The sequence below is a fragment of the Xenophilus arseniciresistens genome, from assembly GCF_028023875.1.
GTDB lineage: Bacteria > Pseudomonadota > Gammaproteobacteria > Burkholderiales > Burkholderiaceae_C > Xenophilus > Xenophilus arseniciresistens.
In genome coordinates this window covers 1-55,068 of record NZ_JAQIPB010000002.1, presented here as the reverse complement: position 1 = coordinate 55,068, position 55,068 = coordinate 1, and the positions used below count along the sequence as shown (strand labels likewise).

The window sequence follows — 55,068 nt, the reverse complement described above, 5'->3', positions numbered from 1 at the left end:
CCGAAGGCGTGACCACGCCGGCCCACGCCCGCGCGCTGCTCGCGCTGGGCTGCACGCAGGGGCAGGGCTTCGGCATTGCAGCGCCCATGCGGCCGCAGGCGCTGCCGGCCTGGGTCGAGGCCTTCGAGGCCCAGCCCCCCGGCTGGGCCCAGCCTCACATCGGCGTGTAGGGCGAGGTCAGCGGTGACAGGCTGGGTGGCACGTTGAGCAGCGAGCTGCCCTTGTTGTCGAACTGGTAGCGCAGGTACACGTTGCCCGAGAACTGGCGGTAGTTGCGGGCATTGCTCAACCCCACCGTGCCGCCCAGGAAGAGCTGTGGCGCCACCTGGTACTCCAGCGCGGCGCCCAGGTTGTAGGCCAAGCCCGTGCGGCTGGTGGAAGGGTAGTAGCCGGTGAACACCGTGTTGTTGAGCTGCAGCGCGGTGGCCTGGCCCATGGCCTCGTACACCTGCGACTGGCGCACGGCGTCGGTGGGGAAGTAGGGCGTCTCGTCCTGCGTGAACGACTGCACGCCCAGCGATGCATTCACGCGCCAGGCCAGGCGGTTGTGCTTGCCGCTCCAGCTGACGGGAAAGTCCAGGCCGATGTAGCGCTGCGGGCTGAAGTAGCCGCCATGGCCGAAGGTGAAGTAGCTCAGGTTCTTGTCGTAATGCAGCAGGCCCACGTTCATGCCGGCCGTCAGCGTGTGCGTGTCGTTGCGCAGCAGGTGCGCGTAGAAGCCGCCGCCACCCTCGACGCGGAAGTTGTCGGCCACGTTGTTGCCCGTGAGCGCGTGGTAGGAGCCGTAGCCGTACAGGCCGAAGCTGCCGCTGTCCCAGGTCACGTCGCCGCGCCCGCCGGTGGCCACCACGCCGCCCCAGCGGTCACCCGTGCGCACGTCCTCGGTGCCGGCGAAGGACAGCAGGCTGTCGGTCACCGGCTTGCGCGAAAGCTCGCCCTTGAGGCTGAGCGAATCCGTGACGTTGCCGCGGTACCGCAGGTGGCCGATGACGTTGCTTTCCTGAAAGCCCAGCGGTGTGGTGCCCACGGCCGCATCGAAGTTCTTGCTCTCATAGCCCACGCTCAGGCCCACGCCGGTGGCCGTCTGGGCGCCGGGCGAGGGCACCACGTTGTAGACCTGGGCCAGCGCGGCCGCCGGGCCGGCGCCGTAGCGTGCCGCGGTGGAGAAGGTGTAGGCCGGCGTGCCCGCGTCCAGCGTGGTGGGCGTGGCCGAAAGCACGACCTTGCCTTCGCCCACGCTGATGCGCCCTTCGATGGGCACCTGGATGTCGGCCAGGCGGCTCAGGCCGTCCTCGCCCTCGCGGTTGCGATAGACCATGCCCATGCTGATGGAGCTGCTGCGCTCGCTGCGCAGCTGGTCCAGCTCGGCGCGAAGGGGATCGACGGGCGCATTGAGCACCGGCGCGCCGGTGCTCCACAGCCCGGTGCCCGCTGCAGCTGCGCCCGTCGGCGGCGGCAGGCCGCCCGTGCCCGGTGCGGGCCAGGCCTGGGCCTGCGGGTAGCCGGCCGGCACGGGCAGCGGCAGGCCGCCGTACTGGGCCGGCGCGGGAATGCCTATGTCCGCCGCGTAGCCTGCCGATGCGGCGGGCGCCGGCAGGCCGCTGGCATACACGGGGGGCGCCGTGCCGGCTGGCGGCGCGGCATAGGCCGCGGCATCGGGCACGTTGCGCGCGGCAGCCGTTGAGGCCGCGCGATTGCCGCTGCCGCGGCGCGTGGTGCTGGCGCCAGCGCCAGGCCGGGCGGCGGGCGCATTGGCCGCGGGCGCGGCCGGGTTCTCGGGCCAGGGCAGCGCACCGGCCGGCTGGGTGGGCAGCGGCATGGCGGCGGCTGCCGGCGCGGTCGCGGGCAGGCCCGTCCAGGCCGGTGGCGGCGGCAGGCCGGCGCCCGCCGCGGCAGAGGGGGCAGAGACCGGCAGCATCGCAGGCGCCGGCAGCATCGGGGCCGCGGCCATGGCGTTGGGAACGGGCAGGCCGGGCAGGTTGCGGCCCGTCATGCCGGCAAAGGGGTTGCCGCCCGCCAGCGGCGCGGCGCCCGGGGCGGCCGGCGTTTGGCTGGGGCTCCAGGGGTTGGCCAGGCGCTGCTCGGCCGTCACGGCGGCCTGCAGGTACTGCTCGGCCAGGCGGTTGTCGCCGGCGTTGCGGAACACGCGCCCGGCCGCGGCCAGCACGCGCGCCTGTTCAGGCGCCTGCTTGAGGGCCGCCATCACATAGCTCTGCGCATCGCCATGGGCCCGGGCGGCGCTGGCGCTGGCCGCTGCGGCCAGCAGCGTGTCCAGATCGGTGGGATTGCGTTGCAGGATGCGCTGGTAGATGGCCAGGGCCTGCGTCTCGTCGCGCGCGGTGGAGTAAAGGCGCGCCAGCGCGCCCAGCGTGCCCGCATCATCGGGCTGCGCCGCCAGCAGCGGCGAGAGCATGTTGAAGGCCGCCTCCAGGTTGCCGGCTTCGCGCAGCACATCGGCCTGGCGCAGCAGGTAGCCCTTGCGCAGGCCATCGAACTGCGCGCGCTGGGCTGGCGTCATGGGCGTGGCCTGCAACTGGCGCAGCAGCGCCGCCAGCTCCACGTCCTGCTTGCTTTTGACCAGCACCGAGGCATAGAGCAGCCGGTCGCCGATGGCGGGGCTGGGGTGGCGCGCGAGCAACTGGCGGCTCATGGCCAGCGCGCGCGGCGCGTCGCCCACTTCGGCATAGGCTTCGGCCAGCGGCCCCCAGATGTCCGAGCTCATGTCGCGGCCCAGCGAGGATTCGGCGGCGCTCAGCACCGCGCGCGCTGCGGCCTGCTGGCCTTGCCGGGCCAGCGCCAGCGCGCGTTGCGTCTGCGTCTGCACCCACAGCCGGCGCTGCAGCTCGCGCATTTCGCGCGTGCGCGATGCGGCGGGAATGCGCTCGAGGTAGGCCAGTCCGCCCGCGCCGTCGCCGGCATCGCCGGCCAGCAGCGCGCTGGCGAAGAGGGCGTCGGGCATCTCGGGCTGCGACATCAGCAGCCCGTCCATCACGCTGCGCGCCTGCGCCAGTTGCCCGCCGCGGCGGTAGATCTGTGCCAGGTCCAGGCGCAGCCACGGGTCGTCCGGGTTCTGCAGCATGGCGTCTTCGAGCAGGCGCTGCGAGCCCGCCACGTCGCCGGCTTCCAGCCGCGCACGCGCCTGGCTGCGCGCCTGGGCCGCGCGCAGGTTGCGCAGGCCGCCGGCCTCGCGCAGTTGCTCGGGCGTGAGGCGGGCCATCAGCTTCTGCGCCTCGTCGGCCCGGCCGGTCTGGGTGTAGACCACGATCAGGCCGCGCAGGGCCTGCGCGTCATCGGCCCTGGCCTCCAGCACGCGGCGGTAGTTGGCCTCGGCCTCGGCATACTGCCCTTCGGCGGCTTGCAGGTCGGCCAGGGCATTGAGGCCCGTGGGTTCGCGGCCGTCGATGCGCACGGCGCGTTCGTAGAGGCTGCGGGCGTTGCGCAGGTCGTTCTGCTCGCGTGCACTGTCGCCCTGGCGCATCAGCGCCCAGTACGAGGCGCTGCGCAGCGCCGACGCAAAACGGTTGCCACCACCACCGCGCGAGGCCTGCTCCAGCAGCTGCTGCGCTTCGCCAAAGCGTTCCTGGCGCAGCCGCACGATGCCCAGGCCACCCTGCGCTTCGGCATAGCCGCTCTGGCGGCGCAGCGCGTCCTGGAAGCGCTGCTCGGCGCCGGCCAGGTCGCCGCGCTCGATGGCCCTGAAGCCTTCGGCCACCGGCTGCGCGGCAGGCGAGGCCGGCGTGCCTTCTGCGGTGGTGGGCGGCGTGCGGATGGCCTGCAGCCGCGCGGCCACCGCGTCGTCCTGGCCGCCGGCCAGGAAGGCTTCGTAGAGCGGGATGTCGCGCTCGCGCGCATCGAGCCAGATCAGGGCCTGGCGCCAGCTGTTGCGTGCCGGCGCGGCGGCGCTGCCACCCGCGCCGGCGATCTCGGACAGGCTGCGGATGCCTTCGCGGCGCGTGGCTTCGCGATAGGTCTGGGCACGCGCCACGGCGATGCGCAGTTCCGCGTTGTCGGGCTGCTGGCGCAGCAGGTTCTGCAGGCCGCGCAGGCCTTCCTCGCCGTCCTGCGGGCTGCCGCTGAGCAGCTCGTAGTACTCGCGCGCCAGGTTGGGCGGCGGCGCCTGGTTGCCGATCACGCTGCGGTAGAGCTGCACGGCCTCGGCCACGCGCCCGGCCTGCGCGGCCGCGCGGGCGCGCTGCAGGTCGCTCATGGCCGGGCCGCCCGCCGCCAGCCGTGCCAGGCGCGCATCGCGCGGATGGGCGGCGCGCAGGCGGTCGATCCAGGGCTGGGCCTGCTCGGCGCGGCCGCGCGCGAGTTCGACCTGCGCCATGCCGTACAGCGCATCGGCGGAATTCGCATCCAGCCGCAGCAGCTTGCGCCAGTTCTCCTCGGCCAGATCGTTGCGGCCCATGTTCTGCCAGTAGGCACCCTGTTCGGCCAGAGCGGCACGGCCGTCGTCCTGCGCGTGCGCGACGGCGCCAGCGCACAGAAGGCCTGCGGCGCCCAGCGCGGCCACCAGTTGGCGCAGGCCGCAGCCCGGTGGCGTCAGGCCTTGGCGGCGGTGTTGCATGCTCGTGTCCAGGAGGGTTGCAGCTGGCCCTGGCGGTCGAAGGCAAAGTGGCCGTCAAGCCAGCCCAGGCCAAAGAGGATCAGCGTTCGTTCGTAATAGGGCAGCGGCGCGGCGGTGGAGCCGCTGCCCACGCCGCCGCGTGCGTCGATGCGTGCCAGCGCCGCCCCCAGGGCAGCGTTCTGGCCCAGCGCCCGCAGGTAGGGCAGGCAGGCGCCGTAGAAGCCGGCCGGGGCCTGGCCGGTGGTGGCGCCGGTGCGCGTGTCCACGTATTCGGGCAGGGCGCCGCCGGCCTCCAGCACGCGCCGCGGGCCGCTCAGGCTGTCCAGCAGCGTGGCGCGGGCCGGGTCCTGGGCCGCCAGCATGCCGGCCCAGAGGTAGACGCGGATGGCGTCGTAGCTGGCCATGTGGCCTTTTTCCGGGTCGGCCAGGAAGGCGTGCTGCTCGGTGGACCAGACGCACCAGTCCGGCGAATAGCCGCGCGGCGCCGTCGCGCCCAGCAGGCGCACGCTGTTGTCGGCGATCTCGCGCCAGGGCCCTTTCGGGTCTTCGAGCTGGAAGCGCCGGAATTGCTGCAGGCACAGGTAGCTGGGGTTCAGGCGCCAGTTCGGTGCCTGGGCCACGCTGCGCGGCCAGGGCAGCAGCATCGCGCCCAGGCCCTCGAGCGTGACCACTTCCTCGGCCACCACGCGCGCGAGCAACTGGCGGCCCAGCGTGCGGTAGGCCGGCGCGTTCCACAGGCGCCCGGCTTCCAGCAGTGCGTAGGCGATCCACAGGTCGCCGTCCGAGGCGGCATTGCCGTCCATCACGCCCCATTTGCCGTCGGCCAGGCGGCCCCATTGCCAGGCCGGCAGCCGGCTGGCCAGGCTGCCGCCGCTGAGGTTGGCCTGGGTCCAGGCCAGCACGCGGTCGAACAGCGGCCGGTCGTTGTGCACCAGCGCGAAGAAGAGGGTGTAGGACTGGCCTTCGGAGGTGGAGTGCTGCGCCGGCGTGTCGAAGTCGATCACGCGCCCGTCGGGCTGCACATGGCGCTGCAGGAAGGCCTGCCAGTGGCCGATGGCGCGCGTGCTGCCGCAGCCGGCGCGCGGCGTGCCCGGGCCCGCGGCGGCCAGGGCCGCGCTTGCCAGCGGGCCGCCCAGCCCCAGCAGGGCCAGGCTGCCGAACTGGCGGCGGCGCAGGCCCTGCGGGCCGGTGGAGGTCGGGAGAGGCAAAAGGGTCACGAACAAAGGGTCTCAGGAATGGTGCAGGCGGCGCCGCGCGCGAAGCCGCAGGCTGGCGTAGGCGGCCGTCGCGCCGAGCAGGGCCACCGCCAGGATCACGCCGAAGAGGAACAACGGGCTGCGCGACATCTGCCAGCGCAGCCAGGTGATGGGCGGCAGCTTGCCCACGTAGTAGGTGTCGGTGCCCAGCACGCTGTCGACCTGGGTCTCGCGCACGATGGCCAGGCTGCCCTGGATCTCCGCCAGGCGCGCGGGCGTGAGCAGGGCTTCCATCAGGCTGGCGTGCGAGCCCTCGGGCGTGATCACCGCCACCACGCTGCGGCCCGCCTGCAGCGGCGATTCGAAGCCGGCGATCATGGCGCGGCGGCCGTCGTCGGCCACGGTCATGGTCGGCGCGGCCGTGGGCAGGTCACCGCGCGCGCGTGCGCCCACCACCAGCTGCACGGCACTGTCGAGCCAGCCGCCCAGCTTCCATTGGGTGGTGTTGGCGCCGGGCTGCTGCACCGGCATGCGCTGCGCCCACTGGTTCAGCAGCGGCTGGCGCTGGGCGCTGCCGAGCAGCAGCAGATCCTTGTCGGCCCACTGCGCGGCGTCCGCGGCGCGGCCCACTTTCATGCGCAACGCGGGATAGCCGGTGGCGCGGCCGATCACGCCCATCAGCCCCAGGTAAGTTTCCAGGTCGGCGGCGCTGGGCTGGTCCGGCAGGATCACGGCCGTGTCGGCCAGGTCGGCCAGGCGGGTGAAGGGGAAGCCGCTGTTGGCGAAGGCGGCCAGCTCGGGCATCGCGATGTAGTGCGCCAGGCCCGAGACGTCGATGGTCGAGCGCGGATCGATGGTGCCGCTGACGTTGTCGAGCAGCGGCGTGCACTTGCCGGCCACCGGCTCGAAGTAGTAGTGCAGCTGCAGCTGGTTGCGCGCGCCCAGGCCCAGCGGCGGCAGCAACACCTCGCGCTTCGCCACGGCCGTGCCGTCGGCCATCAGCCGCATGGTCAGCGGGTTCCACCAGCGGTCGCCGCTGGGGTAGGCCGCGCGCAGCGGCAGTGCGCCGATGAAGCTGTTGTTGACGTTGATGTTCAGCGTCGACTGGTCCGGCCGCGGGCGCGGCGTGTAGCGGTACTGCAGGTCGATGGGGATGCCGGCCGCGCGCCAGGTGAACAGGTCCGGCGGGAGCTGGAAGTTCACGCGCACCACATCGGGCATGTAGCCCGTGACGGTGAAGTCCTCGGCCTGGCCCAGCTCGCCGAACTGCACGGGACGGTCGGTGGGGATCCAGCGCGGCGCGTCATAGGGCTTGCGCGCCTGGGGCGGCTGGAACTCCGAGACCAGTGCACTGGCGCCGCTGAAGGCCTTGGCGTTGAGCGCGACGGCGCTGGCGGCGCTGCGCAGTTCCTCGGCATTGCGGCCGCGCACCAGCAGCAGCTTGGCGGTGGGGTCGGCGGGATGGTCGATGACCTGCAGCGAAGGGCCCTGCACCGCAGGCAGCGACAGGCCCTGGATCTGGCTGTCGGCCAGGGCCAGCACGATCGCGTGGCCGCTGGCGGGCAGCGCCGCCAGCGAAACCGGGAACTGCGCGCCCCGGTAGTCGGCCTGCGCGCCCAGCCATGACGAGAGGATGCCGGCCGACTCCAGCAGCGGCGAGCTGCTGTTGGCCAGCACGATCGGGATGCGGGCCCGGCGGATGTCGCGGGCGTCGAAGAAGGGCTGCGGCAGCGAGCCCAGTTCGTTGCCCAGCTTGAGCGCCTGCATGTTCAGCCGCAGCGTGCTGGAGGCATCGACCTTGGCCCACAGGCTGCTGTGCATCGGGTCCTCGCATTCGCGGGTGTAGTGGCCCACGAGCTGGATGTTGATGCGGTTGAACTCGGCGATCAGCCGCCGGTCGATGGGAATGTCGCGCGTCAGCGGCTTGCCGGCGTCGGCCGCGCTGGCCGGCAGCGTGGCCACCAGCACGTCGTTGACGCTGACCTTCAGGTGCGACAGCTCCGGGATCAGCGAGGGCGAATAGGAATAGTTGAGCCGCAGCGCCGCCTGGGTGACCAGCTCGTCGGCACGGATGCTGAACGGGATGCCCACGGTGGAGCTCACGCCCTGCAGCTGCACCGCGTAATTGATGCCCAGCTGGGTGAGGTTGAACTCGCGCACGCCGCCCGGTGCGGTGGAGGCTGCTGCGTTCTCGGTCAGTGGCACGGCGCCTGGTGCCGGGGCCGCGGGCCGCTCCTGCGCCATGCTGGCGCTCCAGAGAAGTGCCAGGCAGGCCAGGGCCACACGGCTGCTGTTGCCGTGCGGCAGCACGCGCGAAACGGAAAAAGGCATCTTCACGTAGGGTCCTTGGCCAGGGTGCCGGCGGGTCTGCCTGCGGCGGGGCGCAGGCGGCGGGTGAATGCGCGGCCGTAGTGCGCAAACATGTCGCGAAAGCCCGTCAGGCTGATCAGCATGATTCGGCCCAGCACGCGGTGGATGGGCACGCGCGGGTAGTTGCCCCAGCGCATGGACCACAGGTCGGCCCGCGCGGTGGTGCATTGCACCAGGGCGCGTTCCTGGGCCAGCGTGAGCGGCTCGAACTGCAGGCCCAGGCGCTGGCCGCCCGAAAAGCGCACGCGCGCCGGGAAGCGGTATTCGGTCTCGCCGCGGTACAGCGCCACCTCCACCAGCGTGTCCTGCGCGATGTCCACCGTCGTGGGCAGGTCGATGCCCAGGCCGCCGGCGGAAAAGTCGAAGGTCTGGCAGCGCATCGACGGCGCATCGAGGCGGTACAGCGTGGCCGGGATGCTCAGCGTCACGCGGTGGGCGTTGCGCAGCTGGCGCGACTCATTGGCCGCGGCCGCGCACGCGCCCAGCATCATCAGGTTGTAGGCCGTCCAGGCCAGGTTCAGCCAGACGGTGGCGATGTTCTGATCGTCGACCCAGGTCAGGCGCCACAGGCCCGCGCCCATGCCCAGGAAGTTCAGCGCCATGAGAAAGAGGCTGGCCTTGGCGATCTGGGCGTCGAAGTACTCCTGCTGGATCAGGCCGCCCTTGGCCGTCACGTTGAAGCTGCCCAGCTTGGGGTTGATCAGCGCCACCAGCGTGGGCCGGAAGATGTACCAGGCCAGCACCGCCTCGTAGATCTCGTTCCACAGCAGGTAGCGGAAGCGCCCCTGGATGCGCGAGTTGGTCAGGTTGGCCTGGAGCAGGTGGGGCAGCGCGTAGGCGAAGATCATCGCCGCCGACGAATGGATGATGCTGGCGCCGAAGAAGAGGTAGGCCAGCGGCGCCGTGAGGTAGACCAGCCGCGGCAACCCATACAGGAAGTGCAGCATCGCGTTGATGTAGCACAGCCGCTGCGGCCAGCTCAGGCCCTTGCCCAGCAGCGGGTTGTCGACGCGCAGGATCTGCGTCATGCCCCGGGCCCAGCGGATGCGCTGGCCCACATGGCCCGACAGGCTTTCGGTGGCCAGCCCGGCCGCCTGCGGCAGCGCCAGGTAGGCCGTGCTGTAGCCCTTGCGGTGCATCTTCAGCGCGGTGTGGGCGTCTTCGGTCACGGTCTCCACGGCCACGCCGCCCACGTCGTCCAGTGCCGTGCGGCGCAGCACCGCGCAGGAGCCGCAGAAGAAAGTGGCGTTCCACAGGTCGTTGCCGTCCTGGATCAGGCCGTAGAACAGCTCGCCCTCGTTGGGCACCTTGCCGAAGGTGTCGAGGTTGCGCTCGAAGGGGTCGGCCGAGAAGAAATAGTGCGGCAGCTGCACCATGCTGAGCTTGGGGTCGCGCCCGAACCAGCCCATGGCGATCTGCAGGAAGGAGCGCGTGGGAATGTGGTCGCAATCGAAGATGGCCACGAACTCGCCATCGGTGTTCTTCAGCGCCGCATTGATGTTGCCGGCCTTGGCATGCCTGTTGTCGCTGCGTGTGACGTGCCTGACGCCCGCCTGCTCGCAAAAGAGCCTGAACTCCTCGCGCCGGCCGTCGTCCAGCACGTGGATGCGCAGCTTCTCGGGCGGCCAGTCGATGGACTGGGCCGCCAGCACCGTGGAGCGCACCACGGCCAGCGGCTCGTTGTAGGTGGGAATGAACACGTCCACCGTGGGCCACAGCGAGGCGTCGGCCGGCAGCGGCACCGGCTTGCGCTCCAGCGGCCAGGCCGTCTGCACGTAGCCCAGCACCAGCACGACGAAGGCATAAAGCTCCACCAGCACGAGCCCCACTGCCAGCACGAAGTTGAACGGGTTCTCGAAGCCGTACATGGTCTCGGTCAGCCGCCAGAACATGTAGCGCGCCGACACCACCACCGACAGGAACATCATCACCAGGCTGGGAAAGTGCCCCTTGAAGCGGTTGGCCACCATGGCGGCGGTGAACAGCGCGCCCGACAGCAGCAACTGCTGCTCCAGCGTCAACGGCGTGATGATGACCACTGGCAGCACCAGCAGGGTCAGCGTCCAGGCCAGCAGGTGCAGCGGGGTCACGCGCTCCAGCAGTGCGGCAAGTCGCGGGGAACTGGCTTCTGTGGTCATGCAGGGGACAGGGGGACGCAAGGGGAGTCGAGGCCGGCCATCAGCGCTGTCGCATGGCTTGCGAGGCGGGCGCGCTGACGGGTGCCAGGCGGCGCAGCAGGTGCGCGGCGCAGTCGGCGAAGTCCTGGGCCGACTGGCTCCAGGGCGCGTACTGGCGCACGGGCAGGGCGCTGGCCAGGGCCTCGCTCACGGCCGGGTCCAGGTGCACGGTGCCCAGCACCTCGTCGCCCAGCTTCTGGCGCAGCAGCTTCTGCACGTCGTGGTTCAGGCGCCGGCCCGGGTCGGTCTGGTTGAGGACGTAGGCGTTGCCGATGAAGTCGGCGCGCGGCACGCAATAGCGGGCGACGCGCTGCTCCAGCAGCGGCGCCGCCGCCACCGAGCCGGCATCGGCCAGCAGCGGCACGATGTTGATGCGCGACAGGCGCAGCACCTGCTGCAGGTAGACCGAGGGCCCGGGCGGCGTGTCGACGATCACCAGTGTGTCGTCGGGCAGCGAGAAGCTGGCCAGCAGCTCGCCCAGCCAGTTCGGGTGGCCGGCCAGGTGCTGTTCCAGCGAAATGAGGCCATCATCATCCAGATCGCCGAAAGGCAGCAGCAGCACGCCCTGGCGGCCATGGACCATGGCGTCGCGCCAGTTGCGCTCGCGTCGCATCACGCTGGCCAGCCCGCCGCGCTGGCTGGCCGGCTCGGGCGCCAGGTGCAGGCGCAGCGCGCTCTGCGGATCCAGGTCGATGGCCAGCACGCGCCGCCCCAGTTCCGCCAGGGTGGTGCTCAGGTTGGCGGCAACGGTGGTCTTGCCCACGCCTCCCTTGGCGGAAATGACTGGCAGCACCTGCATGTCAACCTCGATGGCGCCAGTGGGCCAGCAGGCCGTGGCGTCCCGGAGACGGCTCGGCCGGCGCGGCGGCCAGGCGGTCGAACAGGGCGCTCAGCGCCGTGGGCGGCGGCGTGGGGCCGGCCGGTGCCGTGGCGTGCATGGCGGCAGGGATGGGCAAGGGTGGCAGTGCGGCCGCGGCCGGGGCGGGTGCCGGCGAGGCGGGTTCGGGCCAGGTCAGCGGCGCGTGTCCGGCCGGCTGATGCGCGGGGCCGGGCGTGGGTGCGGGGGCTGCATCCGCCATGCCGGAGGCCGCCCGCGCGGGCGCGCCGGCCAGTTGGTCCAGCAAGGGCCATCCCGGGCCTGCGGCGGCATCGGCGGCCGGCTTGAACTCCTGGTACTGCGCCACGTCGCCGCCGAAGGCGGAGAACAGGCCGGCGATGTCTTCGTTGTCGTGACTCTTCTTGGGCTCGTTCATGCGGCGGACCTGCCCAGGCGCAGTTCGATCAGAGGGCTGGGGGGCGCGGCATCCTGCTGTGGCGGCAAGGCGCGCACGTGCAGCGTGGGCGGCAGGCCCTGGGACTGGAACCAGCGCCCATAGACCCCTTCGAAGAAGGCCGCGGCCCAGGCCGGGCTGGCCGCGGGGCCGAACTGCCGGGCCAGCGGGCTGCAGGCATGCACGATCCGCAGCGCGTCGGGCTGCTCCTCCAGCGAGGCGAAGCCCCAGCCCAGGCTGGACCAATGGGCGTTGAAGGCGTCCTGAAGTTGTGCCAGGTCTTCGCAGCGCGGCAGTGGCGCGGCGTCGGCCACGCGCTGGCCGATGCGCTGGAAGAGCTGGGCGATTTCCGGCTCGGGCAGCCCCGCCGCCAGTTCGAGGGCCAGGGCCCGGTTGAAGTCCAGCCACGCAGGCGTGACGGCCGTTTCACAGTAGCGAAGAAGCGCAGCGCTGAAATCCATGAAGCCTGTTGGGTAGGGGCCGGCCGCGCAACAAACACGGACGTTCGGCAACTATTTAATCAATGTTGCCAATTTAGATATGTAGGTAAACGGATTGTGTATCAAGCCTGCAACATGGGCGCAACGCCCGTGCGCTGCCATGGGCGATCCGCGGCGGCTTCTCAGCGCGTGACGACGCGGTTACGGCCCTGGCGCTTGGCGCTGTAGAGGCAGGCGTCGGCCTGCGCGATGAGGTCGGCCGACAGGGTGGCGGCATCGGGCACCATGGCGGCTGCACCGATGCTGACACTGAGCCACGGGTGGGGCGAAGGCGGCGCTGCCGGGATGCGCAGCTGCTGGACCTGCGCGCACACCGACTCGCCCAGCACCATCGCCTGCGCCAGGCTGGTGCGCGAGGCCATGAGCGCGAACTCCTCGCCGCCGAAGCGGGCGGCCAGGCCCTCACAGCTGCGGGCCACGCTGCGGATGGTGCGGGCCACGCTTTGCAGCGCCGCGTCGCCGGCAAGGTGCCCGAAGTGATCGTTGAAGGACTTGAAGTGGTCCACGTCGATCATGAGCAGCGCGATTTCCGTGCCCTCCAGCGCCGCCAGGCTCCATTCCTGCGCGAAGTGCTCGTCGAAGTAGCGGCGGTTGGAAACGTTGGTCAGCCCGTCCACCTGGGTCAGCCGGCGCAGCTCCTCGTTGCGCGCAAGCAGCGCCTGCTGGCTCGCGCGCAGGGCCTGGTAGGCGCTGTCGCGCTCGAGCAGCAGCCGGTAGGCGCGGGAGTGGTAGCGGATGCGCGCGGTGGTCTCGATGGGCTCGGGCAGCTTGACCAGGTAGTCGTTGGCGCCGGCAGAGAAGGAGGCCCGCTTCATCAGCGGGTCGTCGTTGGCCGAGAGCACGATGATGGGCACGTGCTGCAGCTCGGGCTGCCGCCGGTAGGCGCGCACCAGGTCCAGTCCGTCGATGCCCGGCATGCCCAGGTCCTGCAGGATGGCGGTGGGCTGCATCTGCACCGCGGTGGCCACTGCATCCTCGGCGCGAAGGCAGGTCTGCACCTCGATGTCCGGATCGGCCGCCAGCATGGTCCGCAGGATCACGCCCACCACGGCCTGGTCATCGACCAGCAGCACGCGCACCGAAGGGCCGGCTGGCTCGAGCAGGGGGGCGGCGGCGGAGTCGGGCGCGGACATGGACGGTGGGTGGAGCCCCGGGTGCCTGGGAACAGGGCATCGGATCCCCGGCAGACGCTGCCGGGTTGGCGCTATTGTGTCAGTCTGCAAGCCTGGCCAGACGCCCGGATGCCCGTCTCGACACAGGCTGCGCGGATGGCTTACGCTGCGGGGCTGCCTCGTCCGGCATGGCCGTTCCAACGCTTTCGAATGAGTTCTGACACCGTCCCCGAGCCTGCCGCGCTGCTGCAGCGCATCCACGCGCTCGAAGCCGAAGTGGCTGCCCTCGAAAGCCGGCTGCAGGCGCAGGAGGCAGCGCACCAGGCCACGCTGACCGAAGCCGGCCGGCTGCGCGTGCAGGCCGCGCGGCATGAGCTGGTGGCCGAGGCCGCCCATGCCGCGCAATGGGAGTGGGACCTGCGCAGCGACCGCATCGCGCTCAGCGGCCGCTGGGGGCAGATCGCCGGCGAGGCGCCGCGCGAACGGCTGTGGACGCTCGAGGAACTCAAGGCCCGCGTCCACCCCGACGACCTGCCGGCCCTGCTGCGCGCGGCCATGGACGCCATCAAGGGCGAGTCCAGTCGCTACCTGGTCGAACACCGCGTGGCCTCGCGGCACGGCTGGGCCTGGATCGAGAGCGTGGGCATGGTGACCGAGCGCGATGCGCAGGGCCGGGCTTTGACCATGAGCGGCTACAACATCGACATCACGGCGCGCCGCCAGCTGCACGAGGAAATGGCCCGCGCCCGCGCGCAGGCCGAGGCCAGCAGCCGGGCCAAGAGCGAATTCGTGGCCAACATGAGCCATGAGGTGCGCACGCCGCTCAATGCGCTGCTGGGGCTGGCGCGGCTGCTGCACCAGTCGCCGCTGGACAGCGAGCAGCGGCACTACGTCGCACTGATCGACAGCGCCGCCACCGCCTTGCTGGCGCTGCTCAACGATGTGCTGGACCTGTCCAAGATCGAGTCCGGCAAGCTGGTGTTCGAACAGGTCCGCTTCGACCTGCATCAATGGCTGCGCGACGTGGTCGAGCTGCACGCGGGCGTGGCGCGCGAGAAGGGGCTTGCGCTGCGCCTGGTGCTGGCCGATGACCTGCCGCGGTGGGTGGCCGGCGATCCCGGGCGCCTGCGCCAGGTGATGGGCAATCTGGTCTCCAACGCCGTCAAGTTCACCGCGCAGGGCGAGGTGGTGGTGCGGGCCGAACCGCTGCCTGTCGTCGCTCCCGAAGACGCCGGCGAGGCCGACGGGCAGGCTGCGGCCGGGCCCGTGCGCGTGCGCTTCGAGGTGCGCGACACCGGCATCGGCATCGCCGCCGGCATGCACGGCGCCATCTTCGAGGCCTTCACCCAGGCCGACTCCTCCATCACGCGCAGCCATGGCGGCACTGGCCTGGGCCTGAGCATCAGCGCGCGACTGGTCGCGATGATGGGCGGGCAGATCCGCGTGCAGAGCGCGCCGGGGCAAGGCAGCTGTTTTTCCTTCGACGTGCTGCTGCAACGTGCCGCGGGCGCGCCCGGCGTGCTGCCCGAGGCGCAACCGAATGCCGGCCTGGTGCTGCAGGGCCTGCATGTGCTGGTGGCAGAGGACCACCCCGTGAACGCGCTGCTGATGCGCAAGCTGCTGGAGCCCCTGGGCTGCCGCGTCACGGTGGCGGGCGATGGCGCCGAGGCCGTGCGCACCTGGGAGAGCGCCGATGTGGACCTGGTGCTGATGGACCTGCAGATGCCGGTGCTCAGCGGCTTCGGCGCCACCCTGCAGATACGCGCGCGCGAGCAGCAGGAGCCCGAGCGCGGCCATACGCCCATCGTGGCCCTGACGGCACACGCCATGGCCGGCGACCGTGACCGCTGCCTGGCCGCGGGCATGGACGCCTACGCCTCCAAGCCGGTGTCGCCCGCGACGCTGATCGCTGCCGTGGAAGAGGCCATCGTGGCGGCCTATGAGTCGGCCGAGAAGGGCGGCGAGAAGGCCTTCGCTGCGCGGGCTGCCGGCCATGGCGTGGCTCGCACGGCCGAGCCCGCCCCGAAGACGCGCGCTGCCGATGCGCTGCCAGGGGTGGACCGCGCGGCGCTGCTGGCGCTGTTGGGCGGCAACGAGGCCGCCCTGAAAGAGGCCGCCCAGGCCATGCGGGCCGATCTTTCGCAGCGGCTGCAGGGCATCGAACAGGCGCTGGCCGACCGCAACGCGCGCGCGCTGGCGGCCGACGCCCACGCGTTGCGCGGCGCGCTGGCGGCCATCTGCGCGCCGCAGGTGGCGCGGCTGGCCCATGCGCTGGAAGACGCGGCAACGCAGGCCGACTGGCCCGGCGCCGGATCGGCTGCACAGGCCCTGCTGCCGGCCCTGCTGCGTGTGGACGAGGAACTGGCGCTCTGGCTGCGCGAGCCTGGCTGAGCCGCGGCGCGCGCGCCGTTCAGCGCCGGGCGATGGTCAGAGGACCTCGCTGGCGAAGTCCGCCAGGCGCGAGCGTTCGCCACGCGCGAGCGTGATGTGGCCGCTGTGGGGCCAGCCCTTGAAGCGGTCCACCGCGAAGGTCAGGCCCGAGGAGCCTTCGGTGAGGTAGGGCGTGTCGATCTGCGCGAGGTTGCCCATGCAGATGATCTTGGTGCCCGGGCCCGCGCGCGTGACCAGCGTCTTCATCTGCTTGGGCGTCAGGTTCTGCGCCTCGTCGATGATCACGTACTTGTTCAGGAAGGTGCGCCCGCGCATGAAGTTCATGCTCTTGATCTTGATCTTGGCGCGGATCAGCTCGTTGGTGGCTGCGCGGCCCCATTCGCCGGCACCTGTGCCGTCGCCCTTGGCCAGGAACTCGAGGTTGTCGTCCAGCGCGCCCATCCACGGGCCCATCTTCTCTTCCTCGGTGCCCGGCAGAAAGCCGATGTCCTCGCCCACGCTTACGGTGGCGCGGGTCATGATGATCTCGGTGTAGCGGCGGTCGTCGAGCACTTGCGTCAGGCCCGAGGCCAGCGCCATCAGCGTCTTGCCCGTGCCGGCCGTGCCGGTGAGCGTGACGAAGTCCACCTCGGGATCCATGAGCAGGTTCATGGCGAAGTTCTGCTCGCGGTTGCGCGTGTTCACGCCCCACACGGCGTTCTTGCCCGAACCGAAGTCCTTGAGCGTCTTGAGCACCGCCGTCTTGTCGCGGATCTCGGTCACGCGGGCGTACATGCTGGGCTCGCCCGGCGCCTCGAAATAGACGAACTGGTTGATGTGCAGGTTGGGCACCAGCGGGCCGCTGATGCGGTAGAAGGTGCTGCTGCCGCTTTGCCAGCTTTCCACCGACTTGCTCTGCCGCGTCCAGAAATCGGCCGGCAGTGCGAAGGCGCCCGAATAGAGCAGATCGCCGTCTTCCAGCGCCTTATCGTTCTGGTAGTCCTCGGCGGCCAGGCCCAGGGCGCGGGCCTTGACGCGCATGTTGATGTCCTTGGACACCAGCACCACCTCGCGCGGCTCGCTGCCGTTGCGAGGCGTGGCATGCAGGTCGCGCAGCGCCTGGACCACGCCCAGGATCTGGTTGTCGGCCTTGCCCTGCGGCAGGCTGGTGGGCAGCGTGTAGGCCAGCGGCTCGGTCTGGAAGAACAGGCGCCCGCCCGCAGCCGTGTGGCCGGTGGAGTCGAGCTTGAACCCCTTGCCGATGTCGGCGCCCTGGGCCGCGGCCAGCGCATCCAGCGTGCGGCTGGACTGCCGGCCGTTACGCGCCACTTCGGTGGTGCCCTTCTTGTGGCCGTCCAGCTCCTCGAGCACGATCATCGGCAGGTAGATGTCGTGTTCCTCGAAGCGGAAAAGGCTCGTCGGGTCGTGCAGCAGCACATTGGTGTCGAGCACGAAGAGCTTGGCGGGGCCTTTGGCCTTCTTGCGCTTTTCCCGCGCGGCCGGGGCCGCAGCAGCGCGTGCTGGCGCGGCGCTTTCGCGCACCGGCAGCACGGCGGGTTCGGCCTGGGCCGGTGCGAGGGCACGCGCGGGCTTTGCGCCGCCGGGCATGGCGGCCGGCCGCTCGTCCAGCAGTTCCAGCCGGGCCTCGTTGTCGCCGTTGCCGCGTTCGGGGGCTGGACGGCGGCTGGTCTTGGGGCGTGCGCGTGCGGGTGCGTCCAGTGCGTCAGGCGAGAGAAGGGCGGCGCGCTGGGTCGGGGCAGGAGGCAGAGGCATGGAAGAGGGGGCTCGCTGGGAATGGCGTGGGTGATGTGCTGGGGCAGTCCGAAAAACAAAAAGCCGCCTGGAAACCAGGGCGGCTTTGGCTTTGTGCGGGCGATGCAGTCGCAGCGGTCAACGGCATGGGCCCATTATGCACAGCCCGAAGGCCCTGCCCGGAATCGGGCAAAGGCGGTTTTGGGCGTGGCGTTGAGGCCGCAGCCTCAGGCGGCCTTCTTCAGGGCCTTGACTTCCTTGAGGACTTCGTCGACGTGGCCGGGCACCTTGAGTCCGCGCCATTCGGCCTGCAGAACGCCATCCGGACCGATGAGGAAGGTGCTGCGCTCGATGCCCTTGACCTTCTTGCCGTACATGATCTTGTTCTTGACCACGCCGAACATGTGGCACATCTTCTCTTCGGTGTCGGCGATGAGTTCGAAGGGCAGCTCGAGCTTGGCCTTGAACTCGTCGTGCGACTTCATGTTGTCGCGCGAGACGCCGAAGACGGTGGCTCCCGCCTTCACGAAGTCTTTGTAGTGGTCGCGGAACTGCATGGCCTCCGTGGTGCAGCCCGGGGTGTTGTCCTTGGGGTAGAAGTAAAGCACCAGGATCTGACCGAGGTGCGAGGTGTTCGAAACCTTGATGCCGCCCGTCGCAATGGCATCGAATTCGGGAATGGGTTTGTTGACAACGATCGCCATGAAAATTGTTTTCTCCGCTGGTGGTTCCCGAGGTAGAACGCGGCGCGCAACGCCCGTCAGCTCGACATGCCATACTGCGCTGCCGCAATGGGCGCGACGCCGGGGCGAGGGCTCATCACAGCAGCCGTATGCGTTGTCTGGCAGGGCCGCCCGTGGCTCCTGGTGGGGCTCGGGCGTGCGCAGTCCGGTCTGCAACCCGCTATTTTAACCCGGATTAAGCCTTTTCCGCGGCCTCAGGCTCGATCAACAGGGCCACCACCACATGACGGCCTTCGCCAGCCAGGATGTTGTAGGTGCGGCAGGCGGCGGCAGTGTCCATGGTTTCCACGCCAACGCCCTGCTTCACGAGCGGGGCGATCCAGGCCGGACGCGGAAAGCGGATGCGCGAACCGCTGCCGAAGATCACCACTTCGGGCCGCATCCCGGCCAGCACGTCGAAGTGCCGCGCATCCAGGTCTTCGAAGCTTTCGCACTCCCAGGCCTGGCGTTCATCGCGCGAACCCACCACCACGCTGTGCGCCACGCGCTCGCCGTTGACGGCCACCCACCCGGGGCCATGCGCTGTGAGGATTTGCACATCGGCTTTGTCGGGCTGGAGCTTCATGGATACGGAAAGGCTGGCGGGGAGCGAACGGCCGCGCGGTGCGCGGGAACTGTGGTCAAATTCTACGTTTTTCCCCTCGTAAATCCCGTTCCCAAGCGCCCCCGGAGGCATCGTGAAGACCATCCAGAAATCGGCCAAGCTCGCCAATGTGCTCTATGACGTTCGAGGCCCGATCGTCGACGCGGCCAAGCAGATGGAGGATGAGGGGCAGAAGATCATCAAGCTGAACATCGGGAACATGGCGCCCTTCGGCTTCGATGCGCCCGAGGAGATCCAGCAGGACATGATCCGCAACCTGCCCGATTCGGCAGGCTATTCGGACAGCAAGGGCATCTTCGCGGCCCGCAAGGCTGTCATGCACTACACGCAGCAGCTGGGCATCGAAGGCGTGACGCTGGACGACATCTACCTGGGCAACGGCGCCAGCGAGCTGATCGTGATGGCGACCAACGCGCTGCTCAACGATGGCGACGAGCTGCTGGTGCCCATGCCCGACTACCCCTTGTGGACGGCCGCGACCTCGCTGTCGGGCGGCTCGCCGGTGCACTACAAGTGCGACGAAGACAACGGCTGGCTGCCCGACCTCGAGGACATGCGCGGCAAGATCACGTCGCGCACGCGCGGCATCGTGGTGATCAACCCCAACAACCCGACCGGCGTGATCTACCCCGATTCGCTGCTCAAGGGCATCGTGCAGATCGCGCGCGAGCACAACCTCGTGCTGCTGGTGGACGAGGTCTATGACAAGGTGCTCTACGACGGCGTGAAGTTCACGGCCATGGGCAGCCTGTCCACCGACGTGCTCACGCTGACCTTCAATTCGCTGTCGAAGGCCTACCGGTCCTGCGGCTATCGCGCGGGCTGGATGGTGCTGTCGGGCCCCAAGCACGCGGCGGGCGACTACATCGAAGGCCTGAACATGCTGGCCAACCTCAAGCTCGGCTCCAACGTGCCGGGCCAGTGGGCCATCCAGACGGCGCTGGGCGGCTACCAGAGCATCCACGACCTGGTGAAGGAAGGCGGGCGCCTGCGCCGCCAGCGCGACCTGGCCTATGAGCTGATCACGGCCATCCCGGGCGTCAGCTGCGTCAAGCCCTCGGCGGCGCTGTACATGTTCCCCAAGCTGGACCCGAAGCTCTATCCGATCCAGGACGACCGGCAGTTCTTCATGCAGGTGCTGCGCGAAACGCGCGTGATGCTGGTGCAGGGCTCGGGTTTCAACTACAGCGACAACCAGCACTTCCGTATCGTGTTCCTGCCGCACGAGGACGACCTGCGCGAGGCCATCGCCCGCATCGCCAAGTTCCTCGAGCGCTATCGCGCGCGTTTTGCCTGAGCCCGACTTTTTCTTTTCCTGCCACCCGCACCGGGCGGCGCATCGTTCCAAATGAGTGAATCCATGAAACCCCTTCAGGTCGGCCTTCTGGGCATCGGCACCGTCGGCAGCGGCACCTTCAAGGTGCTGCAGCGCAACCAGGAAGAGATCCGCCACCGTGCGGGCCGCGGGATCGAGATCACCATGGTGGCCGACCTCGACGTGGCGCGCGCCAAGGCCGTGGTGGGCGAGGGCGTCAAGGTGGTGGGTGATGCGCGCGAAGTCATCGCCAATCCTCAGATCGACATCGTCATCGAGCTGATCGGCGGCTACGGCGTGGCCAAGACCCTGGTGCTCGAAGCCATCGCGGCCGGCAAGCATGTGGTCACGGCCAACAAGGCGCTGCTGGCCGTGCATGGCACCGAGATCTTTGCGGCAGCCCATGCCAAGGGCGTGATGGTGGCCTTCGAGGCCGCGGTGGCCGGCGGCATTCCGATCATCAAGGCGCTGCGCGAGGGGCTCACGGCCAACTCCATCCAGTGGATCGCCGGCATCATCAACGGCACCACGAACTTCATCCTGTCCGAGATGCGCGACAAGGGCCTGGACTTCGACACCGTGCTCAAGGAGGCGCAGCGCCTGGGCTACGCCGAAGCCGACCCCACCTTCGACATCGAAGGCGTGGACGCGGCCCACAAGGCCACGCTGATGAGCGCCATCGCCTTTGGCATTCCCGTGCAGTTCGACAAGGCACACGTGGAAGGCATCACCAAGCTGGCCGCGCAGGACATCAAGTACGCCGAGCAGCTGGGCTACCGCATCAAGCTCCTGGGCATCACCAAGCGCAGCGCCAAGGGCATCGAGCTGCGCGTGCACCCCGCGCTGGTGCCGTCCAAGCGCCTGCTGGCCAACGTGGAAGGCGCGATGAACGCGGTGGTGGTCAATGGCGACGCCGTGGGCACCACGCTGTACTACGGCAAGGGCGCGGGCAGCGAGCCCACGGCCAGCGCCGTGATCGCCGACCTCGTGGACATCACGCGCCTGCACACGGCCGATACCGAACACCGCGTGCCGCACCTGGCCTTCCACCCCGAAGCCATCCTGGCCAACAAGGGCGATTTGCCCATCGTGCCGATGAGCGAGGTGGTGACCAGCTACTACCTGCGCCTGCGCGTGGCCGATGAGGCCGGCGTGCTGGCGCGCGTGACCTCGCTGCTGGCCGAGGCCGGCATCAGCATCGATGCCGTGCTGCAGCGCGAAGCCGATGAAGTGGGCGGCGAGGGCTCGACCCAGACCGACCTGATCATCCTCACGCACGACACGCGCGAAGGCACGCTCGACGAGGTGCTGGCCCGCGTGCAGGGCCTGCCCAGCGTCTTGGCGCCCATCGTGCGCATCCGCAAAGAGGAACTGAGCTGATGCGCTACCTCTCCACCCGCGGCGACCAGACGCCGCGCCGCTTCTGCGAGATCCTGCTCGAGGGCCTGGCGCCCGACGGCGGCCTGTACCTGCCCGAGCGCTATCCCCAGGTCGATGCCGCAACCCTGGCGCAATGGCGCCATCTGCCGTACCACGCGCTGGCCTTCGAGATCCTGTCGCTCTACATCGACGACATCCCGGCCGAGGACCTTCGCGCGCTCTGTGCCAAGACCTACACCGCCGAGGTCTTCGGCGACGAGGACATCACGCCCCTGCGCGAGCTGGAAGACGGCGTGTACCTCGAGGGCCTGTCCAACGGCCCCACGCTGGCCTTCAAGGACATGGCCATGCAGCTGCTGGGCAACCTCTTCGAGTACGAGCTGGGCCGGCGCGGCGAAGAGCTGAACATCCTGGGCGCGACCAGTGGCGACACCGGCAGCGCGGCCGAGTACGCCATGCGCGGCAAGAAGGGCGTGCGCGTGTTCATGACCTCGCCCGACGGCCGCATGAGCCCCTTCCAGCAGGCGCAGATGTTCAGCCTGCAGGACGCCAACATCCACAACATCGCCATCGAAGGCGTGTTCGACGACTGCCAGGACATCGTCAAGGCCGTGAGCAACGACCTGGGCTTCAAGCGCCAGTACCGCATCGGAACCGTCAACTCGATCAACTGGGCCCGCCTGCTGGCCCAGGTGGTGTACTACTTCAAGGGCTGGTTCCTCGCGACGGATAACGCGGGCGGCGAAGTCAGCTTCACCGTGCCCAGCGGCAACTTCGGCAACGTCTGCGCGGGCCATGTGGCGCGCATGATGGGCCTGCCCATCCGCCAGCTGGTGGTGGCCACCAATGAGAACGACGTGCTCGACGAGTTCTTCCGTACGGGCGTCTACCGCGTGCGCGGCAGCGCCGACACGCACGAGACCTCCAGCCCGTCGATGGACATCAGCAAGGCCAGCAACTTCGAGCGCTTCGTGTTCGACCTGCTGGGTCGCGATGGCAGCCGCACGCGTTCGCTGTTCCACGACCAGCTCGGCAGCGCCGGCCAGTTCGACCTGAGCAGCGACCCGGTCTTCGCCGACGCTGCGGCCAGGTTCGGCTTCGTGAGCGGGCGCAGCACCCATGCCGACCGCCTGGCCACCATCCGCGACACCGACAAGCGCTTTGCCGTGCTCATCGACACCCACACGGCCGATGGCCTCAAGGTGGCGCGGGAGCATCTGCAGCCCGGCGTGCCCATGGTGGTGCTCGAAACCGCGCTGCCCATCAAGTTCGCCGCCACCATCGTCGAAGCGCTGGGCCGCGAGCCCGAGCGCCCGGCCAAGTTCGAAGGCATCGAGGCCCTGCCCAAACGCGTGACGAAGCTGCCCGCCGACGCCGAGCGCGTCAAGCAGTACATCGCTGCGCATTGCCATTGAGCATCGCCCGGGTTGAGTGACATGAAGGTGCTCGCCTTCGCAGGCTATTCCGGCGCGGGCAAGACCACGCTGGTCGAGAAGCTGATCCCGCTGCTGCGCGCGCAGGGCCTGCGCGTGTCGGTGATCAAGCATGCACACCACCAGTTCGACGTGGACACGCCCGGCAAGGACAGCTGGCGCCACCGCCAGGCTGGCGCTTTTGAAGTGCTGGTTGCCTCGGATCAGCGCCTGGCGCTGATGCGCGAATACGAGCAGCAGGGCGAGCCCGACATTCATGCGCTGATCCGCGAGATGCACCCGGCGGTGGACTGGGTGCTGGTCGAAGGCTTCAAGCATGCCGACCTGCCCAAGGTCGAGGTGCTGCGGCTGGCACCCTCTGCCGATGCAAAGCAGGCGCGCCCGGTGCTGTACCCCGACGATCCTTTCGTCTGGGCGCTGGCCGTGGATGCGCCTGATCGCCTGCCCGAGCCGACGTTGCGGCCGGTCTTCGACCGTGACGACGTGCCAGGCCTGGCGCAATGGCTGATCGCGCAGTCCGAGCGCTTCGTCTATGAGGAGAGCCGCCATGGCTGATACCGCTGCGCCAGCGCCCGCCCGCCCGCCCTTGCGTTCGCTGGACGACGCGCTGAGCCAGCTGCTCGCGCAGGCCGCTGCCTTGTCCACCGAAGTCGTCAGCACCTTCGAGGCCGACGGCCGTGTGCTGGCGCAGGACCTGGTGGCCGCCCTCACGGTGCCGCCGGCCGACAACAGCGCGATGGACGGCTATGCCGTGCGCAGTGCCGACTGCGCCGCGCCGGGCGCCCTGCTGCGCGTGACCCAGCGCATTGCCGCGGGCAGCGTGGGCACCGTGCTGCAGCCCGGCGAGGCAGCGCGCATCTTCACGGGTGCGCCCATCCCGCCCGGCGCCGATGCAGTCGTGATGCAGGAAGACACCGAGGTGCTGGAGGCCGGCGAGGGCGCCGCGCCGCAGGTGCGCATCCAGCAGCCGCCCGCGCCGGGCCAGTGGGTGCGCCGCGCTGGCGAAGACGTGAGCGCGGGCCGCACCGTGCTCTCGCGCGGCATCCGCCTCACGCCGCAGGCGCTGGGGCTGGCGGCCAGCATCGGCATGCATCAGCTGACGGTGGTGCGCCGGCCGCGCGTGGCGCTGCTGTCCACCGGCGACGAACTCGTGATGCCCGGCGAGGTGCCGCCCGAGGCCATGAAGCCCGGCGCCATCTACAACTCCAACCGCTTCTTCCTGCGCGCGCTGCTGCAGCGCATGGGCTGCGAGGTGCAGGACCTGGGCATCGTGCCAGACCGCCTCGATGCCACGCTCGAAGTGCTGCGCGCCGCCGCTGCGCACAACGACCTGATCCTCAGCACCGGTGGCGTCTCGGTGGGCGAAGAGGACCACATCAAGCCTGCTGTGCAGGCGCTGGGCCAACTGCAGCTGTGGTCCATCGCCGTGAAGCCCGGCAAGCCATTTGCATACGGCGCCATTCCGCGTGCGCAGGGGCAGGGCCTGTGCCATGTCTGCGGTTTGCCGGGCAACCCGGTCTCCAGTTTCGTGACCTTCCTGCTGCTGGTGCGGCCCTTTCTGATGGCGCTGCAGGGCTGCCAGGCGCTGCAGCCGCCGCGCCTGGCCGTGCGCGCCGACTTCGACTGGCCGCGTGCCGACCGGCGGCGCGAGTTTTTGCGCGCGCGGCTCAACGAGGCTGGCGGGCTCGAGCTCTTCCCCAACCAAAGCTCTGGCGTGCTGACCTCTGCCGTCTGGGCCGATGGGCTGGTGGACCTGCCCGCGGGGCAGACCGTGAAAGTTGGGGACATCGTGTCCTTCATTCCGCTGTCGGTCTTGCTCACATGAAGGTGCAGCTGCGCTACTTCGCCTCGGTGCGCGAGGCCATCGGCCGCGGCGAGGAGACGGTCGAATCGGACGCGGCCACGCTGGGTGCGCTGCGCGACGAACTGATCGCGCGCGGCGAGCCCTACGCCAGTGCGCTGGCGCGCGGCCGGGCCGTGCGCATGGCGCTGGACCAGGTGATGCGCACCGAAGACGCTGTGCTGGCCCAGGGCGCCGAGATCGCCTTCTTCCCGCCAGTCACGGGCGGCTGAGGGCGCTCAGGCCGCTGCTGCATCCAGCGCCTGCAGGCGCGCCAGCAAAGCTGGCGGCGCCGCGGTCATCGGCTCGCGCAGCGTGTTCTGCAGCTCGCCGTGGCAGGCCAGCAGGGCCTTGATGCACGCAGGGTTCGGATGCGCGAACAGCGCCTCGATCAGCGCCGGCAGCGGCCGCCAGCGCTCGCGCGCGGCCTCCAGCCGACCGGCGCGCAACCATGCAATCACCTCCGCGAAGCGCACGGTCTGGATGTGCGCGCTGGCCGAAATCGCGCCCACACCGCCTTCCGCCACGGTGCCGAAGATCTGCAGGTCCTCGCCGGCCAGCACCTGCAGCTCGCCGCCCTGCAGCAGCGCGCGCAGCTTGGCGCCGTCGCCACTGCAGTCCTTGATGGCCCGGATGCGGGGGTGGGCGGCCAGCGCGCGCAGGGTGTCCAGCTGCAACGTGACGCCCGTGCGGTAGGGGATGTCGTAGATCACCAGCGGGTGCCGGCTGGCGTCGGCGATGCGCGTGAACCAGCGCAGCAGGCCGTCCTGCGAGGGCCGGATGTAGGAAGGCGCCGGAACCAGCAGCCCCTGCAGGTCCAAGGTGTTCAGCTGCTCCAGCCGCCCCAGCACATGCGGCAGGTTCTCGCCACCCAGGCCCATGATGCATGGCAACTGAGGCACGGCGTCGCGCACCGTCTTGAGCGCCGCCAGTTGCTCGTCTTCGGTCAGCGCAGCCGCTTCGCCGGTCGAGCCGCAGACCACAAAGCCTCGGACGCCCTGCGCGGCCAGCCGCCGGGCCAATGCGGCCAGCGCTGCATGGTCCACGGCGGGGCCGTCGAAGGGGGTGACCAGCGGAATCCAGAGGCCTGAGAAGTCAGGCTCAGGCGTGGCAGCGGGCGTGAAGGGGGCAGACATGGGGCTTTCCTTTGCAAAGAAGACGTGCAGACATGACCGAGGAGAAAAACCGTCGGCAGATGCGCGCATCGCGATGCAGGGAAGTCCGGACCGGGAAGGTATGGCCTGCTGGCTCCGTCGCTCATCCGACGACGCAGCCGCAGCTCCGGTCAGATGAGCTGAAGTTTTTTGGCTTTGACCACCGCGCCTGCGCAGCACAGGGACCGGACTTCCATGGAAATCCGGCTGTGCGGGTGCAGGAGGGGCGCGGCCATGGCAATGAGTGTAAGGGGCCTGCCGCACTGCCTGGCAATGCCACAATTTGCCGATGAGCCTTTCTCCCGCTTGCGCGCGCGTGCGTGTCCAGATCGCAGACTTCGACCTTTCGGCGGAGGTGGCTGCGTTGCGCGCGGGCGACCCGCGTGTGGGCGCCGTGTGCGCCTTCGTGGGCACGGTGCGCGACCGCCACGTGGCCGAAGGCGGCGCCGCGGGCAGCGTGCGCGCGATGGAGCTGGAGCACTATCCCGGCATGACCGAAAAAGCCATCGAGGCCATGATCGACGAGGCGCATCGCCGCTTCGACATCCTGGGTGCGCGCGTGGTGCACCGCGTGGGGCTGCTGCAGCCGCTGGCGCAGATCATGATGGTGGCCGTCACTTCGGCCCACCGCGGCGAATCCTTCCAGGCCTGCGAGTTCCTGATGGATTACCTCAAGACGCAGGCGCCGTTCTGGAAGAAGGAAGACACGGCCGAAGGCGCGCGCTGGGTGGATGCGCGCGTGGCCGACGATGCGGCGCTCGCGCGCTGGGGCATCGAATCGCGCAATGCCTGAGCCGCTGCGCGACGCAGCCGCGTCGCGCAGGGGATGCCACTCAGAACTTGTCGAGCACTGCGCCCGAGCTGGCGCTGGAGGCATTGAAGGCGAACTTGGCCAGCACGCCGCGCTTGTAGCGCGCGTCGGGCGGCGTCCAGCCTTCGCGGCGCTTGGCGATCTCGGCCTCGGGCACGTTGAGTTCCAGCTTGAGCTGGTGCGCGTCGATGGTGATCGAGTCGCCTTCCTCGATGAAGGCGATCAGGCCGCCCACTGCGGCTTCAGGAGCCACGTGGCCCACCACCATGCCCCAGGTGCCGCCGGAGAAGCGGCCATCGGTGATCAGGCCCACCGATTCGCCCAGGCCGGCGCCGATCAGCGCGCCCGTGGGCGCCAGCATCTCGGGCATGCCGGGGCCGCCCTTGGGGCCCAGGTAGCGCAGCACCATCACGTCGCCGGCCACGATCTTGCCGTCCAGGATGGCCTGCAGCGCCGACTGCTCGTCGTTGAACACGCGGGCCGGGCCGGTGATCACGGGGTTCTTCAGGCCCGTGATCTTGGCCACCGAGCCTTCGGGCGAGAGGTTGCCCTTGAGGATGGCCAGGTGGCCCTCGGCATACATGGGGTTGCTGATGGGGCGGATCACGTCCTGGTCGGCGCGCAGCGCAGGCACGTCCGCCAGCGTTTGCGCGATGGTCTTGCCCGTGATGGTCATGCAGTCGCCGTGCAGCAGGCCGGCGTCCAGCAGCACCTTCATCACCTGGGGAATGCCGCCGGCCTTGTGCAGGTCCACTGCCAGGTACTTGCCGCTGGGCTTCAAGTCGCAGATCACGGGCGTGCGCTTGCGGATGCGCTCGAAGTCGTCGATCGTCCATTCCACGCCGGCCGCATGCGCGATCGACAGGAAGTGCAGCACCGCGTTGGTCGAGCCGCCCGTGGCCATGATCACGGCCACCGCGTTCTCGATGGCCTCCTTGGTCACGATGTCGCGCGGCTTCAGGTCCTTCTTGATGGCCTCGATCAGCACCTTGGCCGATTCGCGCGCCGAGTTTTCCTTCTCGTCGTGCGGGTTGGCCATGGTGGAAGAGTAGGGCAGGCTCATGCCCAGCGCCTCGAAGGCCGAGGACATGGTGTTGGCCGTGTACATGCCGCCGCACGAGCCCGTGCCCGGAATGGCGTTCTGCTCGATTTCCTTCAGGTCCGCGTCGCTGAGCTTGCCGGCCGCGTTCTGGCCCACGGCCTCGAACACGCTGACGATGTTCAGGTCCTGGCCGCGCCACTTGCCCGGCAGGATGGTGCCGCCGTACACGTAGATGGCCGGCACGTTGGCGCGCAGCATGCCCATCATGCCGCCGGGCATGTTCTTGTCGCAGCCGCCGACCACGACCACGCCGTCCATCCACTGGCCGCCCACGCAGGTCTCGATGCAGTCGGAAATGACCTCGCGGCTGACCAGCGAGTACTTCATGCCCTCGGTGCCCATGGCCATGCCGTCGGAGATGGTGGGCGTGCCGAAGACCTGGGCGTTGCCACCGGCTTCCTCGATGCCCGCGATGGCTGCGTCGGCCAGCTTCTGCAGGCCGCTGTTGCAGGGGGTGATGGTGCTGTGGCCGTTGGCCACGCCGACCATGGGCTTCTTGAAGTCGCCCTCCTGGTAGCCCATGGCGTAGAACATCGAACGGTTCGATGCGCGCGCCTTGCCTTCGGTGATGTTCGCGCTGCGGCGGTTGATGGCGAGGTTCTTGGTGTCCATGCGTGTCTCGGTCGCCCCGCGGGGCCTCAATCGTGGAGCGCGCATTGTCGGCCGCTGCTGTGATTGATGCCAATACGAATTGGCCGGCGCATTGATATGCTGCGTGTATGAGTGACGATCCCAGAAGCCCGGCCACCGGCTGGGTGGAGCTGCGCGTGTGGCGCCAGTTCCTGGCCGTGGCCGAAGAGCTGCACTTCGGCCGCGCTGCCCAGCGCCTGCACCTGACGCAGCCGCCGGTCACCCAGGCCATCGCCCAGCTCGAACAGACGCTGGGCGTGCGCCTGTTCGACCGCACGCGCCGCCATGTGGCGCTCACGCCTGCTGGCGAAGCGCTGCTGCCCGAGGTGCGCGAGCTGCTGGCCCGCGCCCAGGCCCTGCCGGTGAGCGCGCGCGCGGCCGCCGCGGGCGAGGTGGGGCGGGTGCGGCTGGCTTTCGTATCCACCGTGGGCTTCGAGCGCCTGCCCACCTGGGTGCGCGACTTCCACGCGCAAAGCCCCGGCGTCTCGCTCGAACTGGTGGAGGCAACGGGCGACGTGCAGCTCGAGGCTTTTGCGCGCGGCGAGATCGACACCGGCCTGATGCTGCATTCGCCGGGACAGGCGCCGCTGGGCCTGTCGCACCTGGCGGTGAGCCAGGAGCCCCTGGTGCTGGCGGTGCCGGCGCGCCACCCGCTGGCGCGCGCGCCGCGCGTGGCGCTGGCGCAGGTGCTGGCCGAGCCGCTGGTGATGTTCCCGCGCCGCATCCTGCCTTCGCTGCACGACGCGGTGATGGCGCTGTACCGCGGCCAGGGGCTGGCGCCGCACATCGCGCAGGAGGCGATCCAGATGCAGACCATCGTCAACCTGGTCTGGGGCGGGCTGGGCCTGGCCTGGGTGCCGGCCAGCGTCATGCAGTTCCGGCGCCAGGGCGTGGTCTATCGCCAGGCCGAGGAGTTCGAACCGCAGGGCCGGCGCCGCGTCGTGCTGCCGGCCTGCGAGACCAGCCTGGTCTGGCGCGCGGGCGAGGCCGGCGAACCGCCGCCCGCGCTGCGGCGCTTCATCGACTTCGTGCGCGCGCAGGTCCAGGGATGAGGCCTGCGCCGCGGCCGGGCTTTACAGCACCAGCCGGTCGCGGCCCACGATGATCTCGCCGTCGAAATGCCGGCGCGCCTCGGCCACCCAGGTCTGTTCGGCCACGGGTTCGTCGCCCGGCAGCAGGTGCGACAGCACCAGCGTCCTGACGCCGGCCTGCGCGGCGATGCGGCCGGCGTCGGCGGCGCTGGTGTGGCCCTGGGCCAGAAAGCGCCGCAGCTGCGGCGGCACATAGCTGCGCTTGGCCAGCATGGCGTCGATGCCGGGCACGTACATCGCCTCGTGGACCAGGATGTCCGCCCCGCGCGCCAGGGCCGCCACCTTCGGCGAGGGCGCCGTGTCGCCCGAAATGACGATGCTGCGCGCGGCTGTCTCGAAGCGGTAGGCCAGCGCCACCTCGAAGGGGGCATGGTCGGCCAGCGCTGCCGTCACCCTGATGCGCGCGTCCTCGAAGACCAGGCCGGGCTCGCGGATCTCGCGCACGGCAAAGGCACGCGCCGGGGCTTCGCGCCGCGTGGCGGCCACGCGGATGCGGCTGTCTTCCTCGAACACGGCCAGCGCCGCCTCGTGCACCGCGCGCATGGGCGGCGGGCCGAACACCTGCAGCTGCCCGCGCACGCCCATGATCCAGGCCAGGTTGATCAGCGCGGGGTAGTCCGCCGTGTGGTCCGAGTGGTGATGCGTCACATACACCTGGCGCAGTGCCGACAGCGGAATGCCCAGCTCGGTCATGCGGCCGATGGTGCCGTAGCCGCAGTCGACGAGGTAGCCATGGCCGTCGACGAAGATCGCCTGGCTGTTCATGGCCCGCGCCGGGTGCAGCACGGGGCCGGCCATGGTGCCCAGCAGGACCAGGCGCGTGCCTTCGGACCAGGCGGGCACGGCCGGCGCCGCGGTCTTGCCCAGGCCGGTGCATCCCGCCAGCGGGGCGGCCGCCAGCGCGAGCAGCAGGGCGCGTCGGTCCACCCTCATGCCGCCTGCTGCACGAGCGCAGTTTCCAGGGGCACCTGCCACGCGTCGTAACCATAGACCCAGTCGGCATTGCCGCCGTCGCGCAGCCAGTTGTTGCCGCGCGAGCCGATCTGGATGCGGCTGGTGCGTTCCATGCGCATGGCTTCATAGCGGCGCAGCGCATCGGGCACTTGCGCCGGCGATGCGGCGGCCATGAGGTTGCGGGCCAGCACCACGCCGTCTTCGATCGCCATGCCCGCGCCCTGGGCCATGAAAGGCATCATCGGATGGCTGGCGTCGCCCATCAGCGTGATGCCGCCTTCGGACCAGCGTGGCAGCGGGTCGCGTTCGTACAGCGCGGTCTTGAGCACGCTGTCGCAGGCCTCGAGCAGGGCGCGCGCATCGGGATGGAAGTCGCGGTAGAAGCCGCGCAGCTCCTCCACGCTGCCGGCCGTGGTCCACGATTCCTCGTGCCACGATTCCTGCGCCGTGGTGGCGAAGATGAAGGTGTCGCGGCCCTGGTTGAGCGGGAAGGTCACGATCTGGCTTTCGGGCGTGGGGCCCCACCACTTGGTGAAGGCCGCGATGTCGGGCACGTGCCGCACGCGCTCGGTCGGCACCACCGCGCGGAAGGCCACCACGCCCGTGAAGCGCGGATGCTCCTGGCCGAAGAGGGCGGCGCGCACCACCGAGTGGATGCCGTCGGCGCCGATCAGCGCGTCGAAGGCCGTGTCCTCGCTCTCGTCCTCAAAGCGCACGCTCACGCCGTCGGCGCGCGGCTCGATGCGCGTGGCGAGCTTGGCAAAGCGCACCTGCCCGGCCGGAAAGGCGTCGGCCAGCGCGGCCAGCAGGTCGGCGCGGTGGATGGTCAGCTGCGGCGCGCCGTACTTGCGCTCGGCTTCGTCGCCCATGGTCAGGCGCGAGGTCTCGGCCCCGCTGTCCCAGCTTCGGCTGATGCGGTGCGTGGGCCGCGCGGCCGAGGCGCGCACGGCCGCGGCGATCTGCGGGCCCAGGCCGTCGAGCGCGCGCACGGCGTTGGGCGTGAGGTTGATGTCTGCGCCCACGCGCAGGAACTGGCGGCTCTGCTCGAAGACCGTGACGCGGTGTCCGGCCTGGTGCAGGGCGTTGGCGGCCGCCAGGCCGCCGATGCCGGCGCCCACGATGGCGATGTTCAAGGGGGTCATGCTGAGAAATCTCCTGTCTTCAGTCGGCCCGAATGCCGAATTCCTGGATCACGCGGCCATAGCGCGTGAAGTCGGCCTGCACCAGCTGGCCCAGCTTCTCGGGCGTGCCGCCCACGGGCGTGGCGCCCAGCGCCTTGAGCTGCTCCACCACGTCGGGCTGCGCCAGGGCCGCGTTCACGTGCTGGTTGAGCGTCTGCACCACCGGTGCCGGCAGGCCGCGCGGGCCCAGCAGCCCGTACCAGGCCTGCACGGCCACGTCCTTGAAGCCCTGCTCGACCAGCGTGGGCAGGGCCGGCAGCAGCGGCGTGCGCTCGCGCTCCAGCGTGCCCAGCGCCAGCAGCTTGCCCGACTGCAGATGCGGCATCACCGAGGCCAGCGAGGTGTAGTTGAGCTTGAGATGGCCGCCCAGCAGGTCGGTGATGGCCGGCGCCACGCCCTTGTAGGGCACATGCAGGGTCTGCACGCCGGCCGCGCGGTTGAACAGCTCGCCGCCGATGTGCATGGGCGAGCCGCTGCCGGAGCTGCCATAGGTGATGTCCTTCGACTTGCGGGCCAGCTCGGCCAGCGCGCGCGCGTCGCGCACGCCCAGGTCGGGCCGGGCCACCAGCACCAGCGGCGTGCTGGCGACCTGCACGATGGGCGTGAAGTCCCGGACCACGTCGGTGGGCGCGGCGCCGCGTGCGATCAGGTGCGGCGCGATGGCGAAGGTGTTGGGCGTGAGCAGCAAGGTGTAGCCGTCGGCCGGCGCGCGGGCCACGAAGGTGGCGCCCAGGGTGCCGCTGGCGCCGGCGCGGTTGTCCACCACCACGCTCTGGCCCAGGCTGGCCGAGAGCTTCTGGGCCAGCAGGCGCGCCACGGCATCGGGCCCGGCGCCGGCCGGGAAGGGGACGACCAGCGTGACGGTCTTGTCGGGAAAGGCCTGGGCCTGGGCCGCCAGCGGCAGCAGGCTTGCTGCGGTGGCGACGGAAGCGGCCAGCCGCAACAGGCGGCGGCGGGGGGGCATGAATGACATGGGGCAGGTTTCGCAGGGGAGGGTGGCAGGGGAAGGTTGGCAGGGGTCAGAACGCGTGCTCCATGCCCAGCGTCAGGCCGGTCTGGCGCGAGCCGGCCGTGATGCCGGCGCTGCTGCGCGGGAACACGCCGTACTGGCCGCTGGCGCGGTTGTGCACGCCATACACGGAGGCAAACACGCCGGTGCGGCGCGAGAGCGTGTGGCGGTAGCCCAGCGCCCAGTTGCGCGCGCCCAGGCCTTCGGTGCTGCAGGTGGCGCCGCCCGCGCGGCTGCACTGGCCGTCGCTGGCCTGGCCGGCGTTGGCCCACACCGTGTGCAGTTCATGGCGCCAGATCACCTGGGCCGACCAGGCATTGCGCGCATAGCGGTTCATGCCGCCCGTGGCCACGCCTTCGGCGCGGTAGTCCAGGCGGTCGAAGGCGCCCTGCAGCATCCAGTTCCTGTTGATCTCGTAGCGCGCGATCAGGCGGTGGTTCACATCCTTGGCGTCGCGCACCGTGGCGGTGGCCACGTCGGGGTTGGCCGCGGGGTTGGGGCCGATCCAGGCCAGGCCGAAGAAATCCTTGTGCTGCTGGTACACGTAGCGCAGCACCAGCGGGCCGGCCGCGTACTCGGCGCCCAGGCCGAAGATGGTGGGCTTGTAGCGCGTGCCGTTGAGCGCCGTGCGTTCGCCTTCGGGCAGGCTGTAGGCCAGGCGGAAGGAGAAGCCGGCCCAGCTGGGCGACCAGTACTGCACCGAGTTGCCCTGGCGCCGGTTGAAGGTGGCGTCGCCCGGGCCGTTGGTGCGGGTGTCGGCCGTCACGCTGTGCGGGATGTTGAAGCCCGGCGTGACGAAGATGCTGGAGCTGTCGCCCGCATAGGGGTTGCGGATGCCGTTGGTGAAGCCCAGGTGCGACCAGGCGCTGGGCGTGTCCCAGATGCCGCCGAAGAGCGTGCCCCACTGCTTGCTGGCCAGGCCCACGCGCGTGTTGCGGTTGAAGGCGCGGCCCGCGCCGCCGGTCCAGTTGCCGTCGTCCACCTGGAAGCCGCTTTCGAGCTGGAACAGGGCTTGCAAGCCGCCGCCCAGGTCTTCGGTGCCGCGAAAGCCGAAATGCGTGGTGGCGCTTTGCATGCGCAGCACCGAGCCGTCGCGCGTGCCATAGGCGCCCGCGCCCAGCATGGAAGGCCGGTTGGCCGGCGCGACCGGCGTGGTGCCGCTGACCGAGATGCGGTCCACCATGGGCGCCACATAGCCGTAGATCTGCACCTGCGAGCCGCTTTGCGCAAAAGCGCCTGCGGCAGGCAGCAGCAGCAGGGTCGTGGCCCAGGTGGAGGCACTGGCGCGAATGCGGGTTCGGTGTGTCAAGATTCTTCCTCGATGGAAATTGCGATGAGAGTGAAGCGGCTGCGCCAGGGCCGGAATTCGTGGGCACGCCGGCCGGCGTTGCCTGCAGCACCGCCTTTTCAGGGGCATGAATGGCGCTGTAGGACAGGGCCTGATTCTTCGAAGTCGGCGCCGCTCGCACGACCGCCGGGCGTCCGCAATGGCGCACCATTCGTCTCCGTTTGTTTCGCAGGTGGCGCATGGACGCACTGAGCGAAGTGCTGTCCATCTGCCGCGCCGAGCGTGCGGTCACCGCGCGCTTCACTTTGCGCGAGCCCTGGGCGCTGCGCTCCGACGGCGTGCCCGGCGCGCTGATCCGCCTCTCGCGCGGGGCGCCCTACTGGATCCAGGTGGCGGGCCTGCAGCCCGTGCGCGTGGAGGCGGGCGACCTCGTCATGCTGCCCACGGGCGCGGCCCACACGCTGAGTGCGGCGCCGGGGCTGCCGGCCACGCCTTTTTCGCAACTCATCGCTCGTCATGCCGATGGACCGAAGGACGAGAACCCGCTGGTTTTCACCCATGGCGGGCGCGGCGACGTGACCGAGGTGTTCTCGGTGCTGCTGTGGTTCTCGGCCTACTGCCGGCATTCGGTGTTCAGGCTTTTGCCGCCGCTGATCCACATGCGCGAGGCGCAGTTGCCCATGGCCGGCTGCCTGGCCACCACCATGCAGTCGCTGATCCTGGAGACGCTGCAGCGCCGGCCCGGCTGGCGCCTCTCGGCCGCGCGCATGGGCGAGCTGCTGCTGGTGAACATCCTGCGCGAGCAACTGGGCCGGCCGGCCTCGGTCTCGGCGGGCTGGCTGCGCGGCCTGGGCGATCCGGCCATCGCGCGCGCCATCCAGTGCATCCACGAGGCGCCGGCCCAGGGCTGGACGGTGGAGCAACTGGCACGCCAGGCGGGCATGTCGCGCTCGCGCTTCGCCGAGCGCTTCAAGGAACTGGTGGGGGATTCGCCGATCGGCTATCTCACCGAGCACCGCATGGCGCTGGCGGCCGAGCAACTGGAGGCCGGGCAGTTGCCCACCAGCCGCATCGCGGAGCAGGCCGGCTATGAATCACCGCGGGTGTTTGCGCGCGCCTTTCAGCGCTGGGCCGGCATGACGCCGCATGCCTTCGTGCAGCACGAGCGCGGGCGCCGGGAGGCCCTGGTTCAGTGGGACCGCCGGCAGGACGAGCCCGCCCGCGGGTGACCCAGGCCGTTCAGGCCGGCTGCGACTGCGTCTGCAGGTAGTTCTGCAGGCCGATCCTGTCGATCAGGCCCAACTGCTTTTCCAGCCAGTAGGCGTGGTCTTCCTCGGTGTCGCGCAACTGCGCCAGCAGGATGTCGCGGCTCACGAAGTCGGCATGGCTCTCGCACAGGTGCATGCCGTTCTGCAGCGCGGCGCGCACTTCGTATTCGGTGGCCAGGTCCTTGCGCAGCATCTCCGGCACCGTGAGGCCGGGCGTGAAGGGCTTGGGCGACATGTCGGGCACGCCGCCCAGCATCAGGATGCGGCGCAGCAGCGCGTCGGCATGCTGGGTCTCTTCCTGCATTTCGTGGTCCAGCCGCGTGAACAGGCGCGTGAAGCCCTGGTCTTCATAGATGCGCGAATGCACGAAGTACTGGTCGCGCGCGGCCAGCTCGCCGCGCAGAAGGTCCTTGAGGCAGTCGACGACTTGGGCTTGGCCTTGCATGTGTGTTCTTGGAAAAGAGACGGGGGAAAACTGGCCGCGAGTGTCGCTGCAGGCGAGCGCGCGCGCAGCATGGGCGGGCCAAGCCCCTGCGTTCCTGCTCTGCATGCGAGCAAGGATGCACAGCGTTCGCATTCAGGATGGGTGCGCCGGCTGCAGGAGGTGCGGCGCCAGCAACTGCTGCAGCCAGTCGCCAAAGCGCTGCACGCGCCGCGCCAGGTGCCGGCGATGAGGGTAGAGCAGGTGCACGGGCATGGGCGGGGCGCAGGCCTGCGGCATCACCTGCACCAGTTCGCCCGCGGCCAGGTGCTCGCGCACGTCGAAGATCGGGATCTGGATCAGCCCCAGGCCGGCGAGCGCGCAGGCGATGTAGGTCTCTGCATTGTTCGCCGCCGCGCGGCCTGGCAGCGCAACGCTGTGCAGCTTGCCGCGCAGCACCCATTCCCAGGGCGCGTGGCGCGTGCTGCCCGGCGCGGTGTAGTGAACCTCTTCATGGCCGTTCTCGATCAGCTCGCGCGGTGAGCGCGGCGTGCCATGCCGAGCGAGGTAGGCGGGGCTGGCGCAGTTGATCAGCTCGAACTGCCCCAGCGGGCGCGCCACCAGGCTGCTGTCGGGCAGGGCACCCACGCGCAGCGCGCAGTCCACGCCCTCCTGCAGCAGGTCCACCCTGCGGTCGCTCGAACCGAGCTCCAGCTCCAGCATCGGATGCGCGGCCAGGAACTGCGGCAGCGCGGGGGCGATGAACCGGCGTGCGATGCGGCTGGGCACGTCGACGCGCAGCTTGCCGCCGGTGGCTGCCTGCGGCGCGCGGAACTGCTGCTCCAGCTCGTCCATGTCGGCCACCAGCGCGTCCGCGTGCGCGAGCAGCGCCTGGCCGTCTGGCGTGAGCCGCACGCGGCGCGTGGTCCGGTGCAGCAGCTGCACGCCCAGGCGGGCTTCGAGCTGCTGCAATGCGAGCGAGACGCTGGCGCGCGGAATGCCCAGCTGTGCGCCGGCCTGCGTGAAGCTTGCGCAATGGGCGATCCGCAGGAAGATGCGCAGGTTGTCGATGCGGTCCATGGGGCGTGCGATTGTCCGGAATTCCTGGACAGTCTAGGCGCATGCGCGCGCTTTATCCGGGCCCCCTTGCTGCCTAGAGTCGGAAGGGTCATCCACCCATCCGAAGAGGAAGTTTCCATGTCCCATCCCACCCTTCAGGGCAAGGTCGCCGTCATCGCCGGCGGCGGCAAGAACCTGGGCGCGCTGGTGGCCAGCCAGTTCGTGCAGGCCGGCGCCCGCGGGCTGGTCCTGCACTACAACAGCGACGGCTCGCGCGCCGAGACCGAGAAGACCGCGGCCGCCTTGCGCGAGCAGGGCGCCGAGGTGCTCACCTTCCAGGGCGATCTCGCGGTGGTCGCCAACAACGTGAAGCTCTTCGACCAGGCCAGGTCGCATTTCGGCGAGGTCAACATCGCGATCAACACGGCCGGCGTCGTGATCAAGAAGCCCATCGCCGAGGTGACGGAAGCGGACTACGACAAGAGCTTCGACGCCAACGCCAAGGCAGCCTTCTTCTTCCTGCAGCAGGCCGGCCGCGTGCTGGCCGAACGCGGCAGCATCGTGACCATCGTGAGTTCGCTGCTGGCGGCCTACACGCCTTTCTATGCCATCTATCCGGGCAGCAAGGCCGCGGTCGAGCACTACACGCGCGCGGCCTCCAAGGAGTTCGGCGAACGCGGCATCTCGGTCAATGCCATCGGCCCCGGCCCCATGGACACGCCCTTCTTCTACGGCCAGGAAAGCAAGGAGGCCGTGGCCTACCACAGCACGGCCGCGGCGCTGAGCAAGTACACGCGCACGGGCTTGACGCACATCGAGGACATCGCCCCCATCGTCAAGTTCCTCGTGACCGAAGGCTGGTGGATCACGGGCCAGACCCTTTTTGCCAACGGCGGCTACACCACGCGCTGATACTGCAGCCTTGCGCGACACTTGCGCGAAGGAGGATCCGGATCATGCACATGGCGATGGTGATGGGCGCAGGCATTCTGCTGCTGGTGGTGTTCGTGATGTTCGGCTGGCTGTGGGGCGCCAGCAGCGCCGGCATGGCGGTGGCGGCCAAGGCCTTCGTGCCGGTGTGGCTGCTGATCGCCTGCATCAACATGTGGGTGGGCGTGACGCATGCGGGCTACACGGTGCGCCAGGAACTGCCGATCCTGCTGCTGGTGTTTGCGGTGCCGGCGGTGGTGGCCGGCATCGCGATGTGGCAGCTCTCGCGCAGCTGAGCGCAGCGGACCCTGCGGCCGCAGGCGCGCAGGGCCTTTTGCACCGGCCACGGTCATGAGCGTCCGGCACAATCCCGGCCATGCTCATGTATCCGCAGCTCGACCCCATCGCCCTGCAAGTGGGGCCCCTGGCCATCCACTGGTATGGCCTGACCTACCTGGCGGCCTTCGGGCTGTTCTTTTTCCTGGGCACGCGCCGGCTGCGCCACATGCCCTACGCGGCCATCCAGACGCCTGCGCCCTGGACGCGCCGCGACGTGGAAGACATCCTGTTCATGGGCGTGATGGGCGTCATCGTGGGCGGGCGCCTGGGCTACTGCCTGTTTTACAAGCCCGGCTACTACCTCTCACACCCGCTGGAGATCTTCTTCATCTGGCAAGGCGGCATGAGCTTTCATGGCGGCCTGCTGGGCGTGATCGGCGCCATGGTCTGGTACGCGCGCTCGCGCGGGCGCGGCGTGTGGCAGGTGCTGGACTTCATCGCGCCCTGCGTGCCCACGGGCCTGGCGGCCGGGCGCGTGGGCAACTTCATCAACGGCGAGCTGTGGGGCCGTTTCTCGAGCCCCGATCTGCCCTGGGGCATGGTCTTTCCGCACAGCGGCTCCATGCAGCCGCGCCACCCCTCGCAGGTCTACCAGTTCCTGCTCGAAGGTCTGCTGCTGTTCGTGATCCTGTGGCTGTTCGCGCGCAAGGAGCGTCGCGAGCGCCAGGTGTCGGCCGTGTTCCTGATCGGCTACGGCGTGATGCGCTTCGTGGCCGAATACTTCCGCGAGCCCGACGACTTCCTGGGCCTGCTGGCGCTGAACATGAGCATGGGCCAGTGGCTGTGCGTGCCCATGATCCTCGCCGGCATCGTGCTGTATGCGACCGCGCCCGCGCGGCCCGCGCAGCCCGCCGCGGCCAGGGCGGCCTGATTCGCCATCATCAGCTCCCGCCCAGGCCCTTCCAGAGCATGTAGGCGGCCAGCAGGTACAGCATGCTGGCGAAGATGCGCTTGAGCTTCTTCACCGGCAGCGCATGCGCGGCGCGTGCGCCCAGCGGCGCCATCAGCACGCTGCAGGCCGCGATCACGCCCAGCGCCGGCAGCCACAGGTAGCCGAAGGCGCCGGCCGGCAGCCCCTGCAGCGAGCGGCCCGCCACCACATAGCCTGCCACGTTGGCCACCGCGATGGGAAAGCCCAGGGCCGCGCTGGTGGCCACGGCGTTGTGGATGGCTACGTTGCACCAGGTCATGAAGGGCACGCTGATGAAGCCGCCGCCCGCGCCCACCAGGCCCGAGACAAAACCGATCAGCCCGCCCGCACCCAACTGGCCCGCCGTGCCCGGCATCTGCCGCGCGGCGGCAGGCTTGCGGTCCAGGAACATCTGCGTGGCCGAGAAACCCACGAAGAGCGCGAACACCACGGCCAGCACCGTGCCCTTGAGCAGCGCGAACACGCCCAGGCTGCCCACCAGGCTGCCGATCACGATGCCTGGCGAGAGCCGGCGCACGATGTCCCATCGCACCGCGCCGCGCTTGTGGTGCGCGCGCACGCTGGAGATGGAGGTGAAGACGATGGTGGCCATGGAGGTGGCGATGGCCATCTTCACCGCCAGTTCCGCCGGCACGCCGCGCTGGCCCAGCATCCAGGTGAGGAAGGGCACCATGACCATGCCGCCGCCGATGCCCAGCAGCCCGGCCAGGAAGCCGGCGCCCAGGCCCAGCAATGCGAGTTCGAGGATCAGCAGGGCGTCGATGGACATGGAAGGCAGGGCACAGGGAAGCAGACAAGACAACGGCCCCGGAGCAAAAGATGCTGCGCGGGGCCGTGATCGGGCGGATTAGGTGTCTGCAAGTGCCACCGGACCGTCATCCTGAACGCAGGGTTCAGGTGGGCGAGAGCAACCAGGCATTGGGATCATCTGACGCGAGATGTTCAACGCTTGCCTGGCAATGTATCAAGCCCGGGCTCCATAGAGCATTGGTTCAAGGAAATATAAAGCCCGGCATGCACTGCAGACGCTTTGGATTCTACGCCCCGAGACGCGTCCGTACAGCATGGTGGACAGGGCAATGCGGCCTTGCTTGACAGGCACCGGATGGCGGTGCGAGAAGCAGGGCGCGTGCGTCTCAGAACAGCCGGCCGTCGCTGCTGAGCACCTGGTCCAGGCGTTCAATCAGCTGGCTGCTGCGCGCATCGGCCGAGCCGGCCACGGTGCTGGTGTAAGACAGCAGGGGGCCGCCGCTGCTGGCGGCCGGCGCGGGGGCCGAGCCCGCTGCTTCGGCCTTGGCTTTTTCTTCGGCCAGCGCGGCTTGCGCCGCGGCCAGGTCCTGGTCGCGCTGGGCCAGGTCGAAGGCCAGGTTCAGCGAGGCCAGCACCGCGATGCGGTCACGCGCCTTGACCTTGCCTGCATCGCGGATGCCGCACATGGCGGCATCCACGCGGGCCACGGCCTCGCGCAGTTGTGCTTCGCCATCGGGGGGGCAGCCGAGCAGATAGCTCTGCCCCATGATTTGCACTTCGATCTGGTTCACGGTGTGGCGTTGGGTGCGTCGAGGGAATCGGGCGAGGGAGCCGGCGCAGGGGCGGCCGGCAGGCGCTCGAGCATGGCGTCGATGCGCGTGCGCGCCGCGTTCAGGCGCGACTTGAGCATGTCGCGTTCGCGCGTCAGTTCGTCGACCTGGGCCTGCAGCAGGGCGTTGGTGCGCTGGGTTTCGTCATAGCGCACGAGCAACCGCTCCACGCGCTCGGCGATCTGGTCGATGGGGCTCGGTGCGGGCATGGGGCAAGATTGTAGGTCGCTGCCCGGCCAGTTAATACGGCTGTTGCGCGCTGTGCGCGAAGGCACGGGCAGCCACTAGAATCCGCCGCGTTGGTGCTCGTGCCGCGGTTCGCGCGGCGCAGTTCAACGGGAAGCAGGAGCCGCGGCACCGCACGGTCGCCAAAGCCAGCCTGCGCTGCCCCCGCAACGGTCAAGCAGCCGGTGCCTCGTCGGGTCCTTTTGCAGGAACAGGCAAGGCACTCCCCCTCTTTCAGAACGCAGCCACTGGGCGCCGTCGATACGCGGCACCTGGGAAGGCGAAAGAGGGTTGCTGTCAGCCCGGATACCGGCCAACAAGGCGGTCGCGCCGCGCCCCTGACCGGGCGCATGCGGCCATGGGCCCATGTGCCGGCGGGGAAGCCGGACCCGGGCATCGCTTGAGTACCTTTCTTGTTTCCATGAATCCCCGCGTCATTTCTTCGCGCGCCTTGCCGCGCCTGCCTCTTGTTGCGCTGGCAGGCGCCGTGGGCGCTGCGTTGCCCCTGCTGGCCGCTGCCCAGTCCGCCCAGGTCGCCCCGCTGGCTGCGGCCGGTGTGCCGGCCCTGCACGAAACCGTGGTCACGGCCACGCGCGTGGCCCAGCCGCTGTCGGACCTCGTGGCCGACGTGTCCGTCGTCGACCGCCAGACCCTCGAGGCCAGCGGCGCCGCCGGCGTGCTGGACGTGCTGGCTCGCCTGCCAGGCGTGGAGATTTCGCGCAACGGCAGCATCGGCACCACTTCGAGTGTGTTCCTGCGCGGCGCCGAAACCCGCTTCACGGCCGTCTACCTCGACGGCGTTCGGCTGGACACGCAGTCGACCGGCGGCGCGCCCTGGGAGGCGATCCCGCTGGCGCGCGTCGAGCGCATCGAAGTGCTGCGCGGTCCGGCCGCCGCGGTGTACGGCTCCGACGCGATCGGCGGCGTGATCCAGATCTTCACGAAGAAGGGCGAGGGCGCGGCGCAGCCCTATGTGAGCGTGGGCGCAGGCAGCCAGCGCACGCGCAAGCTCGAAGCCGGCATCAGCGGCCAGGCCGGCGATCTTGACTACGCAGTCGGTGCGTCCTATCAGGAAAGCGCGGGCTTCGATGTGCGCACGCCCGACATCCGCCACAACTTCGACCAGGACCTGTACCGCACGCATGGCGCCAACCTGCGGCTGGGCTATCGCCTCAATGCGCAGCACCGGCTGGAAGCCCATGTGCTGGCCAACGAGATGGAGTCGGCCTACGACGCGAGCTCGGGCAGCTCCTACACCCGCGCGCGCATCTTCAACGACGACCGCAACCTCCATCATCTGCGCGCCGCCGGCCTGGGCTGGACCGCGCAGTGGACGCCCGAGTACAAGACCCGCCTGTCGGTCACCGATTCGAACCAGCGCTATGAAACGCGAATCGTGGGCCAGGCCGCCAGCTACATCACGCAGACCCAGCTGCGCGACTACCGCTTCGACAACGAATACCGCGTGGGCGCGCACCTGGTCACGGTCTCGCTGGAGCGGCGCGAGGACAGGCTCTACAACCCCGCGCTCGACGCCTACAGCAACACGCTGGAGCGCGAGCGTTCGCAGGACGCGCTGGCCCTGGGCTACGGCTACGTGAGCAATGGCCATTCGCTGCAGCTCAACCTTCGTCATGACAAGGACAGCGAGTTCGGCGGCAAGACCACGGGCAGCGCGGCCTACGGCTATGAATTCGCCAAGGGCTGGCGCGTGACGGCCTCGGCCGGCACGGCCTTCCGCGCGCCCACGCTGTACCAGCGTTTCAGCGCCTACGGCGATGCCAGCCTGCAGCCCGAAACCGGCCGCAACTTCGAGCTGGGCCTGCGCTACGCGAGCGGCAGCACCCACGCCAGCGTGGTGGCCTACCGCAACCGCGTGCGCAACCTCATCGTGTTCGACGGCACCCGCACCAGCTGCGGCCAGGCCTTCGGCTGCTACAACAGCGTGGGCCGAGCCGAGTACACCGGCATCACCTTCGCGGCGGGCCACCGCATCGGCGACCTGACGCTGCGCGCCTCGCTGGACCTGCAGGAGCCGCGCGACATGGACACCGACAAGCTGCTGGCGCGCCGCGCGCGCGTCCACGGCGTGCTGGGCGCCGACTGGCAGGTGGCCGGCTGGACGCTGGGCGCCGAGGTGCAGGCCTCGGGCCGCCGCTGGGACAACGCGGCCAACACCACCCAGCTGGGCGGCTACACCTTGCTGAACCTGTCGGCCAGCACGCAGATCACGCCCGAATGGACGCTGAGCGCGCGCCTGGACAACGTGGCCGACAAGCACTACGAACTGGCGCGTGGCTATGCCACCGCAGGCCGCACCGCCTTCGTCAACCTCAAGTGGGCGCCGCGATAGAAAACGCAGCACGCTGCGCCGCCGTTCTGGTCGCCGCCCCGGCTTCGGGCCAGGGCAAGACCACGGTGGCGGCGGCGCTGGCGCGGCTGCATGCGCGCCAGGGCCGGCGCGTGCGTGCCTTCAAGTGCGGGCCCGACTTCCTGGACCCGCAATGGCTGGCGCTGGCCAGCGGGCAGAGCGTCGACTCGCTGGACCTGTGGATCAACGGCGAGAGCGACTGCCGCGCGCGCCTGCACGCAGCCGCCCGCGACAGCGACCTGATCGTGGTCGAAGGCGTGATGGGCCTGTTCGACGGCCAGCCCAGCGCGGCCGACCTGGCGCGCCGCCTGCGCCTGCCGGTGCTGGCGGTGATCGACGCGGGTTCCATGGCCGGCACCTTCGGCGCGCTGGTGCATGGGCTCAAAAGCTACGAAGCCGATCTGCCCTGGGCCGGTGTGCTGGCCAATCGCGTGGCCAGCGAGCGCCATGGCGCCATGCTGCAAGGCGCGCTGCGCGAGCGCAGCGACTGGCTGGGCGGCCTGCCCAAGGGCGCGCAGTTCAGCTTGCCCGAGCGGCACCTGGGCCTGGTCGGCAGTGCCGAGCTGGAGGATGCGCTCGCGCGCATCGACGCCGCGGCCGACGCGCTGGCCGCCACGCCGCTGGGGCAAATGGCACCGGCCGATCTGCCTCAGGCCATGTTTGATGCAGTTGCGCAGGCCAGCGTGCCGCGCCTGCTCGAGGGCCGGCGCATCGCCATCGCGCGCGATGCGGCCTTTGCCTTCATCTACCCCGCCAATGTTCAAGTGCTCGAGGCGATGGGTGCGCGCTGCGTCTTCTTCTCGCCGCTGGCTGGCGACGCGCTGCCCGATTGCGATGCGCTGTGGCTGCCCGGCGGTTACCCCGAGTTGCATGCAGGGGCGCTCTCGGTGCGCGATGATCTGCGGGCTCAGTTGGCGGCGCATGTGGCGCAGGGCCGGCCCGTGTGGGCCGAATGCGGCGGCATGATGGCGCTGTTCGAGGAACTGGTCGATGCGCAGGGCCAGGTGCATGCCATGTGGGGCCTGCTGCCCGGGCGCACCGTGATGCAGCGGCGCCTGGCCGGCCTCGGGCCGCAGCAACTCGTCCTGGAATCTCATACCTTGCGCGGACACACTTTCCACTACTCCACCTGCCAGAGCCCCTTGCAGCCGTCCACGCGCAGCGCGCGGCCCGGCATGCCGCCCGCGCCCGATGCAGGCGAGGCCCTGTATGTCCACGGCCCCGTGCGCGCGAGCTACTTCCACGCCTGGTTTGCTTCGTCGCCCGAAGCCGTGGCCCAGCTCTTCAGCGCCGCTGCGCAGGCCCGCCATGGCTGACCCCGCCGTGGTGCGCGAACTGATCCTGGGCGGCCAGCGCAGCGGCAAGTCGCGCCGTGCCGAGCTGCTGGCGCAGCAATGGCTGGCCGGCTCGCCTGCGCGCCGGGCCGTGATGGTGGCCACGGCCCAGCCCTGGGACGCCGAGATGCGCGCGCGCATCGCGCAGCACCAGCAGGACCGCGCTGAGCGCCTGCCTGCCATGGAGACGCTCGAGGAGCCGCTGCACCTTCCCGAGGCCATCCTGGGCCTGAGCACGCCCGAGACGCTGGTGGTGGTGGACTGCCTGACGCTGTGGCTGAGCAACCTCATGATGCCGCCCGACCTGGACCCGGCGCGCGCCGCTGCGCCCGAGACCGGTGCGCTGCTGGCCCTGCTGCCCGAGCTGCTGGCCGAAACCACCGGCCCCGTGGTGCTGGTGAGCAACGAGATCGGCCTGGGCGTGGTGCCCATGGGCGAGGAAGTGCGCCTCTACGTGGACCTGCTGGGCCGCCTGAACCAGCAGGTGGCGGCCGTGTGCGAGCGCGTGACCTTCATGGCCGCGGGCCTGCCGATGACGCTGAAGGGGGGCGCATGAAAGACAACAGGCGCATGCGCTGGTGCGCTGCCGCCATGCACACCCTGTGGCTGCTGCTGTGCGCAGCGGCGCCTGCATGGGCCCAGGCCGGGCCGGCCCTGCAGATCACCGATGACCGCGGCCAGCGCGTGCAGCTGGCGCAGCCGCCGCAGCGCATCGTCAGCACGCTGCCGTCATTGACCGAAACCGTGTGCGAGCTGGGCGCCTGCGCGCGGCTGGTGGGCGTGGACCGCTATTCCAACTGGCCCGATGCCGTGCGCGCGCTGCCGCAGGTGGGCGGTGGCCTGGACCCGAACGTGGAAGCCATCTTCGCGCTCCGCCCCGACCTGGTGCTGGTGGCGCAATCGTCGCGCGTGGCCGACCGGCTGCAGGCGCTGGGCCTGAAGGTGGCCGTGCTCGAACCGAAGACGCATGCCGACGTGCAGCGCGTGGCCACGCGCGTGGCGCAGCTGCTGGGCGTGGATGTGCGCGAGGCGCAGTCGCTGTGGCGCCGCATCGACGCGGCCGTCGAAGCCGCCGCGCAATCGGTGCCGCCGGCCGCGCGGGGCGCGCGCGTGTACATCGAAGTCAGCGGCGGGCCCTATGCGGCCGGCCCGGGCTCCTTCATCGGCGAGACGCTCACGCGCCTGCATGCGCGCAACATCGTCACGCCGGACCTGGGGCCATTCCCCAAGCTCAACCCCGAATACGTGGTGCGCGCCGATCCGGCGCTGATCATGGTGGGCGCCCGCAGCGCCCAGGGGCTGGAGCAGCGGCCGGGCTGGGGCGGCATCGCGGCGGTGAAGAACGCGCGCGTGTGCCGCTTCACGGCCGAGGAATCCGACCGCCTGGTGCGCCCCGGCCCGCGCATGAGCGAAGCCGCGCGCCTGATGGCCGATTGCCTTTCGCGCATGGCGGCGCCCAACTGATGCACAGCTCGCGCGCACGCTGGCTGGCGCTGGCCCTGCTGCTGGTTGCCGTGGCCCTGCTGGGCCTGGGCGCGGCCGTGGGCAGCACGGGGCTGCAGCGCGTCTGGCAGCCGCAGCAGATGCAGGCCGACCCCGTCGCCTGGCAGATCGTGTGGGACATCCGGCTGCCGCGCACCCTGGGCGCCTGGCTGGCCGGCGCCTTGCTGGGGCTGGCCGGCGCGGTGGCCCAGGGCCTGTTCCGCAATCCGCTGGCCGATCCCTATCTGCTGGGCAGCGCCTCGGGCGCGCTGCTGGCCGTGGCGCTGGCGCTGGCCGCCTTCGGCCTCTCGCCCGGGCTCACGCACTGGGTGGTGCGCCTGGGCCTGACGGGCGCGGCCTTCGTCGGCGCGGTGCTGGCGGTGCTGCTCACGCTGGCATTGGCGCGCGGCGTGCAGCAGACGCTGCATCTGCTGCTGGCCGGCGTGATCGTGGGCGTGGTGCTGGGCGCAGCCAAGGACCTGATCACCATCGCCTCGGTCGACATCCTGCAGGCCGTGACGGCTTTCATGCTGGGCAGCACCGGCCTGCTGGGCTGGAGCGCGGCCGGCGTGATGGCCGCCATGCTGGCCGTGTGCCTGCTCGCGGCCTGGGCGCTGGCGCCAGTGCTCGACGGTCTGGCGCTGGGCGAGGCCACGGCCGCCAGCCTGGGCCTTCCGCTGCCGGCCATGCGCGCGGCGCTGGTGGCGGTGCTGGCGCTGGCCACGGGGGCCGCCGTGGCGCAGACGGGGCTGATCGCCTTCGTCGGCCTGGCCGCGCCGCACCTGGTGCGATCCATCGTCAAGACCACGCATGCCTGGCTGGTGCTGCTCTCGGCACTGATGGGCGGGCTGCTGCTGATGGCGGCCGACCTGCTGGCGCGCTGGCTCACGGCGCCGCAGGAGTTGCCGGTGGGCGTGCTCACGGCCGTCCTGGGGGGCAGCTACCTGCTGTGGCTGATGCACCGGCGCGGGCGAGGGCGAGGGCGAGGGCGATGAGCGGCACCGTCGCTTCTTCGTCGAGTGCGCTGCAGGCGCATGGCCTGCGGGCCAGCCTGGGCGGCACGCCGGTGCTGCACGGGATCGACCTGGCCTTTGCGCCGGGCTGCTGGACCAGCGTGGTCGGTCCCAACGGCGCGGGCAAATCCACCCTGCTGCGCGCACTGGCCGGCCTGCTGCCGCACGACGGTCAGGTGCATCTGCATGGCAGGCTGCTGGCGCAATGGTCGGCCCGCGAACGCGCGCGCGGCCTGGCCTGGCTGGCGCAGGGCGGCGCTTCGGACGGCGCGGCCGACGACCTGTCCAGCCTCGACGTGGTCATGCTGGGCCGGCTGCCGCATCAGCGCTGGCTGGCCCCGGCTTCGGCGCGGGACCATGCCGCCGTCGAGGCGGCCATGCGCCGCACGCAATGCTGGGACTGGCGTGCACGGCCGCTGGGCCAGCTCTCGGGCGGCGAGCGCCAGCGCGTGCTGCTGGCGCGCGCGCTGGCCGTGCAGGCGCCCGTGCTGCTGATGGACGAGCCGCTGGCCAACCTGGACCCGCCGCACCAGGCCGACTGCCTGGCCAGCGCGCGCGAACTGGCCGCGGCCGGCCACACCGTGGTCAGCGTGCTGCACGAGCTGCATGCGGCGCTGTGCGCCGAGCGCGTGGTCGTGATGGTCGCCGGGCGCGTGCTGCACCATGGCGCCAGCGGCGATGCGGCCACGCACCGGGCGCTGGAGGCCGTGTTCGACCATCGCGTGCGCGTGCATGCGGTCGATGGCCAGTGGGTCGCCTTGCCCGCCTGACCCGTTCAACGCTCAACCTGTATCGTCCCAAAGATGAAGATCGAAACACCACCGACCGACAAGCCCTACGAGAAGCCCGAGGGCGAGCGCCGCGGCCTGCTGCTGGTCAACACCGGCGACGGCAAGGGCAAGAGCACCTCGGCCTTTGGCCTGGCCCTGCGCGCGCACGGGCGCGGCAAGGCCGTGAAGATCTACCAGTTCATGAAGGTGCCCTCGGCGCGCTTTGGCGAGCACCGCATGTTCGAGCAGATCGGCATTCCCATCGAAGGGCTGGGCGACGGCTTTTCGTGGAAGAGCCAGGACCTGGAGCGCTCCGCGCAACTGGCGCGTGACGGCTGGCAGAAGGCCAGGGCGGCCATCCTCTCGGGCGAGTTCTTCCTGGTCGTGCTTGACGAAGTCACCTACCCGCTGGTCTATGGCTGGCTGCCGCTCGACGAAGTGCTGGCCACCTTGCGCGAGCGCCCGCGCGACGTGCATGTGATGCTCACGGGCCGCCGTTGTCCGCAGGAGATCATCGACATCGCCGACACCGTGACCGAGATGGCGATGGTCAAGCACGCCTTCCAGGCCGGCATTCCCGCGCAGCGCGGCATCGAGGACTGATGCGGCAGGGCAGGGCGCGCCCCATGCGGCGCGCGAAACGCTGATGCCCGCGCTGCTGCTGGCCCTGGTCCCGCTGATCGCCCTGGCCGTTGACCGCTGGCTCGGCGAGCCGCCTGCGCGCTGGCATCCCGTGGTGTGGATGGGGGCCTGGCTGCAGGCATGCGCGCCGCATGTGGCACCGCAGGAAGCGGGGCCGCGCAGCCACGCGCGCATGCTCCCCTTCGTAGCTGGCGCAATGGCCTGGTGTCTGGGCGCAGCCATGGTCGCGCTGCTGGCGCTGGCGCTTCAAACGGCCTTGTGGCGCTGGCTGCCGGCCTGGTCGGCCGTGCTCGTGCTGGGCTTGCTGCTCAAGCCGCTGCTGGCCTGGCGCCTGTTGCGGGAGGAAGTGCAGGGCGTGGAGGCTGCGCTGGCGCAATCGACCGCGGCTGGCCGCGCGCAGCTGGCCCGACTGGTCAGCCGCAACGTGACGCCGCTGAGCGCCACTGAGGTGCGCGAAAGCGCCCTCGAGTCGCTGGCCGAGAACCTCAACGATTCGGTGGTCGCGCCGCTGTTCTGGTTTGCCGTGGCCGGCCTGCCCGGGGCGGCGCTCTACCGCTTTGCCAACACGGCCGACGCCATGTGGGGCTACCGCGGCGCGCGGGACGGCCGCGTGTGGGAGTGGGCCGGCAAATGGGCTGCGCATGCGGACGATGCGCTGTCGTGGCTGCCGGCGCGCATCACGGCACTGTTGCTGGCCTTGGCTGCGCGGCGCTGGCCGCGGGGCCTGCGGCGCGAGGCGGCCCGCACGCCATCACCCAACAGCGGCTGGCCCATGGCCGCGATGGCCCTGCTGCTGGACGTGCGGCTGGCCAAGCCCGGCGTCTATGCGCTGCATGCCGACGGCGGGGCCGCTGCGCCAAGCCACGTGCCGCACGCCATCGCGCTGGCGGGCCGGGCTGCATGGGCCGCGGGCCTGCTCTGCGCTGCAGCCGTCTTCGTCCGCCCCGGAGTGCTGCCTTGATCGACGACGACAGCACACCGCTTCATGGCGGCCCCGACGCGCTGGGTGCGCCGCTGCATGACTTTTCTACCAACGCCAACGCCTGCGGGCCGTGCCCGCCCACGGTGGCAGCCCTTCAGGCAGCCGACCCCACGCGCTACCCCGATCCGGCCTACACCGCGCTGCGCGAGCAACTGGCCGCCTTCCATGGCGTGGGGCGCGAGCGCATCGTGCTGGCCGCCAGTGCCAGCGAATTCATCGCGCGCATCACGGCGGCCGTGGCCAGTTCACCCCTGGGCGCGGCAGGTGCCGTGCAGGTGCCCGTGCATGCCTATGGCGACTATGCGCGCGCGGCGCGCAGCTGGGGGCTGCCGCTGCAGACTGCGGCGCCGCAGCGGCCCACGGTGCTGATCTGGGCCTGCGACCCTTCCGCGCCGCTGGGGCAGGCGCAGGCGGCGCTGGCGTCCTGCATCGCGTCCTTGCGGGAGCCAGCAGTGCCCCTGGTGCTCGACCGCGCCTACGAGCCCTTGAGGCTCGGGGGTGCCAGCGGCCTGAGCGCGGCCCAACTGGCACGCGTCTGGCAGCTCTGGTCGCCCAACAAGGCGCTGGGCCTGACGGGCGTGCGCGGCGCCTACGCCATCGCGCCAGAGGACGAGGCCGCGGCGCAACTGCAAAGCCGTCTGCAGCGCCTCGCGCCCTCGTGGCCGCTGGGTGCCCATGCCGTGGCCATGCTGCAGAGCTGGGCCGACGAGGCCGCCCAGCAATGGCTGGCCGGCTGCCTGCCCACCCTGCGAAGCTGGAAGGCCGCGCAGCAATCGCTGTGCCGTGAACTGGGCTGGGCCGTCATCGACAGCGACAGCAACTACTTCTGCGCCGACTGGTCCGCGGTGCTGGGGCAGGGCGAAGCGCCCCAGCTTCTGCAGGCACTGCGCGCCCGTGGCGTCAAGCTGCGCGACGCGACGTCCTTCGGCCTGCCAGGCCATGTGCGCCTGGGCGTGCGCGAGCCGGCGAGCCAAGTGGCGCTGGCTGATGCGTGGGCTGGGGCGGGCGGGGCTACGTTGGGTTGACTGGAAGGCGCGATGTCGATCGGCCGGGCCTACTGCGCGTACCCCGGGCTCTCGCGGTCGAGCTTGCGCAGCAGGGCGGGCCAGGCGATGTTGGCGCCCAGCCCCGTCGTCACCTTCTTGAGCACCTGGCCCAGGCCCTCGAGGATGGCGGGGTTCACCTGCACCAGTTCGCCACCGGCCTGCGCGTCGATCTGGATGCGGCAGGCATTCTCGAAGGTGTACATGTTCAGGAAGGCATCGGCCACCGTCTGGCCCACGGTGAGCAGGCCATGGTTGCGCAGCATCAGGAAGTTCCGCGTGCCCAGGTCCTGCTGCAGGCGCGGCTGCTCGTCGTCGCGCACGGCCACGCCCTCGTAGTCGTGATAGCCCAGCGAGGCCAGCACGAAGGTGCTCTGCTGGCTGATGGGCAGCACGCCGCATTTCTGCGCGCTCACGGCCACGCCCGCACGGCTGTGCGTGTGCAGCACGCACTGCACGTCCTCGCGCGCGGCGTGGATGCAGCTGTGGATCACGAAACCGGCCGGGTTGACGGGGTAGGGCGAGTCGATCAGCTTGTTGCACGCCATGTCCACCTTGACCAGGCTGGAGGCCGTGATCTCGTCGAACATCATCCCGTAGGGGTTGATGAGGAAGTGGTGGTCCGGGCCCGGGATGCGCGCGCTGATGTGGGTGAAGACCAGGTCGCTCCAGCCGTACAGCGCCACCAGGCGGTAGCAGGCGGCCAGGTCCACGCGCAGCTGCCATTCCTCGTCGGACACGCGCTGGCGGATTTCACGGGTTTCGGCGGCAGTGATCGCATTCATGATGGAGGTCTCCTTGGTCTGGCGCGGGCGGTTCAGGCGGCGGCCGTCTCGGGTTGCTTGAGCGCATCCTTGTAGATGCTCTGGCGCGGCTGGGCCATCACGCGGCGCAGCAGCGGCGCGAACTCGCTGATGGGCAGGGTCTCGGCCTTTGGGTCGAAGGCCGGGTTGTCGTACAGCGCGCAGAACTCGGCCGTGCGTTCGTAGTGCGGATGGGCCTGGAACTGGTCGCGCAGGTCGCGGTCCAGCCCGATGTGATGGAAGAAGTAGTGGCCCTGGAAGATGCCGTGGTGCTTGACCATCCAGAGGTTGGCATCGCTCACGAAGGGCTGCAGGATCGCTGCGGCGATGTCCGGATGGTTGAAGCTGCCCAGCGTGTCGCCGATGTCGTGCAGCAGCGCACACACCACGTACTCCTCGTCGCGCCCGTCGCGCAGCGCACGCGTGGCCGTCTGCAGCGAATGGGTGTAGCGGTCCACCGGAAAGCCGCCGTAGTCGCCTTCGAGGATCTTCAGGTGCGCCATCACGCGCTCGGGCAGCCCCTGGGCGAAGTGCATGAACTCCCCGCCAATGGCCTGCCAGTCTTCCTGCGTGCTGTCTTCCATGCGCACGAACTGGGCTCGCTTCGCGTTCATCTGAGGTGTCTCCGGTGTTCTCTGGTGTCGTGGGTCGGCTGTGGCAGCCTGCGGCCACTTTAGGCCGGCATCTGGTCTTCAACTGTCCGGAATCCGACAATCCGGTGCCCGCGTTTACCCGCGTCCGGCGCCTGCACGGCGCCGCCCGTCTTCCTCGTCCATGGCCCAGGCTTTCCGACTCACCCCCGCCCAGCGCAGCGCATTTGCCGCCAACCCGTGGTTCGCCTCGCTCTCGCGCGGCCAGCGCGAGGCGCTGACCGGTGCCGCCGAGCTGCTGCATCTGCGCCGGGGCGAAATGCTGTTCCGTCAGGGCGATCCGGCGGGCGCGGCCGGCAGCGGCTTCTACGGCCTGGCCTCGGGCACGATCAAGTCGTCCACCCTGCGCGGCGATGGCCGCGAAGCGATCCTGGCCGTGCTCGAGCCGGGCAACTGGTTCGGCGAGATCACGCTGATCGACGGTGCCCCGCGCACGCATGACGCCACGGCCCTGTCGGCCATCGACGTGCTGGTGGTTCCTGCCGACGCCTTTGCGCGCCTGATGCGCGATGCCGCCTTTGCCAACGCGATGGCCCGGCTGCTGGCGGCGCGCGTGCGTGTGCTCTATGGCCTGGCCGAAGACAACACGCTGCGCGACCTGCGCGCGCGCGTGGCCCGCCGCCTGCTGACGCTGGCGCGCGGCGACGCCACGCAGGCCGCCCACCCCCGTGCCCGCGTGGTCCTGCCGCAGGAGGCCCTGGCCATGATGCTGGGCGTGACCCGCCAGACCCTGTCGGCTCAGCTCAATGCGCTGGCAGCCGAGGGCGTGATCCGGCTGGGCTACCGGCGGGTGGAGATCGTGGATGCGCAGGCGCTGGCGGCGCTGGGGAGCTGAATCGCCGGCAGGTGGGCGGCCTGTGGCGCATGAATGCAAGGCCCACATGTAAAACGAAATGCTCGCACCCTGTGAAGCTTGATAGGGCTGCTGCGTCCATTAGTTCTCAATTTGACAGGACTGCCCCAGACCGGTTTGGAACAGGGCACCCCAAAATCACACCCTGATACAAATCAGGGAGTTCCAGTGAAACCAAAGACCGCAAGACGCGGCCGCGCAGCGCACACGCGCTCGCTGAACAAGCCTCTGGCCGCAGCGCTCGCGTCGCTGGCGGTTGCCAACGGGGCGATGGCGCAATCCAACCCGACCGCACCCAACCCTTTCATCGAAGAGATACGCCAGCAAGAGCGCGAGCGCGCCTTGCGCGAGCAGCAAGAGCGCAGCGTGGACGCGCGGCTGCAGCGGCAGGGCCCGGCGAGCACTCAACGCCTGCCCGACGCTGAAACCCCTTGTTTTCGCATCGACCGCATCACGCTCGGCGGCGAACTGGCGGGCGAGTTCCAGTGGGCGCTGCCAGCGGCCGATGGCGGCTCTGGCGACGATTCGCCGCTTGGCCGATGCCTGGGCACCGAAGGCATCAACATCGTGCTCTCCCGCCTGCAGCAGGCGGTGATTGCGCAGGGCTACGTCACCACGCGGGTGCTGGCCGGACCGCAGGACCTCACGCGCGGTGAACTGACGCTGACGCTGGTGCCAGGGCGCATCACGGCCATCCGGTTGGCCTCGGATGCTGCTGGCCAAGCTCCTGCAGGCGATCGTCTGCTGTTGTCTGCCATTCCAGCGCGCCCGGGCGACTTGCTGAACATCCGCGACATCGAGCAAGGCCTGGAGAACCTCAAGCGTGCACCGACAGCCGAGGCCGATATCCAGATCGAGCCCTCGCAATCGCCCAATGCCCGCCCAGGCGACAGCGAACTCGTCGTGAAGTACGTGCAAGGCCGCCGACTGCGCGGCGCCCTGAGCCTGGACGACAGCGGCACCGAAGCGACCGGGCGCTACCAAACAGGCCTGACCGTCTCGGCCGACAACCTGCTGGGCCTGAACGACCTGCTCTATCTCAGCGCCAACCACAGCATCGACGACCACTTCTTGGGCAACCCGCGCAAGGGCACGGAAGGGCAGACCCTGCACTACTCGGTTCCCTACGGTGACTGGTTGGCAGGATTCACCGCCTCTCGCAGCCGCTACCGGCAAACCGTGGCAGGCCTGAGCCAGGACTATGTGTATGGAGGACGCACCGAGAACGCAGAGTTCAAGCTCTCGCGCCTGATCTGGCGCAACCAGCAACACAAGACCACTTTGAGCCTGCGCGGCTTCAGGCGCGAATCGCGCAGCGACGTGGACGGCACCGAGATCGACGTGCAGCATCGCGTGGTGGGTGGCTGGGAGCTGGGCCTGAACCACAAGGCCTTCATTGGCCAGGCCACGCTGGAGGGCAACCTGGCGCACCGGCGCGGCACGGGCGCCTTTGGCGCGCTGCCCGCGCCGGAAGAGGCCTATGGCGAGGGCACATCGCGCATGCGGCTGTGGGCTGCCGATGTGCAGCTGACCGTTCCATTTCAGGTGGGCGAACAGAAGCTGCGTTATGCCGGCCAGTGGCGCGCGCAGTGGAACCGCACGCCGCTGACGCCGCAGGACCGCTTTGCCATCGGCGGGCGCTACAGCGTGCGGGGCTTTGATGGCGAAACGAGCCTGCTGGCCGAGCGCGGCTGGCTGCTGCGCAACGACCTGGGCTGGGCGATGGGCGCAAGCGGCGCCGAGCTGTACGTGGGCCTGGACTATGGCCATGTGGGTGGCTTCTCCGTGCGCCATCTGCTGGGCAACCACCTGGCGGGCGCGGTGTTGGGCGTACGCGGCGCCCTGCGCGCGGGCCCGGGCACCAGCAACCTGAACTATGACCTGTTCATCGGCGCGCCCGTGTGGAAACCCGAGGGCTTTCCCACCGCACGCGTGACGGCGGGCTTCAACCTCAACTACAGCTTCTGAGATCGCGCAGGGTTGCGCAGGGGGCCGCCGAGCGGCCAGGCACAGGGATGGGAAGAAACAATGAACAAGCATCTTCACCGGGTGGTCTTCAACGCAGCGCGAGGCCAGCGCATGGCCGTGCAGGAGACGGCCAGCAGCGCTGGCAAGGGCCGCGCGCGTAGCACGGGCTCGGCGCTTGCGGTCACCCTCGCGGGCCTGCTGGGTGCCCTGCCCGCGCAGAGCCAAATCGTCGCCAACCCCTTCGCGCCACCCGGCCAGCGACCACAAGTGCTGGTGGCGCCCAACGGCGTGCCGCTGGTCAACGTCGGCACACCCTCTGTGGCGGGTGTGAGCATCAACAGCTACAACCGCTTCGACGTGCAGGCCGCAGGTGCCATCCTCAACAACAGCCGCACGAACGTCCAGACCCAGCTGGGCGGCTGGGTGCAAGGCAACCCCTGGCTGGCGCTCGGGCCGGCTCGCATCATCGTCAACCAGGTCTCCAGCAGCGACCCGAGCCATCTTCGCGGCTATGTGGAGGTGGCCGGCCAGCGCGCGGAGGTGGTCATCGCCAA

Annotated in this window: 50 protein-coding genes and 1 riboswitch (1 of these 51 only partly in view); of the genes, 26 read left to right on the top strand and 24 right to left on the bottom strand. The window is 70.1% G+C overall.

The window, feature by feature from the left end; translation table 11 throughout:
* Window positions 1-170: the 3' end of an EAL domain-containing protein gene (locus PGB34_RS04810; protein ID WP_271426955.1), read on the top strand. The gene continues 982 nt to the left of window position 1, outside the view; the window shows 170 of its 1,152 coding nt (coding positions 983-1,152); its start codon lies off the left edge, out of view; it ends in the stop codon at window positions 168-170.
* Here PGB34_RS04810 and PGB34_RS04805 read toward each other — a convergent pair.
* From PGB34_RS04805 to PGB34_RS04770, 8 genes are all read right to left on the bottom strand, one after another.
* Window positions 155-4,567: a cellulose synthase subunit BcsC-related outer membrane protein gene (locus PGB34_RS04805; protein ID WP_271426954.1), complete on the bottom strand. Its 4,413-nt coding sequence runs from the start codon at window positions 4,565-4,567 to the stop codon at window positions 155-157. The two genes, PGB34_RS04810 and PGB34_RS04805, sit on opposite strands and share 16 nt — an antisense overlap.
* Complete coding sequence (gene bcsZ, locus PGB34_RS04800; protein WP_271426953.1) at window positions 4,543-5,784, bottom strand: cellulose synthase complex periplasmic endoglucanase BcsZ; 1,242 nt, start codon at window positions 5,782-5,784, stop codon at window positions 4,543-4,545. The genes PGB34_RS04805 and bcsZ overlap by 25 nt, the downstream gene beginning before the upstream one ends.
* 12 nt (window positions 5,785-5,796) lie before the next feature.
* Window positions 5,797-8,094, bottom strand: a complete 2,298-nt coding sequence (gene bcsB, locus PGB34_RS04795) for a cellulose biosynthesis cyclic di-GMP-binding regulatory protein BcsB (protein ID WP_271426952.1) — start codon at window positions 8,092-8,094, stop codon at window positions 5,797-5,799.
* Between the two features lie 2 nt (window positions 8,095-8,096).
* The gene (gene bcsA, locus PGB34_RS04790; protein WP_271426951.1) at window positions 8,097-10,271 is read right to left on the bottom strand and encodes a UDP-forming cellulose synthase catalytic subunit; all 2,175 of its coding nucleotides are present in this window, start codon (window positions 10,269-10,271) and stop codon (window positions 8,097-8,099) included.
* Window positions 10,272-10,311: 40 nt separating this feature from the next.
* Complete coding sequence (gene bcsQ, locus PGB34_RS04785; protein WP_271426950.1) at window positions 10,312-11,109, bottom strand: cellulose biosynthesis protein BcsQ; 798 nt, start codon at window positions 11,107-11,109, stop codon at window positions 10,312-10,314.
* 1 nt (window position 11,110) lies between these two features.
* Window positions 11,111-11,563, bottom strand: a complete 453-nt coding sequence (bcsR, locus tag PGB34_RS04780) for a BcsR/BcsP family cellulose biosynthesis protein (RefSeq protein ID WP_271426949.1) — start codon at window positions 11,561-11,563, stop codon at window positions 11,111-11,113.
* The gene (gene bcsD, locus PGB34_RS04775; RefSeq protein ID WP_271426948.1) at window positions 11,560-12,042 is read right to left on the bottom strand and encodes a cellulose biosynthesis protein BcsD; all 483 of its coding nucleotides are present in this window, start codon (window positions 12,040-12,042) and stop codon (window positions 11,560-11,562) included. Before bcsD ends, bcsR begins: the two co-directional genes overlap by 4 nt.
* 161 nt (window positions 12,043-12,203) lie before the next feature.
* Window positions 12,204-13,214 (bottom strand): diguanylate cyclase domain-containing protein, encoded by a 1,011-nt coding sequence (locus PGB34_RS04770; RefSeq protein WP_271426947.1) that lies wholly within the window; start codon window positions 13,212-13,214, stop codon window positions 12,204-12,206.
* Between the two features lie 189 nt (window positions 13,215-13,403).
* Here PGB34_RS04770 and PGB34_RS04765 point away from each other — a divergent pair, with 189 nt between their 5' ends.
* Window positions 13,404-15,584: an ATP-binding protein gene (locus PGB34_RS04765; protein WP_271426946.1), complete on the top strand. Its 2,181-nt coding sequence runs from the start codon at window positions 13,404-13,406 to the stop codon at window positions 15,582-15,584.
* A gap of 36 nt (window positions 15,585-15,620) precedes the next feature.
* On the opposite strand, the gene PGB34_RS04760 is transcribed toward PGB34_RS04765, so the two are convergent.
* The 3 genes from PGB34_RS04760 to PGB34_RS04750 form a co-directional block, all read right to left on the bottom strand.
* Window positions 15,621-17,336 carry a PhoH family protein gene (locus tag PGB34_RS04760; RefSeq protein WP_271426945.1) on the bottom strand — a complete coding sequence of 572 codons (1,716 nt, stop codon included), beginning with the start codon at window positions 17,334-17,336 and terminating at the stop codon, window positions 15,621-15,623.
* A 206-nt stretch (window positions 17,337-17,542) separates the two neighbouring features.
* Window positions 17,543-18,019: a peroxiredoxin gene (locus tag PGB34_RS04755; protein ID WP_271426944.1), complete on the bottom strand. Its 477-nt coding sequence runs from the start codon at window positions 18,017-18,019 to the stop codon at window positions 17,543-17,545.
* A 214-nt stretch (window positions 18,020-18,233) separates the two neighbouring features.
* On the bottom strand, window positions 18,234-18,623 hold the full coding sequence (locus PGB34_RS04750; RefSeq protein WP_271426943.1) for an Mth938-like domain-containing protein: 390 nt from the start codon (window positions 18,621-18,623) through the stop codon (window positions 18,234-18,236).
* A gap of 112 nt (window positions 18,624-18,735) precedes the next feature.
* Here PGB34_RS04750 and PGB34_RS04745 point away from each other — a divergent pair, with 112 nt between their 5' ends.
* From PGB34_RS04745 to moaD, 6 genes are all read left to right on the top strand, one after another.
* Window positions 18,736-19,959 (top strand): pyridoxal phosphate-dependent aminotransferase, encoded by a 1,224-nt coding sequence (locus PGB34_RS04745; RefSeq protein ID WP_271426942.1) that lies wholly within the window; start codon window positions 18,736-18,738, stop codon window positions 19,957-19,959.
* Window positions 19,960-20,022: 63 nt separating this feature from the next.
* The gene (locus tag PGB34_RS04740; RefSeq protein WP_271426941.1) at window positions 20,023-21,357 is read left to right on the top strand and encodes a homoserine dehydrogenase; all 1,335 of its coding nucleotides are present in this window, start codon (window positions 20,023-20,025) and stop codon (window positions 21,355-21,357) included.
* Window positions 21,357-22,772, top strand: a complete 1,416-nt coding sequence (gene thrC, locus PGB34_RS04735) for a threonine synthase (protein ID WP_271426940.1) — start codon at window positions 21,357-21,359, stop codon at window positions 22,770-22,772. Before PGB34_RS04740 ends, thrC begins: the two co-directional genes overlap by 1 nt.
* Before the next feature lie 21 nt (window positions 22,773-22,793).
* The gene (mobB, locus tag PGB34_RS04730; protein WP_271426939.1) at window positions 22,794-23,345 is read left to right on the top strand and encodes a molybdopterin-guanine dinucleotide biosynthesis protein B; all 552 of its coding nucleotides are present in this window, start codon (window positions 22,794-22,796) and stop codon (window positions 23,343-23,345) included.
* Window positions 23,338-24,615: a molybdopterin molybdotransferase MoeA gene (locus PGB34_RS04725; RefSeq protein ID WP_271426938.1), complete on the top strand. Its 1,278-nt coding sequence runs from the start codon at window positions 23,338-23,340 to the stop codon at window positions 24,613-24,615. The genes mobB and PGB34_RS04725 overlap by 8 nt, the downstream gene beginning before the upstream one ends.
* Window positions 24,612-24,863, top strand: a complete 252-nt coding sequence (gene moaD, locus PGB34_RS04720; protein WP_271426937.1) for a molybdopterin converting factor subunit 1 — start codon at window positions 24,612-24,614, stop codon at window positions 24,861-24,863. The genes PGB34_RS04725 and moaD overlap by 4 nt, the downstream gene beginning before the upstream one ends.
* A 6-nt stretch (window positions 24,864-24,869) precedes the next feature.
* Here moaD and PGB34_RS04715 read toward each other — a convergent pair whose 3' ends face one another.
* Complete coding sequence (locus PGB34_RS04715) at window positions 24,870-25,766, bottom strand: dihydrodipicolinate synthase family protein (protein ID WP_271426936.1); 897 nt, start codon at window positions 25,764-25,766, stop codon at window positions 24,870-24,872.
* A 307-nt stretch (window positions 25,767-26,073) separates the two neighbouring features.
* Between PGB34_RS04715 and PGB34_RS04710 the strand changes: the two genes are divergently transcribed.
* Window positions 26,074-26,577, top strand: a complete 504-nt coding sequence (locus PGB34_RS04710; RefSeq protein ID WP_271426935.1) for a molybdenum cofactor biosynthesis protein MoaE — start codon at window positions 26,074-26,076, stop codon at window positions 26,575-26,577.
* A gap of 40 nt (window positions 26,578-26,617) precedes the next feature.
* On the opposite strand, the gene ilvD is transcribed toward PGB34_RS04710, so the two are convergent.
* Window positions 26,618-28,309 (bottom strand): dihydroxy-acid dehydratase, encoded by a 1,692-nt coding sequence (gene ilvD / locus PGB34_RS04705; protein ID WP_271426934.1) that lies wholly within the window; start codon window positions 28,307-28,309, stop codon window positions 26,618-26,620.
* Between the two features lie 107 nt (window positions 28,310-28,416).
* Between ilvD and PGB34_RS04700 the strand changes: the two genes are divergently transcribed.
* Window positions 28,417-29,379 carry a LysR family transcriptional regulator gene (locus PGB34_RS04700; RefSeq protein ID WP_271426933.1) on the top strand — a complete coding sequence of 321 codons (963 nt, stop codon included), beginning with the start codon at window positions 28,417-28,419 and terminating at the stop codon, window positions 29,377-29,379.
* Window positions 29,380-29,400: 21 nt separating this feature from the next.
* On the opposite strand, the gene PGB34_RS04695 is transcribed toward PGB34_RS04700, so the two are convergent.
* From PGB34_RS04695 to PGB34_RS04680, 4 genes are read right to left on the bottom strand one after another with little or no spacing between them, the layout of a single operon-like run.
* Window positions 29,401-30,351 (bottom strand): MBL fold metallo-hydrolase, encoded by a 951-nt coding sequence (locus tag PGB34_RS04695; RefSeq protein WP_271426932.1) that lies wholly within the window; start codon window positions 30,349-30,351, stop codon window positions 29,401-29,403.
* Window positions 30,348-31,514, bottom strand: coding sequence for an FAD-dependent monooxygenase (locus PGB34_RS04690; RefSeq protein WP_271426931.1), 1,167 nt, complete (start codon window positions 31,512-31,514; stop codon window positions 30,348-30,350). Before PGB34_RS04690 ends, PGB34_RS04695 begins: the two co-directional genes overlap by 4 nt.
* A gap of 19 nt (window positions 31,515-31,533) precedes the next feature.
* Window positions 31,534-32,517, bottom strand: coding sequence for a Bug family tripartite tricarboxylate transporter substrate binding protein (locus tag PGB34_RS04685; RefSeq protein WP_271426930.1), 984 nt, complete (start codon window positions 32,515-32,517; stop codon window positions 31,534-31,536).
* Between the two features lie 55 nt (window positions 32,518-32,572).
* A complete protein-coding gene (locus PGB34_RS04680) occupies window positions 32,573-33,871 on the bottom strand; it encodes a porin (RefSeq protein WP_271426929.1) in 1,299 nt (432 codons plus the stop codon).
* 218 nt (window positions 33,872-34,089) lie between these two features.
* On the opposite strand from PGB34_RS04680, the gene PGB34_RS04675 reads away from it, so the two are divergent.
* Window positions 34,090-35,079 (top strand): AraC family transcriptional regulator, encoded by a 990-nt coding sequence (locus tag PGB34_RS04675; protein ID WP_271426928.1) that lies wholly within the window; start codon window positions 34,090-34,092, stop codon window positions 35,077-35,079.
* Between the two features lie 10 nt (window positions 35,080-35,089).
* Here PGB34_RS04675 and bfr read toward each other — a convergent pair whose 3' ends face one another.
* Both bfr and PGB34_RS04665 read right to left on the bottom strand, forming a co-directional pair.
* Window positions 35,090-35,563: a bacterioferritin gene (gene bfr, locus PGB34_RS04670; RefSeq protein WP_271426927.1), complete on the bottom strand. Its 474-nt coding sequence runs from the start codon at window positions 35,561-35,563 to the stop codon at window positions 35,090-35,092.
* Window positions 35,564-35,695: 132 nt separating this feature from the next.
* Window positions 35,696-36,619: a LysR family transcriptional regulator gene (locus tag PGB34_RS04665; protein WP_271426926.1), complete on the bottom strand. Its 924-nt coding sequence runs from the start codon at window positions 36,617-36,619 to the stop codon at window positions 35,696-35,698.
* Window positions 36,620-36,736: 117 nt separating this feature from the next.
* On the opposite strand from PGB34_RS04665, the gene PGB34_RS04660 reads away from it, so the two are divergent.
* The 3 genes from PGB34_RS04660 to lgt all read left to right on the top strand — a co-directional run bounded on the left by PGB34_RS04660 (window position 36,737) and on the right by lgt (window position 38,738).
* On the top strand, window positions 36,737-37,510 hold the full coding sequence (locus PGB34_RS04660) for an SDR family oxidoreductase (protein WP_271426925.1): 774 nt from the start codon (window positions 36,737-36,739) through the stop codon (window positions 37,508-37,510).
* 44 nt (window positions 37,511-37,554) lie between these two features.
* Window positions 37,555-37,824 (top strand): hypothetical protein, encoded by a 270-nt coding sequence (locus PGB34_RS04655; RefSeq protein ID WP_271426924.1) that lies wholly within the window; start codon window positions 37,555-37,557, stop codon window positions 37,822-37,824.
* Between the two features lie 80 nt (window positions 37,825-37,904).
* Entirely contained in the window at window positions 37,905-38,738 is an 834-nt protein-coding gene (lgt, locus tag PGB34_RS04650) for a prolipoprotein diacylglyceryl transferase (RefSeq protein ID WP_271426923.1), read from the top strand.
* 10 nt (window positions 38,739-38,748) lie between these two features.
* On the opposite strand, the gene PGB34_RS04645 is transcribed toward lgt, so the two are convergent.
* The 3 genes from PGB34_RS04645 to PGB34_RS04635 all read right to left on the bottom strand — a co-directional run bounded on the left by PGB34_RS04645 (window position 38,749) and on the right by PGB34_RS04635 (window position 40,587).
* Window positions 38,749-39,567 (bottom strand): sulfite exporter TauE/SafE family protein, encoded by an 819-nt coding sequence (locus tag PGB34_RS04645; protein WP_271426922.1) that lies wholly within the window; start codon window positions 39,565-39,567, stop codon window positions 38,749-38,751.
* A 367-nt stretch (window positions 39,568-39,934) separates the two neighbouring features.
* Window positions 39,935-40,339, bottom strand: a complete 405-nt coding sequence (locus PGB34_RS04640) for a cell division protein ZapA (protein ID WP_271426921.1) — start codon at window positions 40,337-40,339, stop codon at window positions 39,935-39,937.
* Entirely contained in the window at window positions 40,336-40,587 is a 252-nt protein-coding gene (locus PGB34_RS04635; protein WP_271426920.1) for a DUF904 domain-containing protein, read from the bottom strand. The genes PGB34_RS04640 and PGB34_RS04635 overlap by 4 nt, the downstream gene beginning before the upstream one ends.
* Window positions 40,588-40,661: 74 nt before the next feature.
* Window positions 40,662-40,935, top strand: a riboswitch (cobalamin riboswitch).
* Between the two features lie 89 nt (window positions 40,936-41,024).
* On the opposite strand from PGB34_RS04635, the gene PGB34_RS04630 reads away from it, so the two are divergent.
* Genes PGB34_RS04630 through PGB34_RS04590 form a run of 9 tightly spaced genes read left to right on the top strand, consistent with a single transcriptional unit; the run spans window position 41,025 to window position 50,222 of the window.
* On the top strand, window positions 41,025-42,956 hold the full coding sequence (locus tag PGB34_RS04630) for a TonB-dependent receptor domain-containing protein (RefSeq protein ID WP_271426919.1): 1,932 nt from the start codon (window positions 41,025-41,027) through the stop codon (window positions 42,954-42,956).
* Window positions 42,941-44,290: a cobyrinate a,c-diamide synthase gene (locus tag PGB34_RS04625; protein ID WP_271426918.1), complete on the top strand. Its 1,350-nt coding sequence runs from the start codon at window positions 42,941-42,943 to the stop codon at window positions 44,288-44,290. The genes PGB34_RS04630 and PGB34_RS04625 overlap by 16 nt, the downstream gene beginning before the upstream one ends.
* A complete protein-coding gene (locus tag PGB34_RS04620; protein WP_271426917.1) occupies window positions 44,283-44,864 on the top strand; it encodes a bifunctional adenosylcobinamide kinase/adenosylcobinamide-phosphate guanylyltransferase in 582 nt (193 codons plus the stop codon). Before PGB34_RS04625 ends, PGB34_RS04620 begins: the two co-directional genes overlap by 8 nt.
* Window positions 44,865-44,899: 35 nt before the next feature.
* Window positions 44,900-45,772: an ABC transporter substrate-binding protein gene (locus PGB34_RS04615; protein ID WP_271427657.1), complete on the top strand. Its 873-nt coding sequence runs from the start codon at window positions 44,900-44,902 to the stop codon at window positions 45,770-45,772.
* Complete coding sequence (locus PGB34_RS04610) at window positions 45,772-46,785, top strand: FecCD family ABC transporter permease (protein ID WP_271426916.1); 1,014 nt, start codon at window positions 45,772-45,774, stop codon at window positions 46,783-46,785. The genes PGB34_RS04615 and PGB34_RS04610 overlap by 1 nt, the downstream gene beginning before the upstream one ends.
* Complete coding sequence (locus PGB34_RS04605) at window positions 46,782-47,573, top strand: ABC transporter ATP-binding protein (protein ID WP_271426915.1); 792 nt, start codon at window positions 46,782-46,784, stop codon at window positions 47,571-47,573. The genes PGB34_RS04610 and PGB34_RS04605 overlap by 4 nt, the downstream gene beginning before the upstream one ends.
* A gap of 33 nt (window positions 47,574-47,606) precedes the next feature.
* Complete coding sequence (gene cobO / locus PGB34_RS04600) at window positions 47,607-48,176, top strand: cob(I)yrinic acid a,c-diamide adenosyltransferase (protein ID WP_271426914.1); 570 nt, start codon at window positions 47,607-47,609, stop codon at window positions 48,174-48,176.
* 43 nt (window positions 48,177-48,219) lie between these two features.
* Window positions 48,220-49,176 carry an adenosylcobinamide-phosphate synthase CbiB gene (cbiB, locus tag PGB34_RS04595; RefSeq protein WP_271426913.1) on the top strand — a complete coding sequence of 319 codons (957 nt, stop codon included), beginning with the start codon at window positions 48,220-48,222 and terminating at the stop codon, window positions 49,174-49,176.
* Window positions 49,173-50,222, top strand: a complete 1,050-nt coding sequence (locus tag PGB34_RS04590; protein WP_271426912.1) for an aminotransferase class I/II-fold pyridoxal phosphate-dependent enzyme — start codon at window positions 49,173-49,175, stop codon at window positions 50,220-50,222. The genes cbiB and PGB34_RS04590 overlap by 4 nt, the downstream gene beginning before the upstream one ends.
* 29 nt (window positions 50,223-50,251) lie before the next feature.
* Here PGB34_RS04590 and PGB34_RS04585 read toward each other — a convergent pair whose 3' ends face one another.
* The gene (locus PGB34_RS04585) at window positions 50,252-51,025 is read right to left on the bottom strand and encodes a class II aldolase/adducin family protein (protein ID WP_271426911.1); all 774 of its coding nucleotides are present in this window, start codon (window positions 51,023-51,025) and stop codon (window positions 50,252-50,254) included.
* Between the two features lie 32 nt (window positions 51,026-51,057).
* A complete protein-coding gene (locus PGB34_RS04580; protein WP_271426910.1) occupies window positions 51,058-51,657 on the bottom strand; it encodes an HD domain-containing protein in 600 nt (199 codons plus the stop codon).
* A gap of 160 nt (window positions 51,658-51,817) precedes the next feature.
* Between PGB34_RS04580 and PGB34_RS04575 the strand changes: the two genes are divergently transcribed.
* The 3 genes from PGB34_RS04575 to PGB34_RS04565 all read left to right on the top strand — a co-directional run.
* Window positions 51,818-52,528, top strand: a complete 711-nt coding sequence (locus tag PGB34_RS04575; protein WP_271426909.1) for a Crp/Fnr family transcriptional regulator — start codon at window positions 51,818-51,820, stop codon at window positions 52,526-52,528.
* A 288-nt stretch (window positions 52,529-52,816) separates the two neighbouring features.
* Window positions 52,817-54,514, top strand: a complete 1,698-nt coding sequence (locus PGB34_RS04570) for a ShlB/FhaC/HecB family hemolysin secretion/activation protein (RefSeq protein ID WP_271426908.1) — start codon at window positions 52,817-52,819, stop codon at window positions 54,512-54,514.
* A gap of 60 nt (window positions 54,515-54,574) precedes the next feature.
* A partial coding sequence (locus PGB34_RS04565; RefSeq protein ID WP_271426907.1) for a two-partner secretion domain-containing protein occupies window positions 54,575-55,068 on the top strand: 494 nt, incomplete at its 3' end.

What these genes read in the sequence shown, in the direction of transcription:
- bcsR (WP_271426949.1), bottom strand. Translation starts at nt 11,563, where the DNA reads ATGAACGAGCCCAAGAAGAGTCACGACAACGAAGACATCGCCGGCCTG.
- bcsD (WP_271426948.1), bottom strand. Translation starts at nt 12,042, where the DNA reads ATGGATTTCAGCGCTGCGCTTCTTCGCTACTGTGAAACGGCCGTCACG.
- PGB34_RS04635 (WP_271426920.1), bottom strand. Translation starts at nt 40,587, where the DNA reads ATGCCCGCACCGAGCCCCATCGACCAGATCGCCGAGCGCGTGGAGCGG.
- PGB34_RS04665 (WP_271426926.1), bottom strand. Translation starts at nt 36,619, where the DNA reads ATGGACCGCATCGACAACCTGCGCATCTTCCTGCGGATCGCCCATTGC.
- PGB34_RS04805 (WP_271426954.1), bottom strand. Translation starts at nt 4,567, where the DNA reads ATGCAACACCGCCGCCAAGGCCTGACGCCACCGGGCTGCGGCCTGCGC.
- PGB34_RS04570 (WP_271426908.1), top strand. Translation starts at nt 52,817, where the DNA reads ATGGCGCAATCCAACCCGACCGCACCCAACCCTTTCATCGAAGAGATA.
- lgt (WP_271426923.1), top strand. Translation starts at nt 37,905, where the DNA reads ATGCTCATGTATCCGCAGCTCGACCCCATCGCCCTGCAAGTGGGGCCC.
- PGB34_RS04610 (WP_271426916.1), top strand. Translation starts at nt 45,772, where the DNA reads ATGCACAGCTCGCGCGCACGCTGGCTGGCGCTGGCCCTGCTGCTGGTT.
- PGB34_RS04685 (WP_271426930.1), bottom strand. Translation starts at nt 32,517, where the DNA reads ATGCCCCCCCGCCGCCGCCTGTTGCGGCTGGCCGCTTCCGTCGCCACC.
- PGB34_RS04750 (WP_271426943.1), bottom strand. Translation starts at nt 18,623, where the DNA reads ATGAAGCTCCAGCCCGACAAAGCCGATGTGCAAATCCTCACAGCGCAT.
- PGB34_RS04715 (WP_271426936.1), bottom strand. Translation starts at nt 25,766, where the DNA reads ATGTCTGCCCCCTTCACGCCCGCTGCCACGCCTGAGCCTGACTTCTCA.
- PGB34_RS04580 (WP_271426910.1), bottom strand. Translation starts at nt 51,657, where the DNA reads ATGAACGCGAAGCGAGCCCAGTTCGTGCGCATGGAAGACAGCACGCAG.
- PGB34_RS04675 (WP_271426928.1), top strand. Translation starts at nt 34,090, where the DNA reads ATGGACGCACTGAGCGAAGTGCTGTCCATCTGCCGCGCCGAGCGTGCG.
- PGB34_RS04700 (WP_271426933.1), top strand. Translation starts at nt 28,417, where the DNA reads ATGAGTGACGATCCCAGAAGCCCGGCCACCGGCTGGGTGGAGCTGCGC.
- PGB34_RS04660 (WP_271426925.1), top strand. Translation starts at nt 36,737, where the DNA reads ATGTCCCATCCCACCCTTCAGGGCAAGGTCGCCGTCATCGCCGGCGGC.
- PGB34_RS04770 (WP_271426947.1), bottom strand. Translation starts at nt 13,214, where the DNA reads ATGTCCGCGCCCGACTCCGCCGCCGCCCCCCTGCTCGAGCCAGCCGGC.
- PGB34_RS04725 (WP_271426938.1), top strand. Translation starts at nt 23,338, where the DNA reads ATGGCTGATACCGCTGCGCCAGCGCCCGCCCGCCCGCCCTTGCGTTCG.
- PGB34_RS04710 (WP_271426935.1), top strand. Translation starts at nt 26,074, where the DNA reads ATGAGCCTTTCTCCCGCTTGCGCGCGCGTGCGTGTCCAGATCGCAGAC.
- cbiB (WP_271426913.1), top strand. Translation starts at nt 48,220, where the DNA reads ATGCCCGCGCTGCTGCTGGCCCTGGTCCCGCTGATCGCCCTGGCCGTT.
- PGB34_RS04760 (WP_271426945.1), bottom strand. Translation starts at nt 17,336, where the DNA reads ATGCCTCTGCCTCCTGCCCCGACCCAGCGCGCCGCCCTTCTCTCGCCT.
- PGB34_RS04755 (WP_271426944.1), bottom strand. Translation starts at nt 18,019, where the DNA reads ATGGCGATCGTTGTCAACAAACCCATTCCCGAATTCGATGCCATTGCG.
- PGB34_RS04615 (WP_271427657.1), top strand. Translation starts at nt 44,900, where the DNA reads ATGCACACCCTGTGGCTGCTGCTGTGCGCAGCGGCGCCTGCATGGGCC.
- PGB34_RS04695 (WP_271426932.1), bottom strand. Translation starts at nt 30,351, where the DNA reads ATGAGGGTGGACCGACGCGCCCTGCTGCTCGCGCTGGCGGCCGCCCCG.
- PGB34_RS04655 (WP_271426924.1), top strand. Translation starts at nt 37,555, where the DNA reads ATGCACATGGCGATGGTGATGGGCGCAGGCATTCTGCTGCTGGTGGTG.
- thrC (WP_271426940.1), top strand. Translation starts at nt 21,357, where the DNA reads ATGCGCTACCTCTCCACCCGCGGCGACCAGACGCCGCGCCGCTTCTGC.
- PGB34_RS04620 (WP_271426917.1), top strand. Translation starts at nt 44,283, where the DNA reads ATGGCTGACCCCGCCGTGGTGCGCGAACTGATCCTGGGCGGCCAGCGC.
- PGB34_RS04765 (WP_271426946.1), top strand. Translation starts at nt 13,404, where the DNA reads ATGAGTTCTGACACCGTCCCCGAGCCTGCCGCGCTGCTGCAGCGCATC.
- cobO (WP_271426914.1), top strand. Translation starts at nt 47,607, where the DNA reads ATGAAGATCGAAACACCACCGACCGACAAGCCCTACGAGAAGCCCGAG.
- bcsA (WP_271426951.1), bottom strand. Translation starts at nt 10,271, where the DNA reads ATGACCACAGAAGCCAGTTCCCCGCGACTTGCCGCACTGCTGGAGCGC.
- bcsQ (WP_271426950.1), bottom strand. Translation starts at nt 11,109, where the DNA reads ATGCAGGTGCTGCCAGTCATTTCCGCCAAGGGAGGCGTGGGCAAGACC.
- ilvD (WP_271426934.1), bottom strand. Translation starts at nt 28,309, where the DNA reads ATGGACACCAAGAACCTCGCCATCAACCGCCGCAGCGCGAACATCACC.
- PGB34_RS04740 (WP_271426941.1), top strand. Translation starts at nt 20,023, where the DNA reads ATGAAACCCCTTCAGGTCGGCCTTCTGGGCATCGGCACCGTCGGCAGC.
- PGB34_RS04630 (WP_271426919.1), top strand. Translation starts at nt 41,025, where the DNA reads ATGAATCCCCGCGTCATTTCTTCGCGCGCCTTGCCGCGCCTGCCTCTT.
- PGB34_RS04605 (WP_271426915.1), top strand. Translation starts at nt 46,782, where the DNA reads ATGAGCGGCACCGTCGCTTCTTCGTCGAGTGCGCTGCAGGCGCATGGC.
- PGB34_RS04690 (WP_271426931.1), bottom strand. Translation starts at nt 31,514, where the DNA reads ATGACCCCCTTGAACATCGCCATCGTGGGCGCCGGCATCGGCGGCCTG.
- PGB34_RS04585 (WP_271426911.1), bottom strand. Translation starts at nt 51,025, where the DNA reads ATGAATGCGATCACTGCCGCCGAAACCCGTGAAATCCGCCAGCGCGTG.
- bcsB (WP_271426952.1), bottom strand. Translation starts at nt 8,094, where the DNA reads ATGCCTTTTTCCGTTTCGCGCGTGCTGCCGCACGGCAACAGCAGCCGT.
- mobB (WP_271426939.1), top strand. Translation starts at nt 22,794, where the DNA reads ATGAAGGTGCTCGCCTTCGCAGGCTATTCCGGCGCGGGCAAGACCACG.
- PGB34_RS04645 (WP_271426922.1), bottom strand. Translation starts at nt 39,567, where the DNA reads ATGTCCATCGACGCCCTGCTGATCCTCGAACTCGCATTGCTGGGCCTG.
- PGB34_RS04575 (WP_271426909.1), top strand. Translation starts at nt 51,818, where the DNA reads ATGGCCCAGGCTTTCCGACTCACCCCCGCCCAGCGCAGCGCATTTGCC.
- moaD (WP_271426937.1), top strand. Translation starts at nt 24,612, where the DNA reads ATGAAGGTGCAGCTGCGCTACTTCGCCTCGGTGCGCGAGGCCATCGGC.
- bfr (WP_271426927.1), bottom strand. Translation starts at nt 35,563, where the DNA reads ATGCAAGGCCAAGCCCAAGTCGTCGACTGCCTCAAGGACCTTCTGCGC.